Origin of the sequence: Gordonia araii NBRC 100433, assembly GCF_000241265.1 — a bacterium.
GTDB lineage: Bacteria > Actinomycetota > Actinomycetes > Mycobacteriales > Mycobacteriaceae > Gordonia > Gordonia araii.
Genome location: NZ_BAEE01000048.1, coordinates 115,343 through 157,023 on the forward strand (window position 1 = coordinate 115,343; position 41,681 = coordinate 157,023).

Annotated in this window: 38 protein-coding genes and 1 tRNA gene (1 of these 39 cut by a window edge); 15 read left to right on the plus strand and 24 right to left on the minus strand. The window is 67.7% G+C overall.

The window, feature by feature from the left end; translation table 11 throughout:
• Together GOARA_RS08680 and rraA are read right to left on the minus strand one after the other, a co-directional pair.
• A protein-coding gene (locus tag GOARA_RS08680) for a succinic semialdehyde dehydrogenase (RefSeq protein WP_007321972.1) crosses the window boundary here: on the minus strand, positions 1 to 1,254 show its 5' portion. Its footprint begins 300 nt before the window's first position; 1,254 of the gene's 1,554 nt are visible here — the first part of the coding sequence; its start codon is at positions 1,252 to 1,254; its stop codon lies off the left edge, out of view.
• 24 nt (positions 1,255 to 1,278) lie between these two features.
• Positions 1,279 to 1,773 carry a ribonuclease E activity regulator RraA gene (rraA, locus tag GOARA_RS08685; RefSeq protein WP_007321973.1) on the minus strand — a complete coding sequence of 165 codons (495 nt, stop codon included), beginning with the start codon at positions 1,771 to 1,773 and terminating at the stop codon, positions 1,279 to 1,281.
• A 78-nt stretch (positions 1,774 to 1,851) separates the two neighbouring features.
• Here rraA and GOARA_RS08690 point away from each other — a divergent pair, with 78 nt between their 5' ends.
• Complete coding sequence (locus GOARA_RS08690; protein WP_007321974.1) at positions 1,852 to 2,064, plus strand: RNA-binding S4 domain-containing protein; 213 nt, start codon at positions 1,852 to 1,854, stop codon at positions 2,062 to 2,064.
• 17 nt (positions 2,065 to 2,081) lie between these two features.
• On the opposite strand, the gene GOARA_RS08695 is transcribed toward GOARA_RS08690, so the two are convergent.
• The 4 genes from GOARA_RS08695 to gltB form a co-directional block, all read right to left on the minus strand.
• Positions 2,082 to 2,972 (minus strand): cutinase family protein, encoded by an 891-nt coding sequence (locus tag GOARA_RS08695; protein ID WP_007321975.1) that lies wholly within the window; start codon positions 2,970 to 2,972, stop codon positions 2,082 to 2,084.
• Positions 2,973 to 3,080: 108 nt separating this feature from the next.
• Positions 3,081 to 4,361 carry a DUF6777 domain-containing protein gene (locus GOARA_RS18930; protein ID WP_007321976.1) on the minus strand — a complete coding sequence of 427 codons (1,281 nt, stop codon included), beginning with the start codon at positions 4,359 to 4,361 and terminating at the stop codon, positions 3,081 to 3,083.
• Between the two features lie 412 nt (positions 4,362 to 4,773).
• On the minus strand, positions 4,774 to 6,225 hold the full coding sequence (locus tag GOARA_RS08705; protein ID WP_007321977.1) for a glutamate synthase subunit beta: 1,452 nt from the start codon (positions 6,223 to 6,225) through the stop codon (positions 4,774 to 4,776).
• Positions 6,218 to 10,828, minus strand: coding sequence for a glutamate synthase large subunit (gene gltB / locus GOARA_RS08710; protein ID WP_007321978.1), 4,611 nt, complete (start codon positions 10,826 to 10,828; stop codon positions 6,218 to 6,220). Before gltB ends, GOARA_RS08705 begins: the two co-directional genes overlap by 8 nt.
• A 329-nt stretch (positions 10,829 to 11,157) precedes the next feature.
• Between gltB and GOARA_RS08715 the strand changes: the two genes are divergently transcribed.
• The 4 genes from GOARA_RS08715 (at position 11,158) to GOARA_RS08730 (ending at position 15,300) form a co-directional block, all read left to right on the plus strand.
• Entirely contained in the window at positions 11,158 to 12,132 is a 975-nt protein-coding gene (locus GOARA_RS08715) for an alpha/beta hydrolase (protein ID WP_007321979.1), read from the plus strand.
• Positions 12,133 to 12,190: 58 nt separating this feature from the next.
• Positions 12,191 to 12,766, plus strand: a complete 576-nt coding sequence (locus tag GOARA_RS08720; protein WP_007321980.1) for a DUF937 domain-containing protein — start codon at positions 12,191 to 12,193, stop codon at positions 12,764 to 12,766.
• Between the two features lie 77 nt (positions 12,767 to 12,843).
• Positions 12,844 to 14,664, plus strand: a complete 1,821-nt coding sequence (locus tag GOARA_RS08725) for a DUF2207 domain-containing protein (protein ID WP_007321981.1) — start codon at positions 12,844 to 12,846, stop codon at positions 14,662 to 14,664.
• 63 nt (positions 14,665 to 14,727) lie between these two features.
• Positions 14,728 to 15,300: a LemA family protein gene (locus GOARA_RS08730; protein ID WP_007321982.1), complete on the plus strand. Its 573-nt coding sequence runs from the start codon at positions 14,728 to 14,730 to the stop codon at positions 15,298 to 15,300.
• 66 nt (positions 15,301 to 15,366) lie between these two features.
• On the opposite strand, the gene GOARA_RS08735 is transcribed toward GOARA_RS08730, so the two are convergent.
• The 8 genes from GOARA_RS08735 to GOARA_RS08770 all read right to left on the minus strand — a co-directional run bounded on the left by GOARA_RS08735 (position 15,367) and on the right by GOARA_RS08770 (position 23,717).
• Positions 15,367 to 15,606, minus strand: coding sequence for a hypothetical protein (locus GOARA_RS08735; RefSeq protein WP_007321983.1), 240 nt, complete (start codon positions 15,604 to 15,606; stop codon positions 15,367 to 15,369).
• A 227-nt stretch (positions 15,607 to 15,833) separates the two neighbouring features.
• Positions 15,834 to 17,333: an ATP-dependent DNA ligase gene (locus GOARA_RS08740; RefSeq protein WP_040522405.1), complete on the minus strand. Its 1,500-nt coding sequence runs from the start codon at positions 17,331 to 17,333 to the stop codon at positions 15,834 to 15,836.
• A 10-nt stretch (positions 17,334 to 17,343) separates the two neighbouring features.
• Positions 17,344 to 18,633 (minus strand): MFS transporter, encoded by a 1,290-nt coding sequence (locus tag GOARA_RS08745; protein WP_083834833.1) that lies wholly within the window; start codon positions 18,631 to 18,633, stop codon positions 17,344 to 17,346.
• Positions 18,634 to 18,707: 74 nt separating this feature from the next.
• On the minus strand, positions 18,708 to 19,784 hold the full coding sequence (locus GOARA_RS08750) for an N-acetylglucosamine-6-phosphate deacetylase (RefSeq protein WP_007321986.1): 1,077 nt from the start codon (positions 19,782 to 19,784) through the stop codon (positions 18,708 to 18,710).
• Entirely contained in the window at positions 19,781 to 21,196 is a 1,416-nt protein-coding gene (locus tag GOARA_RS08755; RefSeq protein ID WP_280985234.1) for a sugar porter family MFS transporter, read from the minus strand. The genes GOARA_RS08750 and GOARA_RS08755 overlap by 4 nt, the downstream gene beginning before the upstream one ends.
• A gap of 110 nt (positions 21,197 to 21,306) precedes the next feature.
• Positions 21,307 to 21,882, minus strand: a complete 576-nt coding sequence (locus GOARA_RS08760; protein ID WP_083834829.1) for a GDYXXLXY domain-containing protein — start codon at positions 21,880 to 21,882, stop codon at positions 21,307 to 21,309.
• Entirely contained in the window at positions 21,879 to 22,988 is a 1,110-nt protein-coding gene (locus tag GOARA_RS08765; protein WP_007321989.1) for a DUF2157 domain-containing protein, read from the minus strand. Before GOARA_RS08765 ends, GOARA_RS08760 begins: the two co-directional genes overlap by 4 nt.
• A gap of 3 nt (positions 22,989 to 22,991) precedes the next feature.
• On the minus strand, positions 22,992 to 23,717 hold the full coding sequence (locus tag GOARA_RS08770; protein ID WP_007321990.1) for a hypothetical protein: 726 nt from the start codon (positions 23,715 to 23,717) through the stop codon (positions 22,992 to 22,994).
• 66 nt (positions 23,718 to 23,783) lie between these two features.
• Here GOARA_RS08770 and GOARA_RS08775 point away from each other — a divergent pair, with 66 nt between their 5' ends.
• Both GOARA_RS08775 and GOARA_RS08780 read left to right on the plus strand, forming a co-directional pair.
• Positions 23,784 to 24,611, plus strand: coding sequence for an SDR family NAD(P)-dependent oxidoreductase (locus GOARA_RS08775; protein WP_040522324.1), 828 nt, complete (start codon positions 23,784 to 23,786; stop codon positions 24,609 to 24,611).
• A 16-nt stretch (positions 24,612 to 24,627) separates the two neighbouring features.
• The gene (locus GOARA_RS08780; protein WP_007321992.1) at positions 24,628 to 25,032 is read left to right on the plus strand and encodes an MmcQ/YjbR family DNA-binding protein; all 405 of its coding nucleotides are present in this window, start codon (positions 24,628 to 24,630) and stop codon (positions 25,030 to 25,032) included.
• A gap of 4 nt (positions 25,033 to 25,036) precedes the next feature.
• Here GOARA_RS08780 and GOARA_RS08785 read toward each other — a convergent pair whose 3' ends face one another.
• Entirely contained in the window at positions 25,037 to 25,321 is a 285-nt protein-coding gene (locus tag GOARA_RS08785) for a YciI family protein (protein ID WP_007321993.1), read from the minus strand.
• Between the two features lie 122 nt (positions 25,322 to 25,443).
• Between GOARA_RS08785 and GOARA_RS08790 the strand changes: the two genes are divergently transcribed.
• The gene (locus GOARA_RS08790) at positions 25,444 to 26,394 is read left to right on the plus strand and encodes an SMP-30/gluconolactonase/LRE family protein (RefSeq protein ID WP_007321994.1); all 951 of its coding nucleotides are present in this window, start codon (positions 25,444 to 25,446) and stop codon (positions 26,392 to 26,394) included.
• Between the two features lie 36 nt (positions 26,395 to 26,430).
• Here the strand turns inward: GOARA_RS08790 and GOARA_RS08795 are convergent, their stop codons facing one another.
• Genes GOARA_RS08795 through GOARA_RS08815 form a run of 5 tightly spaced genes read right to left on the minus strand, consistent with a single transcriptional unit; the run spans position 26,431 to position 31,557 of the window.
• A complete protein-coding gene (locus tag GOARA_RS08795) occupies positions 26,431 to 27,000 on the minus strand; it encodes a peroxiredoxin-like family protein (RefSeq protein ID WP_007321995.1) in 570 nt (189 codons plus the stop codon).
• Positions 26,997 to 28,124 (minus strand): oxygenase MpaB family protein, encoded by a 1,128-nt coding sequence (locus GOARA_RS08800; RefSeq protein ID WP_007321996.1) that lies wholly within the window; start codon positions 28,122 to 28,124, stop codon positions 26,997 to 26,999. Before GOARA_RS08800 ends, GOARA_RS08795 begins: the two co-directional genes overlap by 4 nt.
• Positions 28,125 to 28,154: 30 nt before the next feature.
• Positions 28,155 to 29,720, minus strand: a complete 1,566-nt coding sequence (locus GOARA_RS08805; protein ID WP_040522421.1) for a flavin-containing monooxygenase — start codon at positions 29,718 to 29,720, stop codon at positions 28,155 to 28,157.
• A 5-nt stretch (positions 29,721 to 29,725) separates the two neighbouring features.
• The gene (locus tag GOARA_RS08810) at positions 29,726 to 30,517 is read right to left on the minus strand and encodes a class I SAM-dependent methyltransferase (RefSeq protein WP_007321998.1); all 792 of its coding nucleotides are present in this window, start codon (positions 30,515 to 30,517) and stop codon (positions 29,726 to 29,728) included.
• Entirely contained in the window at positions 30,514 to 31,557 is a 1,044-nt protein-coding gene (locus tag GOARA_RS08815) for an alpha/beta hydrolase (RefSeq protein WP_040522425.1), read from the minus strand. Before GOARA_RS08815 ends, GOARA_RS08810 begins: the two co-directional genes overlap by 4 nt.
• A gap of 224 nt (positions 31,558 to 31,781) precedes the next feature.
• Between GOARA_RS08815 and GOARA_RS08820 the strand changes: the two genes are divergently transcribed.
• From GOARA_RS08820 to GOARA_RS08835, 4 genes are read left to right on the plus strand one after another with little or no spacing between them, the layout of a single operon-like run.
• The gene (locus tag GOARA_RS08820; RefSeq protein ID WP_007322000.1) at positions 31,782 to 32,633 is read left to right on the plus strand and encodes an SDR family NAD(P)-dependent oxidoreductase; all 852 of its coding nucleotides are present in this window, start codon (positions 31,782 to 31,784) and stop codon (positions 32,631 to 32,633) included.
• Entirely contained in the window at positions 32,630 to 33,508 is an 879-nt protein-coding gene (locus tag GOARA_RS08825) for an SDR family NAD(P)-dependent oxidoreductase (RefSeq protein WP_007322001.1), read from the plus strand. The genes GOARA_RS08820 and GOARA_RS08825 overlap by 4 nt, the downstream gene beginning before the upstream one ends.
• Positions 33,505 to 35,058, plus strand: a complete 1,554-nt coding sequence (locus GOARA_RS08830) for a flavin-containing monooxygenase (RefSeq protein ID WP_007322002.1) — start codon at positions 33,505 to 33,507, stop codon at positions 35,056 to 35,058. The genes GOARA_RS08825 and GOARA_RS08830 overlap by 4 nt, the downstream gene beginning before the upstream one ends.
• Positions 35,059 to 35,110: 52 nt before the next feature.
• On the plus strand, positions 35,111 to 36,499 hold the full coding sequence (locus GOARA_RS08835; protein WP_007322003.1) for an ABC1 kinase family protein: 1,389 nt from the start codon (positions 35,111 to 35,113) through the stop codon (positions 36,497 to 36,499).
• Here GOARA_RS08835 and GOARA_RS08840 read toward each other — a convergent pair.
• Positions 36,496 to 37,137, minus strand: a complete 642-nt coding sequence (locus GOARA_RS08840; protein WP_007322004.1) for a TetR/AcrR family transcriptional regulator — start codon at positions 37,135 to 37,137, stop codon at positions 36,496 to 36,498. The two genes, GOARA_RS08835 and GOARA_RS08840, sit on opposite strands and share 4 nt — an antisense overlap.
• Positions 37,138 to 37,846: 709 nt before the next feature.
• On the opposite strand from GOARA_RS08840, the gene GOARA_RS08845 reads away from it, so the two are divergent.
• Positions 37,847 to 38,245, plus strand: coding sequence for a hypothetical protein (locus GOARA_RS08845; RefSeq protein ID WP_138947610.1), 399 nt, complete (start codon positions 37,847 to 37,849; stop codon positions 38,243 to 38,245).
• Here GOARA_RS08845 and GOARA_RS08850 read toward each other — a convergent pair.
• The 3 genes from GOARA_RS08850 to GOARA_RS08860 all read right to left on the minus strand — a co-directional run bounded on the left by GOARA_RS08850 (position 38,242) and on the right by GOARA_RS08860 (position 39,587).
• On the minus strand, positions 38,242 to 38,526 hold the full coding sequence (locus tag GOARA_RS08850) for a hypothetical protein (RefSeq protein WP_007322006.1): 285 nt from the start codon (positions 38,524 to 38,526) through the stop codon (positions 38,242 to 38,244). The genes GOARA_RS08845 and GOARA_RS08850 overlap by 4 nt on opposite strands.
• A gap of 12 nt (positions 38,527 to 38,538) precedes the next feature.
• A complete protein-coding gene (locus GOARA_RS08855; protein ID WP_007322007.1) occupies positions 38,539 to 39,384 on the minus strand; it encodes a hypothetical protein in 846 nt (281 codons plus the stop codon).
• Positions 39,385 to 39,504: 120 nt separating this feature from the next.
• Positions 39,505 to 39,587, minus strand: a tRNA-Leu gene (locus GOARA_RS08860).
• A gap of 255 nt (positions 39,588 to 39,842) precedes the next feature.
• Between GOARA_RS08860 and GOARA_RS08865 the strand changes: the two genes are divergently transcribed.
• On the plus strand, positions 39,843 to 41,006 hold the full coding sequence (locus GOARA_RS08865) for an FHA domain-containing protein (RefSeq protein ID WP_007322008.1): 1,164 nt from the start codon (positions 39,843 to 39,845) through the stop codon (positions 41,004 to 41,006).
• 204 nt (positions 41,007 to 41,210) lie between these two features.
• Positions 41,211 to 41,669, plus strand: coding sequence for an FHA domain-containing protein FhaB/FipA (locus GOARA_RS08870; protein ID WP_007322009.1), 459 nt, complete (start codon positions 41,211 to 41,213; stop codon positions 41,667 to 41,669).
• The last annotated feature ends 12 nt before the right edge of the window (positions 41,670 to 41,681 follow it).

A 41,681-nucleotide genomic window follows, 5' to 3' on the forward strand; every position in this document is an offset into this window, starting at 1 on the left:
GACGCTGGCGTTGAGGCCGTACTCGGTGTCGTTGGCGAGCTTGACGGCTTCGTCGACGGAGTCGACCGGGTACACGGCGACGAGCGGACCGAAGGTCTCCGCCCGGTAGCAGGTCGCCGCATCGCTCACGCCGGTCAGCACCGTCGGCTCGAAGAAGAACGGGCCGAGGTCTTCGCGGCGCTTGCCACCGGCCAGCACCTTCGCGCCGTTCTTGACCGCGTCGTCGAGGTGCGCCTGCACCGTCTCGACCTGTGCCGCCGACGCCAGCGAGCCCATGTCGACCGAGAAGTCGTAGGCCGCCCCGAGCTTCATGTCGTCGACGTAGGCGGCGAATCGCTTGGTGAACTCGTCGGCGATCGGCTTCTCGACGTAGATGCGCTCGATCGAGATGCACAGCTGACCCGAGTTCGAGTAGCAGGCGCGCGCCGCTCCCGGCACCGCCTGGTCGAGGTCGGCGTTCGCGGTGACGATCAGCGGGTTCTTGCCGCCCAGCTCCGCCGAGAAACCGATCAGGCGCTTGCCCGCCTGCGACGCCAGCGTGGCGCCGGTCGCCGACGACCCGGTGAACATGACGTAGTCGGTCTGCGCGACGATCTCCTGCCCGACGACGCTGCCCGGTCCCGGCACGACGGCGAACAGCTCGCGGGGCAGTCCCGCTTCGTACAGCAGCTCGGCCGCCGAGAGCGCGCAGTACGGCGTCTGGCTGTCGGGCTTGATCACGACGGCATTACCCGCGAGCAGGGCCGCCACCGCGTCCGAGACCGCCAGGGTCAGCGGATAGTTCCACGGCGAGATGACGCCGACGACGCCCTTGGGCTGGTACCGGACGCGCACGCTCGTGGCACCCGGGATCATGCCCTTGACCTTGTGCTCGGCCAGCGCCGCCGGTCCGGTGCCCGCGTAGTGACGCGCGGTGAGCGCGACGTCGAGCACCTCTTCCTGCGCGTACTGGCGGGCCTTGCCGGACTCGGCCTGGACCATGTCCATCAGCGCGTCGGCGTCGCGGTGGACCAGGCGGGCGAACTCGAACAGGACATCCGCGCGCTGCTTCGGTGTGCGCGCCGCCCAGCCCTCCTGCGCCACCCGTGCCGCCGCGACGGCATCCTGCAGGTCCTTCGCCGTGCCGACGGGGATCTTCGCGATCTCCTTGCCGCTGAAGGCTTCCAGGATCGGACGGGTCTTTCGCTTGGCCTTGGGGTCGATCGCGACGAGCTTGTTCAACCGGTCGAAAACGGCGGGCGAGGGTGCAGGCATTGCGTTCTCCTAGCGGGGTTCGGATTAGGCGTCGGGTGCGACGAGAACGATGCCGTCGGCATCGGAGTAGAGGGTGTCGCCCGGGCGGAACGTGACGCCGCCGAACTCGACGGGAACGTCGCGCTCGCCTGCGCCGGACTTGGTGGACTTACGCGGGTTGGTGCCCAGGGCTTTGACACCGATGTCCATGCCGTCGATGGTGGCAGCGTCGCGGATGGCACCGTTGACGACCAATCCCACCCACCCGTGGGTGCGGGCGCGCTCGGCGATGAGGTCGCCGACCAGCGCGGTGTGCACCGACGCGTCGCCGTCGATCACCAGGACGCCGCCCGGATTGTCCTCGCCGAGGACCTCCTTGAGCAGTGCGTTGTCCTGGAAGCAGCGGACGGTCGTCACCTTCCCGACGAAGGTCTCGCGCTGACCGAATCGGCGGAACTGGGTGTCACAGCTGCGGACATCGGATCCGATCTGGTCGACCAGGTCGGCGGTGGGGACGAATTCTGGCCCAGAGTTGGTCATGAGTGAATCCTAACCAAGTCCTACCGGCGCGTAACCCTCCGGCGCTGGGCCGGCGATCGACGGAACTAAACTGGGTACATGGACGAGGTACCCATCGACACCGATTCGATCAAACTCGGACAGTTCTTGAAGCTGGCCAACCTCATCGACTCGGGCTCGGACGCCAAGGCGGTGATCGCCGACGGCCTTGTCCGCGTCAACGGCGACGTCGAGCGTCGCCGTGGCCGTCAACTCGTCGACGGCGACGTGGTGGAGTTCGCGCAGTATTCGGCGAAAGTGGTGGCACCCTAGCGCCGGTGACCGTTGGCTCAGCCGATCCGGTTGAGATGGTTGTGCGCCCACTGCACCGCGGTGACCCCGGGTCGGACCTCGAAGGTTCCGTAGCGGCCGTGCGCACCAGATCGCAAGAAGCTCATGAACGACGTGATCTGCTGGCGCGCTTTGGCATTCGAGAGTTCGGCAACGATCCGTCCCGGACCGCCCAGGGTCAGCATCTCGTTGAAGATCGCCGCCGCCTCGCCTGCGTAGGACAGCATCTGCTGCGGCGTCGGATTGGTGACTTGGGCGAGGAAACCAACGATCCGGGTGATGTAGTACTCGCGCGGCACGTTGCAGTACATGTCCGACGGCTCGCAGATCGTGAACACCTTCCGGTGCAGATGGCCGAATCCGTTGAACCGCGGCCCTCCGCTGCCCTGTCCCGACAGCGGCGGTCCGATAAGTTGATCCGCCCGCGAGCGCCGCGGGTCGGCCAGCAGCACGACACCGGCGATCTGGCCAGGACGCAGCGGGGACAGCCCGGTGCCGACTTCGGAGGCGAGGTCGCCAGCGGCGTCGGCGCCCTGGCTGTAGCCGACCAGCGCCACGCGTGTTCCCGGGCATCTGCGCGTCATCGCCAGCGCCATGCCGCGTGCGTTGTCGACGCCCTGGGCTTTGGACTTGCCGTAGACGCGCCCGCCCTTCTCGAACGGGAACGCGGTCCGGCTGTAGCTCACGTAGTCGACCCTGATGCCCGGGCCGAGCCCGCCGGTGACGCCGCCGAGTACGCCGGGGCCCTGGGCCCACGTTCCGGCCAACCCGAGGACGTAGAGGCGCGGACAGTCACCCGGCTGGGCACTGGCCACGGGCGGCGCCGCCGCGACACCGATCGCCGCCAGCCCCGCGACTGCCAGCGCCGCACGACGAAGAATGGTTCTCATCGCGTCCCCTCCGCACTTGGCCGTATCTCGGACGAACAACGAAATGGTAACGGCAAATGTCGCCGCGTGCCTGCCGAACGGGCTGGTCAGCGACCAGCCGGGCGGCCGTCAGGACCTCTTGGTGAAGCGCAGCGAGGACGTCTTGGAGGTCGGCAGTTCGTAGTCCACCGTGTTGTCGCGGACGGCCAGGACGACTTCCTGGCTCAAGCAACCCTTCCGCGGTGTGACGCTGAGCAGGCGCCCGAACACCTTGCCCGGCTCCCGTCGCTGTTCGGCGAGAGTCATGATGCACGCCTTCACCCTGCTCGAGTAGGGGTTCCCGTAGGTCACCTTCCCGTCGAACTTCAACGAGCTCTCCAACTCCAGCGTCACCGCCTGGTCGGAGTTCCAGCTCGCCGTGGACGTCCAGGTTCCTTTCAGATCCGTGGTGAACAGACCGAGGGGAATCGTGGTGAACGCGCCCTTGTCGACATCCACGGCGTCGAATCCGGACGCGGTGCCGCCCGGCGTGACGGTGACGACCTTCGACGCCGAGTAGCCGGACCACTCCCCCGAGCGCGGAACCTTCGCACCGGATTCCGGTGCACCCAGCGGCACGCCGCCGGAACACCGCACGCGCGGCATCCCGGACGCGTCGACGAGGACGGGGGTGCCCGCCTCCAGTACCGCCTGGTACGCCTCGACCTTGCCGTCGACGTAGGAATGGGCGGCGACTTTGGTGTCGTGCAAGAGCACCAGCGAGGCCATGTTGAGCGTGTCCGCGACGACCTGGGTCGGTGACGATCCCATGACCGAGGCGAAAGCCGATCGCCGGGCGGTATCCGACTCCAAGCCGCTGACGAGGGGTCCGACTTCACAGGTCAGTCTGGTGGTCGCAGCCGCGTACAGGCCTCGGTCGGTGCCGCTGACCGTACCGTTCCGGTCCGGCCTCCCCGACCGCTGCTTGGACCGGTCCAGAACGCTGCCGACGACGACGGCCGGCTTCCCCGAGACGAACTGTCCGGGGGCCATCGCCGTCGATGCGAGCAGACGCGTCCCCGTGCCGAAGAAGCCGAGGTACCAGGCGCCGACCCCGACGACACCGGCCAGCAGCACGACCACCGCCATGACCGAGACGATGATCACGCTCACGCGCCTATCCGGCGACGGTGCGGTACCGGGAGGGCCGGGCACGCCGGGTGGAACACTGCCGGGCGGCAGCTGCCCTTGGGCTCCGACCGGCTGGCCGGGATGCGGTGCCGCGTACCCGTAGCCCGGCTGCGGGGCCGGTGCCTGACCGGGCTGGGCGTAGCCGGGTGCGGGCGCGGGGCGCTGATTCCCCGGCTGCACCGGCCACTGCCCGCCGTCGGGTGCCGGAAACTGCGACCCGCCGTCTGGAAACTGACTCATCCCCCACCCTTCGTCGTCGCACTGCTGCGCCGCAGTGCAGAATATCGAAGCTGCTGCCGACCCGCCGTCTCAGCGTCCTCCAGGTGAATCGGCCGCGAGCGCCGTCCACAATGCCTCGCGGATGACTTCGGCTTCGGGCACCGACGTATGCGGAGTTGCCGACTCCTGCCCTCGGTGGTCGAGTGCCGACGGAGCTTGCGACGTCGGTGTATCCCCTCGGTGGTCGAGTGCCGACGGAGCTTGCGACGTCGGTGTATCGAGACCCCGTGAGGTGTCATGCCAACTCCATTGAGCGCGTTGACATCTCGTCTCACCAGGTCTCGATACACTTCCTCGGCTAGCGCCTCGGAAGCACTCGACCACCGAAGCGGGTTGTTCTCGGCGGATATTCGAGCACTCACCACCCGCGGATCTATCGCTGGGCGACCTGCGTCGGCACGATCGGTGAGGGCAGATCGGTCGACCCCGTGAGGTAGCGGTCGGCCGCGGCCGCGGCGGAGCGGCCTTCGGCAATCGCCCACACGATCAGCGACTGGCCGCGCCCGGCGTCCCCGGCGACGAACACGCCGGGCACCGTCGAGGAGAAGTCGTCGTCGCGCTTGACGTTGCCGCGGCCGTCGTATTCGACGCCGAGCTTGTCGAGCAGGTCGCCGCGCTCGGGGCCGACGAATCCCATCGCGAGCAGCACCAGATCGGCCTCGAGGTCGAAGTCGCTGCCCTCGACCTTCTCGAACCGGCCGTTGACCATCTTCACCTCGTGGGCGCGCAGGCCGGCGACTTTGCCGTCGGAGCCGAGGAATTCCTCGGTGTTCACGCTGAACACGCGCTCGCCGCCCTCCTCGTGCGCCGAGGACACCCGGTACATGAGCGGGTAGGTCGGCCACGGCGTCGACGCGGCGCGCTCGCCCGGCGGTCGCGGCATGATCTCGAACTGGTGGACGATCTCGGCGCCCTGGCGCAACGACGTACCGAGGCAGTCGGCTCCGGTGTCACCGCCGCCGATGATGACGACCTTCTTGCCCTTGGCGGTGATCTGGCCCTCGACCGTCTCGCCGAACTGCACGCGGTTCGCCTGCGGCAGGAACTCCATCGCCTGGTGAATGCCGTCGAGTTCGCGGCCCGGGATCGGCAGGTCGCGCCCGATCGTCGAGCCCACGGCCAGGATCACCGCGTCGAACTCGTCGCGCAGCTGCTCGACCGTCACGTCGACGCCGACGTTGACGCCGGGACGGAACACGGTGCCCTCGGCTTCCATCTGCTTGAGACGGCGGTCGATGTAGTGCTTCTCCATCTTGAACTCGGGGATGCCGTAGCGCAGCAGCCCGCCGATCCGGTCGGCGCGCTCGAACAGCGTCACCGCGTGTCCGGCGCGGGTGAGCTGCTGGGCGGCGGCCAGGCCGGCCGGTCCGGACCCGACGACGGCCACCGACTTGCCGGTCCGTACGGTCGGCGGAACCGGCTCCACCCCGGTGGTCTCGAAGGCGTTCTCGATCAGCTCGACCTCGACCTGCTTGATGGTGACCGCCGGCTGGTTGATGCCGAGCACACACGACGACTCACACGGCGCCGGGCACAGCCGCCCGGTGAACTCCGGGAAGTTGTTGGTCGCGTGCAGCCGCTCGATGCCTTCGTGCCAGCGGTCGCGGTAGACGAGGTCGTTCCACTCCGGAATCAGGTTCCCCAGCGGGCACCCGTTGTGGCAGAACGGCACACCGCAGTCCATGCAGCGGCTCGCCTGCGTGCGCAGGGTGTCTTTGTCGAAGTCGGTGTAGACCTCTTTCCAGTCGAGCAGTCGCAGCTCGACGGGACGTCGCTCCGGGAGCTCACGCTCGGTGTGCTTGAGGAATCCGCGCGTGTCAGCCATTTGCCGCCTCCATGATCGCGTCGTTGACATCGCGGCCGTCGCGCTCGGCGGCCTCGATGGCGAGTAGGACCCGCTTGTAGTCCCGGGGCATCACCTTGCGGAAGTGGACGCGCTGGGCGTCGAAATCCGCGAGGATCGCAGCGGCGACCGGCGAACCGGTCTCGTCGCGGTAGTCCGCGACCGTCGCCGCGAGGAAGGCGACGTCGTCGTCGCCCAACTGCTCGATGTCCACCAGTTCGGGATTGAGGTTCTCGACCAGACGGTTGTCCGGGTCGTAGAAGTAGGCGATACCGCCCGACATGCCGGCAGCAACGTTGCGGCCGGTGGCGCCGAGCACGATCACCCGGCCACCGGTCATGTACTCGCACGCGTGGTCCCCGACGCCCTCGACGACGGCGGTGATGCCGGAGTTGCGGACGCAGAACCGCTCGCCGACGATGCCTCGCAGGTAGACGGTGCCCGAGGTACCGCCGAAGCCGATGACGTTGCCGGCGATGATGTTGTTCTCGGCGACGTAGTCGTCGGGCATCGTTTCGGTGGGGCGCACGACGATGCGCCCGCCCGACAGTCCCTTGCCGACGAAGTCGTTGGCATCGCCCTGCAGCCGCATCGTGATGCCGCTGGGCAGGAAGGCGCCGAAACTGTTGCCCGCCGACCCGGTGAACGCGATCTGAATCGTGTTGTCGGGCAGGCCGTGCGCGCCGTGCGCCTTGGTGACCTCGTGACCGAGCATCGTCCCGACCGTGCGGTTGACGTTGCTGATCCCCATCGAGACCGAGACCGGGGTCGCGGTGTCGATCGCCTCCCGGCACTGGGCGATGAGTTCCTGGTCGAGCGCCTTGTCCAGCGCGTGGTCCTGGCGGCCCGAGCAGTAGCGGTCCTGGTTCATGAACGGCGATTCGGGCTCGGCCAGAATCGGGCTCAGGTCCAGCTTGCCCGCCTTCGAGTTCTGCCAGTGCGCCAGCGCCTTGGAGGTGTCGAGGGCCTCCACCTGCCCGACCGCCTCCTGCAGGGTGCGGAAGCCCAGGCGCGCGAGCAGTTCGCGCACCTCCTCGGCGACGTAGAGCATGAAGTTCTCGACGAACTCCGGCTTACCGGTGAAGCGCTCGCGCAGCAGCGGGTTCTGCGTTGCGACGCCCACCGGGCACGTGTCGAGGTGGCAGACGCGCATCATGATGCAGCCGGAGACGACCAGCGGAGCGGTCGCGAAACCGAATTCCTCGCCGCCGAGCAGCGCGGCGATGACCACGTCGCGCCCGGTCTTGAGCTGACCGTCGACCTGCACGACGATGCGGTCGCGCAATCCGTTGAGGAGCAGCGTCTGCTGGGTTTCGGCCAGCCCGATCTCCCACGGCGCGCCGGCGTGCTTGAGCGACGTCAGCGGGCTCGCCCCGGTGCCGCCGTCGTGACCGGAGATCAGCACGACGTCGGCGTGCGCCTTGGAGACGCCCGCCGCGACCGTGCCGACGCCCAGCTCGGAGACGAGCTTCACGTGGATGCGCGCCTCGGGGTTGGCGTTCTTCAGGTCGTGGATCAGCTGTGCGAGATCCTCGATCGAATAGATGTCGTGGTGCGGCGGCGGCGAGATGAGCCCGACGCCCGGCGTCGAACCGCGCACCTCGGCCACCCACGGGTACACCTTGTGCGGCGGCAGCTGGCCGCCCTCACCCGGCTTGGCGCCCTGGGCCATCTTGATCTGGATATCGGTGCAGTTGCTCAGGTAGTGGCTGGTCACGCCGAAGCGGCCCGACGCCACCTGCTTGATCGCCGACCGGCGCCAGTCGCCGTTCTCGTCGCGGCTGAAGCGCCGCGGATCCTCGCCGCCCTCACCGGAGTTCGAGCGGCCGCCGAGCCGGTTCATCGCGATCGCGAGCGTCTCGTGGGCCTCCGCCGAGATCGAGCCGTAGCTCATCGCGCCGGTGGAGAACCGCTTGACGATCTCGCTCGCCGGCTCGACCTTGTCGATCGGGATCGGGTCGCGGTCGCCGAACTTGAAGTCGAACAGCCCGCGCAGCGTGCCGAGCCGTCGCGACTGGTCGTCGACGAGCGCGGTGTACTCCTTGAAGACGTCGTACTGGCCGGTGCGGGTGGAGTGCTGCAGCTTGAACACCGTTTCCGGGTTGAACAGGTGGTACTCGCCCTCGCGGCGCCACTGGTACTCGCCGCCGACCTCCAGCTCGCGGTGGGCCCACTCCGCCGGCCGGTCGAGGAAGGCCAGGTGGTGACGCGCGGCCACCTCCTCGGCGATCTCGTCAAGCCCGATACCGTCGAGCTGGCTGTTGCACCCGGTGAAGAACTCGTCGCAGGTCTCCTGGCTCAGCCCGATGACCTGGAACAACTGGGCGCCGTTGTACGACGGGACGGTCGAGATGCCCATCTTGCTCATCACCTTGAGCACGCCCTTGCCCGCGGCCTTGATGTAGTTCGCGCGGGCGGTGGCGAAGTCCGACGCGTGATCGCCGGTCGCGCCGTTGATCACGCCGGATTCCAGCATGTCCTCGATCGACTCGAAGGCCATGTACGGGTTGATCGCCGACGCGCCGAAGCCGATCAGCAGCGCCATGTGGTGCACTTCGCGGGCGTCGCCGGATTCGACGACGAGGCTCGCCCGGCTGCGCGTCTTCTCCCGCACCATGTGGTGGTGGACGGCAGACGTCAGCAGCAGCGACGGGATCGGCGCGAGCGTCTCATCCGATTCGCGGTCGGACAGGATGATCAGGCGGGCGCCGTCGGAGATCGCCGCCGACACCTTCGCGCGCACCTCGTCGAGGGCGCGACGCAGTCCGGCGCCGCCCTCGGCGACGGGGTAGAGGCCGTGGATGTGGACCGACGGGAACCCGGTCTTCTCACCGTCGATCGTGATGAGGCGGCGCAGGTCGTCGTTGTCGATGATCGGGCTGGGCAGCACGATCTGCTTCGCCGATTCCGGCGTCGGGTGCAGCAGGTCGCGCTCGCCGCCGATCCGCTGTCCGAGGCTGGTCACGACCTCCTCGCGGATGGCGTCCAGCGGCGGGTTGGTGACCTGGGCGAACAGTTGCTGGAAGTAGTCGAACAGCAGTCGCGAGCGCGCCGAGAGAACCGCCACCGGGGTGTCGGTGCCCATCGACCCGATCGCCTCCGCGCCGGTCGCAGCCATCGGCTTGACGAGGATGTTCAGATCTTCGTTGGTGTAGCCGAACAACTGCTGCCGGTGGGCGACCCGCTTGTGCGACATGTGGATGTGCTCGGGCGCGGGCAGATCGGTGATGTTGATCTGGTTGTCGGCCAGCCACTGCGCGTACGGGTGCTCGGCGGCCAGTTCGTCCTTGATCTCGACGTCGTCGACGATCCGGCCCTGCGCGGTGTCGACGAGGAACATCTTGCCCGGCTGGAGTCGCAGCTTCTGCACGACGTCGGCGTGGTCGATGTCGAGGACGCCGACCTCGGACCCGAGGACGACCAGACCGTCCTTGGTCACCCAGATGCGCGAGGGGCGCAGACCGTTACGGTCGAGCACGGCGCCGATGACGGTGCCGTCGGTGAAGCACACCGAGGCCGGCCCGTCCCAGGCCTCCATGAGCGCCGAGTGGTACTCGTAGAACGCGCGGTGCTCGGGCTTCATCGACTCGTGGCGCTCCCACGCCTCGGGAATCATCATCAAGACCGCGTGCGGGAGGCTGCGGCCGCCCAGGTGCAGCAGCTCGAGCGCCTCGTCGAAGCGCGCGGTGTCCGACGCCCCCGGCGTACAGACGGGGAAGATCCGGTCGGCCACGGTGTCGTCGCCGCTCTCGCCACCGAAGTGCGACATGTCGATGAGCGCCTCGCGTGCGCGCATCCAGTTCTCGTTGCCGTTGACGGTGTTGATCTCACCGTTGTGGGCGACGCGGCGGTACGGGTGGGCCAGCGGCCAGCTCGGGAAGGTGTTGGTGGAGAACCGCGAGTGCACCAGGCCGAGGGCCGAGACGACGCGGTCGTCCTGCAGGTCGAGGTAGAAGCCGCGCAGCTGCGGGGTCGTCAGCATGCCCTTGTAGACGAAAGTGCGCCCCGACAGGCTCGGGAAGTACACGGTGCCCGACGCCTCGGCGCCCTGCCCCGCTCCCTTGTTGCCGAGCTCGTGCTCGACGCGCTTGCGCACGATGTAGGCCTTGCGCTCGAGGTCGTCGCCGCTCGCGCCGGCGATGAACACCTGCCGGAAGGTCGGCATGGCGTCACGAGCCAAGGCGCCGATCGAGGAGTCGTCGATGGGGACGTCGCGCCACCCGAGCACCGTCAAGCCCTCGGACTCGACGATCTTGTCGACGCCTTCGACGGCGTTCTTCGCGTCGCCGCTGCCCTGCGGGAGGAAAGCGAGGCCGGTGGCGTAGGCCCCCTCTTCGGGGAGGTCGAAGTCCACGACGTCGCGGAAGAAGGCGTCGGGGGTCTGGATCAGGATGCCCGCGCCGTCACCGGTGTTCGGCTCGGCGCCGGCCGCGCCTCGGTGTTCGAGGTTGACCAGTGCGGTGATCGCCTTCTCGACGATGTCGCGGCTCTTGCGGCCGTGCATGTCGACGACGAACGCGACGCCGCATGCGTCGTGTTCGTTGGCTGGATCGTAGAGACCGATGGGTCCCGGAGCATGCTGCATGGTCGCCCCTTGCACTCGAACGGTGCGCGACGCTGAGCACCCCAAACAATTGGACTGTGGGTGAGTTCCCGCCGCGGGCTGCGCGGCGGTGGCCAGCGTCGTTGCTGACGATTCAGATGTTCAGCCATTCTCCCACGCGATTGCCCACGACGGGAAATCGGATTCGGCGACGATTAGGTTTCGTATCCATGACCTGCATGTTTCGTCGAAAATTCACAGGTATTTCGCGGTTCCGCCGCCGATCGACACACCGATCGCGCTAGCTGGCGGCTAACACAACCCGCCAAGTTACCCAAGCACTTGCTCGGCAGGCGCTACAGTCAGAATTTGTGAGCGTGAATACTGGCGCCCCGGGCGCCCGCGGTTCGCTTCGGGCCCGCGCCATCAACGGATCGTTGACCCGCGTCGCCAACCCGACGTTCAACATCACCAAACTAGGATCGCCGCAGATGGTCCGGGCGCTGCGCCCGATGGTGAACCAGGCGCTGAACCTGGCGAGCCCGGTCCCGACCGGCACGCTGACCGAAACCGTGCGCAGTCGCGCCGGGGGCGGCGAGGTCCGCGGTGAATGGGTGTGGGGTCCCGGCGTCGGGCAGCGCCGTGTCGCCGACACCGGGGTCATCTACTACCTGCACGGGTCCGGATACGTGATCTGCAGCCCGCGCACCCACCGGGGCCTGGTCTCCCGGCTCTCGCGCCGCACCGATCGCGTCGCCTTCTCCCTGGACTACCGTCTGGCACCCCGACACCAGTTCCCCGCGGCGGGCGACGACACCGTGCGGGGATACGAGTGGCTGCTCGACCAGGGCTACCGCGCGGAGAACATCGTCGTCGCCGGCGACTCGGCTGGCGGTCATCTGGCGATGGACCTGCTGGCGAGCAACCAGGCGGCGTCGCGGCCGCAGCCCCGGGCGATGGTGCTGTTCTCCCCGCTGATGGATCCGACCTTCGGCCTGGCGATGGCGCGCGAAGCGCGCGGACTCAAGGATCCGATCATCACCGCGAGGGCCGGACAGCACTTCTTGAACATGTACACCGGCGGACAACCGGCCGATCATCCGCGGATGACGGTGCGGCTGCGCCCGACCGGTGACCTTCCGCCGACGCTCATCCAGGTCGGGGCGCGCGAGGTGATGGCCGACGACGCCCACTTCCTGCACGCCGCTCTGGTCGCGGCCGGCGCCGACTCTCAACTGCAGGCGTGGCCCGACCAAGGGCACGTTTTCCAGATGTTCCCGATGCTCACCCCCGAATCCCGTCACGCCGTAAGTGAAGCAGCGAGATTCCTTCGTTCGGTAGCATGAACCCACCGGCGACCGCGGACCTCAAACCCTGCCTCGGCGCCACAACAAAGGAGACCCCGTGTCTGAACTTGATGACCTGTTGAAGTCCATTCCGGTCGGCGACATCGCCTCGAAGCTCGGCGTCGACGAGTCGACGGCCGGTGCCGCGGTCGCACAGGCCGTGCCGACCCTGCTGGCCGGACTGCAGGCCCACGCCGAGACCGACGGTCCGGCGCCGGAGGACCTGACCAAGGCGGCCGACGACGGCGACGGCGACGGCGTGGTCAAGGGCCTGTTCGGCGACAAGACCGACGACGTGGCGAAGGCCGCGGCCGGCCAGGCACCGGCCGGTGTCAACTCTGATCTGATCAAGAAGGTCATGCCAATGCTGGCCCCGCTGGTCATCGCCTTCGTAACGCAGAAGCTCATGAGCGGGCAGGGTGGCGGCCAGCAGCAGCAGGCCGGCGGCGCGGGCGGCGCACTGGGCCAGATCCTGGGTGGTGCGCTCGGCGGTGGCGGCGGCGCAGGCGGTGCCGGTGGCCTGGGCAGCATCCTGGGCAGCGTCCTCGGTGGCGGTGGCGGCCAGCAGCAGGCCGGCGGCGCAGGCGGCGCACTCGGCAGCATCCTGGGTGGCATCCTCGGCGGCAAGAAGTAGTCGCCGACCTTCGTTCCGACCAAACGGCCGTCGCGTTCCTGACCGAACGCGGCGGCCGTTGGTATTAGGCTGCGATAGTGCGTCGCGTCTTCCTCTCCTTCCTGGTCGCCCTCCTCACGGCGATCGGGCTGCTGCTCCCCGTGCCACTGGGGCTGACCGGCGACGACGGCAGCGGATCCACCGACCCGGTGCGGATCAGCAACTACGAGGCCGTCTACACCGTCGACGACAAGGGCACCCTGCATGCCGAAGAGAAGCTGACCACCGAGTTCCCCTTCGGGCGCCACGGCATCTTCCGGTACTTCGACGTCGCGGACTCGTCCAACCCGCGCGTGCGCTACATGCCCAAGGACCTCCGGGTGACCATGGACGGTCACCCCGAGCCGTTCACCACTCAGTGGGAGCGCGGCAAACGCTTCCACGTCGCCAAGATCGGGTCGGCCGACCGCTACGTCGACAGCGGCACCCACGTCTACACACTCACCTACACGATCAACGGGGTGCTCGAACCGGCGAACTCCCGGCCCGGCGACGGCGAGGTCACCTCCAGCTGGGGTGATCGCGAGAAGGCACGGTTCCGGTGGCGCGTCGTCTCCGACGGGTGGTCGATGCCGATCGAGGCGTCGAAGGTGACGGTCCGGCTGCCCGCCAAGACGACCAACTACTCGTGCGCCACCAGCAACAACGATCCCTGCACCGACCGCGCGGCCGACCCGCAGACCATCGAGGTGACGACGGGCCGACTCGGCTCGCACAACGGCGTCGCGGTGCTCGCCGACCTGGACATGGCACCGCCGAAGCGCACGACCGTGCCGTGGTCGGTCCGCCTCGACCCCGTGCTCGGGCGATCGTTGCCGCTCGTCATCCTGATCCTGCTGGTGTCGGCGATCGGCTTGGGAATCGGGCTGTTCTGGACGTGGCGCAGTCGCGAGGAGATCCCGCTGCTGCCGGTCATGTTCGAACCGCCGACCGACCCGCGCACCAACACGACGCTCTCCCCGGTGCAGACCTACTACGTCACCAGGGAGACGTCGCCGGTCAAGGGTCTGACCGCCACGCTGCTGTTCCTGGCCGAGCAGAAACTCGTACACATCGTGCGTGAGGACAACGGCGATTTCACCGTCGTCTCCGACGCCGACGCCCAGCGGTGGTCGCAGGCCGATCCCGTCAGTCAGGCCGTCGGCCGCAAACTCGGCATCACCGACACCGGACGGACGTTCAAGGCCGACGGCTCGGTCGACGCGGGCGAGAAACTCCAGGGGGCGCAGTCCTCGGTCACCGAGGCGGTGAAGATCTGGGGTGTGCAGTCCGGCGCCATCACCCGCAGCGCGTTCGAGACGATCGGCCGGACGCTGGTCGGCCTCGGCTTAATCCTCTGCGGCGTCCTCTTCCTGTTCAAGCTGTACCCATTCTCGCTAGTCGTGCTGCCGTTGGCCGCCTTCGTGATCGGCGGGATCGGGCTCATGCTGCCCGGCGTCGGCACCCGCCGCACCCTGCTCGGCCGCGACATCTGGTCGCGCGCGGGCGGTTTCGAGCGGTTGCTGTCGACGCCGTCGAACAAGGAGCGGCTGGACTTCAGCGCGCGCAAGGACCTGTACACGTCGTTCATCCCGTACGCGGTCGCCTTCGGCGCGGCCGCGGCCTGGGCCAACAAGTACCGCATGGCGATGGGCACCGAGCCCCCGACACCTTCATGGATCGTCACCCCCCACGGCGCTCCGGTGTCGGCGATGCTGCTCTCCGGACCCGGCGGGATCGACAGTTTCGAGTCGAGCCTCTCGTCGTCGATCTCGGCGTACACCGCCAGCCAGGCGTCGTCGAGCAGCAGCGGCGGAGGCTTCTCCGGCGGGGGCTTCTCCGGGGGCGGCGGAGGCGGCGGTGGCGGCGGCTCCTGGTAAGCCCGACACCTCGCCTCATCAGGCAGTAATCTCAAACCCGAGACCCGACGAAAGGCAACGGACGTGACTATCGGCGCGATCGTTTTGATCATCCTCGTGGTACTGATCGGCGCACTCGTGCTGTTCGGCATCACCGGCTTCAACAAGCTGCGCAAGGCCGACATCGCCGCCCAGGAGGCGCTCGGCGGCATCGATGTCCAGCTCACCCGACGGGCCGACCTGATCCCGAACCTGGTGAACACCGTGAAGGGCTATGCCGCTCACGAGAGCGGCGTCTTCGAAGAGGTCGCGCGGGCCCGCGGCGCGGTCGCGCAGGCGGCGCAGAACGGCACGGTCGAGCAGAAGGCCGCGGCCGATCAGGGCCTGACCGGTGCGTTGGGCCGACTGTTCGCCGTCGCCGAGAACTACCCCGACCTCAAGGCGTCGACGAACTTCATCCAGCTGCAGAACGAACTCAGCGACACCGAGAACAAGCTGAGCTTCGCCCGGCAGTTCTACAACGACGCGGTGTCCCGCCTCAACCAGCTGGTCCAGACGATTCCGTGGATGTTCTTCGGCGGCATTGCCGGGGTGAAGGCGCGCGACTTCTACCAGGCACCCGAAGGCCAGCAGGCCCCGCCGCAGGTCCAGTTCTAGCCGCCGACTGGGCACCCCACCCACGCCGACTGGGCACCTCACCTGTGCCGAGTGGGCACCTGGGCGCTAAGAATCCGAGCTTGAATAGCGCACGCGCAGCCAGCCGTAGAGCCAGGTGCTCACGAGCAACGCGATGATCGACCCGACCGCCGGCCAGAGCCACACGTTGTTCAACGAGTTGCGAACGGCCATCACCACCCACGCGAGCACGGTCAGCACGGTCGCGATCGTTGCCAACACACGCACGACGAGCACAAGCGTCGCCGCTGCCGACCATGCGGCATCCGCCGCCTTTTCCGGTGTCATAGCCTCACCCTAACCCGCGTTCAGCCAGCGCTCCGGGTCATAGATGCTGGATTCCTGCCGTCCACTCGGCCTAGGCGAGGTGCCCACTCGGCGTGGGTGAGGTGCCCACTCGGCGTGGGTCAGGTGCCCACTCGACGGGGGTGAGGTGCCCACTCGGCAGGGGTGAGGTGCCCACTCGGCAGGGGTGAGGTGCCCACTCGGCGTGGGTCAGGTGCCCACTCGGCGTTTCAGGGGCCGAGTCTGGCGAGGTCGGCGATGGTGTCGGCCTCGGCCGGCGTCTTGTCCGGCCGATAGCGGATCACTCGGGCGAAGCGCAGCGCTAGCCCGCCCGGGTAACGCGAACTGCGCTGGACGCCATCGACCGCGACCTCGACGACGAGCTCGGGGCGCAGGTAGACGGTGTGCTGGTCGCGCTCTACCTCGTGCTTCGGAAACTCTTCGGTCTGCCATTGCAGCAGCTTGTCGGTCATCCCCTTGAAGGTCTTGCCCACCATGATCGGCGGCCCGTCATCGGGATCACGGGCGCCCAGGTGGATGTTCGACAGCCATCCGCGTCGCCGGCCGGACCCCCATTCGGCGGCCAGCACCACCAGATCGAAGGTGTGGACCGGTTTGATCTTCTGCCACGACCTTCCTCGCCGCCCCGCGGCATACAGTCCGTCGGGCGACTTCACCATCACGCCCTCGTGCCCGGCGGCGACCGACGACTCGAAGAAGGTCCGGACCTCCCGAGCATCGTGTACCTCGCGGCTGGGTATCCGCAGACCCGAGGCGACCGACTCGAGCGCGGCGAGGCGCGCGTGCAGCGGTTCGTCGATCAGATCCCGACCGTCGAGGTGCAGACAATCGAAGAAATAGGGCCGGAGCGCGCCGTCAGAACCGAAACCGCTCATCGTCTCCTGGAACGGCCTCGGCTTTCCGTCTTCGGTGATGGCGAGGGTCTCGCCGTCGAGAATGATTGTGCGGCAAGGTAATTTGCCGACGAGCCGTACGACCTCCGGCACGGCGCCGGTGATCTCCCGCAGGGAGCGGGTGAAGACGGCGATCTCGGAGCCGTCGCGGTGGACCTGGATGCGCGCCCCGTCGTACTTGGCGTCGACGACGACCCGCGGGCCCAGTTCCTCCCACGCCGCGTCGACCGACTCGGCGGGTGTCGCCAGCATCGGCGCGACCGGCCGCCCGACGACCATGGTCACTTCGGCCAGCGCTTCGGCACCGCCGACGGCGGCCAGGAGTGCCGTCTGCGGCAGCGACCCGGTCAGCATGACCGCGCGCCGTACCTCGTCCTTGCCGATTCCGGTCGCCACGGCGACCGCGTCGGTGACGACTCCCGCCAGCGCGCCCTGCCTGATCTCGCCCGACAGCAGCCCGCGCAGGAAGCGCTGTTCGGTATCGGTGGCCGCCCCGAACAATCCGACGATGAGGTCGCTGCGGGCGCGCGCCATCCCGGGACCGCGCAGCTCGGAGATACGGGTGAAGGTCTCGTCGACGCCGGCGACGGTGAGGACGGACTCGGCGGACGCCGCCTGATCGCTGAGGTTGCGCAGACTCGCCCAACCGACCCCGATGCGCCCCTGCGGCAACTCCCCCGACAGCCACGACGTCACCGTCGCGATCTCGTCGGCGTCCGCCCGGCGCAGCAACTCGGCGATCGCCGCCGTCTTCTCGGTGCGCGAACGGGTGGCGCCGACGCGCTCGGACGTCGCGACGACTTCGGCCAGCGGCAGCGCACTCATGTCACAACCGGGTCAGCTCCACGTCGCGCGTCTCCGGGGCGAGGATCAGCGCGACGAGCGTGATGGCGCCCGCGATGGCCAGATAGATACCGACCGCCCCGACGCCGTGACTCGCCGCGAGCGCGGTCGCGATGAACGGCGCGACCGCGGCACCGAGGATGGAGGCGACGTTGTACGAGATGCCCGAGCCGGTGTAGCGGACGTTGGTCGGGAAGAGTTCGGGCAGCACGGCGCTCATCGGCCCGAACGTGAGCCCCATCAACGTCATGCCGACGATCAGGAAGCCCAGCATCGTGGCCTCGGAGGCGACGTCGGGGCCGATCACCTGGTTGAAGGTGAAGCCGAAGGCGATGATGCCGATCGTGATGGCGATCAACACCGGCTTGCGGCCCATCCGGTCGGCGAGCCGGCCGGAGACGGGGATGAACGCCGCGAAGAACAGCACCGCGATCAGTTGCAGCTCGATGAATCTGGTCGGCGCGATCGCGAGATTCGTCGTGTGTTCGGCCGTGGACTTCTGGGTCCCGTACGAGCTGGCCCACGCGGTCATCAGGTAGAAGAGCGTGTAGGTGGCCAGCATGATGAAGGTGCCCAGGATCAGCGGCCGCCACGAAGTGCGCAATACCGCGGCCAGCGGAGTGCGGACCTTCTCCCCCGCCTCGACCGCCGCGGTGAAGACGGGCGTCTCGGCGAGCCGGAGGCGCACGTAGAGGCCGACGATGACCATGACCGCGCTCGCCAGGAAGGGCACGCGCCAGCCCCAGACGTAGAACGGGTGGTCGGCCGGCGAGGAGTTCTTGTCGAACCCCATGCCCACCATCATCGCCAGATAGACGCCGTTGGCGAGCAGGAACCCGAGCGGCGCGCCCAACTGGGGCCACATGGCCGCCCAGCCGCGCTTGCCCTCCTCCGCGGTCTCCGTCGCCAGCAGCGCGGCCCCGGACCACTCGCCGCCCAGCCCGACTCCCTGGCAGAAGCGCAGCAATGCCAGCAGGATCGGCGCGACGTAGCCGATGGCCTCGAAGGTCGGGAGCAGACCGATGACGAAGGTCGCGATTCCCATGGTGAGCAGCGAGCCGACCAATGTCGCCTTGCGCCCGATGCGGTCGCCGAAGTGCCCGAACAGGACCGACCCGACGGGCCGCGCGACGAACGCGACGCCGAACACCGCGAAGGAAGCCAGGAGGCTGGCGGTCTGGTTGCCCGACGGGAAGAACAGCTTGGGGAAGACGAAGACCGCGGCCGTCGCGTAGATGTAGAAGTCGAAGAATTCGATGGTGGTGCCGACCATCGACGCGACGACGATCCGTCGACGCGGAACCTGCTGGATCTCAGTCACCGACAGGACAATACCGGCCCGCAATTTCAGACGACGGCGAAGCTGGCGGGTGCGCCGATGCGCAGCACTCCCAGGTCGTCGCGCCCGAGCACTCGCGCCGGAGTCGTCGACGTCACCTCGATCCCGGCGCGCAAAGACGCCGGGTCCGCGACCGTGGGCGGACAGAACCGTTCGAAGAGATCGGCCATCGTCGACGTTCCCCCGGCGATGGTGTCTCCTCCCGACAACCGCGCCACCCCCTCGTGCACCGTCACGTCGAGCGCACCAAGCCGATACGGCCCGTCGGCCATCCCGGCGGCTGCCATCGCGTCGGATACGAGGGCGACGCGGTGCGGACCGATGCGTCGCGCCAGCGAGTCGACGACGCGCTGATCGACGTGGACACCGTCGCCAATGAGTTCGACCGCCACCCGCTCGTCGTCGAGCAGGGCGAGCACCGGCCCGGGGTCCCGGTGCGCGAACGGCCGCATCCCGTTGAACAGATGGGTGCCGACGGTGGCGCCGCGGTCGATCGCCGCCGACGTCTGCTCGTAGGAGGCGTCGGTGTGCCCGATCGCGACGACGACGCCGGCCTCGACGAACCGGTCGATCGCCGGCAGTGCTCCGGGCAGCTCCGGTGCGATGGTCACCATCGCGATGGTGCCGTCGCCGGCGGCGAGGAGTGCCTCGATCTCGACCGGGTCGGGCAATCGCATCGAACGGGGGTCCTGTGCACCACAACGGGATTGAGCCAGCCACGGACCTTCGAGGTGGATACCGAGCGCCTCGGACGACGCCGCCAGCGGTGCCAGCCGACGCACCTGGGCGAGCAGGACGTCGGCCGGTGCGGTGACCAGGCTGAGCATCGTCGCCGCGTTGCCGCCCTCGGCGTGGAAGGCCAGCGCGGCGCGCACTTTCTCCAGATCCGGGTCGGTGAAGTTGTAGCCGCCGCCCCCGTGGCAGTGCAGGTCGACGAAACCCGGCACGATCGTGCCCGCGATGGCCGCCGACGGAGACCCGCCCCCGCCGTCGACGATCGTCCCGTCGACGATTCGCAGCCACCCCGGCTCGAGCACCTCGCCGTCGAAGACGAGGCGCGCGGCGGTGACCACGCGTTCGGTCACGGCCGCGACGCCCGCTCCCGCTCGGCAAGCGCAGCATCTTGGTGCACCGCGGCGTCTTCGCGCCCGGTCCACTTGGCGCCGTCGGCCCAGTAGTGCTGAATGTCCTCCAGGGTGCGGCCCTTGGTCTCGGGCGCCAGTCGGAGGACGAAGAAGAAGGCGAGAACCGCGAAGGCCCCGAAGATCGCGAAGGTGCCCGCACCGCCGATCCGGCTGTTGATCAGCGTCAGGGTGAACTGCGCGACGATCGCGTTGGCGACCAGGTCGGAGGTCAGCATCGCCGACGATCCGTAGGATCGCAGCCGCGCCGGGAAGCTCTCGCCCGCGTACACCCAGACCAGTGCGCCGAACCCGAAGGAGAAGCCCATCGTGAACAGCGCCAGGCCGGTGAATCCCCACAGCAGCTTGGCATCGCCGCCGTCCTCCGCCACATAGACGGCGATCAGGATTCCGGTCGCGACGATCATCGCGAAGATCCCGCCGAGCAGCAGCGGCCGCCGCCCGACGCGGTCGACCCAGCGCAGCGCGAGGATCACGGCGAGGAGCCCGTACACCTGGACGAGCGCGGGCAACAGCAGCTTTCCGAAGTCGTCGGTGTAGCCCATCGACTCGAACAGCCGCGGCCCGTACACCGCGACCGCGTTGATCCCGGTGATCTGAATCAGAAAGCCCAGCCCGAGCACGAAAACCGTTGCCCTCGACCATGGCCTGCGCACCATCTCGGCGAGGCGACCGCCGGACTCCTCCTGCAACGCCGCCTGCATCTCGGCGATCTCCGCCTCGACGTCGGCGTCGGGGTCGATGGCCCGCAGCGCCTCGCGCGCTTGTGCCGGGCGGTTCTGGGCCAGGAGCCATCGGGGAGTGTCCGGCAGACGCACCAGCATGACGATCACCAGGATCGACGGCACGAGGGCCAAACCGAGCATCCACCGCCACGCGGCGTGGCCGGCGAGGAAGTAGCCGATGACGAAGCCGAAGATGATGCCGATGATCGTGGTCATCTGATACGCGACGAGCATCGCGCCGCGGGTGCGCGCCGGGGCCGACTCGGCGACGAACACCGGAACGACGACGAGGGAGATGCCGACGGTGATGCCGAGCAGGAAGCGCACGCCGAGCAGCGACGCGAAGTTGGGTGCGATGCCCGACAACACGGCGAACAGGCCGTAGCCGACGGCCACCGCGATCATCGACTTCTTGCGGCCGATCAGATTGGCCAGCGGGCCCGCGACGAGGGCGCCGATGATCGAGCCGATCACGGCGATCGTGTACAGCCATTGCTTACCGGTGTCGTCGAGGGTGAACTCGGCGCCGACGTACTCCATGGCCGCACCGATGTTGGATTGGTCGTAGCCGTAGACGATGCCCATGCTCGCCGCGGCTACCGCCACCAGCAGACCCAGTCGACTTCTCACGCGCGCCTCCGCAGTTCGTTGCCAATCGCGACAGAATACTTCCCCGCCCGCGAGCCCGTTCCGGGTCTCGGCACAACCCACCGGCGCCCGGTGGTGCGCACCGCGAGCGGCTACCAGTTCAGGTCGTAGCGCTTGCCGTCGACGTCGAGCCCGACGAGCCTGGCCTTGCCGTCACCGCCGACGGAGACGATCGCCGCGGCTTCGCGCCCGTCGGTGAGTGCCTTTTCGATCGCCGTCGCGTCACGCTGGTTGATGTAGAAGCGGTCGATGCCGATGTCGATCCACGCGGTCCGTCCCTGACATCTCATCGTGCCGCGCACCGCGATGTCGCCGAACCGCTGGGCTTCGTCGCGACTGGGGTACTGGCCGACGGCGACGTGTCGGGAACCGCTGCGCCGCAATGCGATCCACTCTCCGTCGGCACTGTCGACGCACACCTGGCCTTCGGGTATGTCGTCGGCCAGACGCAGCGCGACGTAGTGGCCGCGGACGAGATCGCGGGGATCGACGCCCTGCATCGCGAGCGTTACCTGGGTACCGCTCGACCGGGCCATCCCTTCGCGGATCACGATGCCGACGAGCGCCGCCACGCACACCAGGGCCACCGCCACGATGAGGAGAGGCCGGATCATCCTCTCCCGCATCCCGTTCGGTGCGACCCCACCGGCCGTCTCCGTGGAAGTCATTGCGCACCTTCCTCGTTCGCCGTGGAGTCGGAGCGGCCGCGACGAAGCACGAGTCCGACGACCAGCGCGACGAGCGAACAGCCGAGGAACACCAGTGAGATGAGAATGAGGTCGAGGCCGAGATCGTTGAGCAGCCCGCACGCCGCGCCGATCAGGCTGACGACGCCGATACCGGTGAGCACGTCCCGCCGGTCGAAACGGCCGAAGGCGATCAGGCCGGCCGACAGCGCGATCCACACGACCCGATGCACCAGTCCGAGTGCCGCGTTGTCCTCGAAGGCGCCGGTGTACCCGGCGGCGATGAAGAACCCCAGCGCGCCGACGACGAACCACGTGGCCGGGATACGGGACAAGGTCGCGCGGGTCTTATCGTCCGGCCCGCCGAATAGCGGTGCCGCCGTGAACACCGCCGCGGCCAAGGCCGGCACCCCGGCGAACGCCAGCAGCGCCCAGTCCTGAAGCGAATGGTGCGCCGCGATCCACACGAGTGCGACCAGCGTCGCGATCGACGACACGTGCGCCAGCAATGAGGAGCGCCAGCGAAGCGCGATCCACAGCACGGCCGGGGCCACGACGACGGTGATGGGCATGCCGAAACCACCGTCGGCGATGAGGAGGTCGCCGATCATGACGGCGACGACGCCGACGACCAGTGCGCCGCGCGAACGGCCCGCCAGACCGAGCGCCAGGGCGGCGGCGCCCGCGCCGTAGGGAACCGCGGGCGGACTTCCGGTGAGCTCGAAGATCTGCCCGGTCAATCCGATGGCCGAGGCGAAGACCAGGGAGGCGACGGTGAGTGCGATGTCGGCGACGACGGTCCGTTTACGACGCGTGGCTTCGGCTCCGCACGCCGCGGCGGTCAGGAATGCCACGAGCAGCAGGCCGAACCGGACGAGTCTCGGTATCGCCTCCCAATTCGCCCCGATGAACGCGATCACCGCGAGGCCGAGCAGCACCGCGGCGACCCAGATCAGCGCGGTGACCGCGTCGAGCCGGCGCCGAACGGGCAGGGTCGCCAGGATCGCCTCACGCTTGTCGGCCTGCACCAATCCGGCGGTGATCCACCGATCCAGATCGGCGGTGACCTGTTCCCGATAGTCGGCCACGACTCAGCCGACCAGGACCTGGCGGGCATCGGCGCTGAGCAGGCCCGAGACTTTGTTCCAGGGAATCGTCACCGGCACGTAGTCGCCCATCACGTGGGGCACGGACACGTAGACATGCAGGCCCTCGGGCAGCGGGATCCACGACGTGAAGTCCGAAGAGGTGGCGCCGTCGCGCAGCCGGCCGGTCGGGTCGTGGGCGGCCGCCAGCCCGCTGAGTACGCCCCTGGCCCGCTCGGCGTCCTCGAAAGGTTCGTCGATGACCTCGCCGGTGCGTCCGTCGACGACGACCGTCTCGACGTTGACGTTCGGATGCGCGGCGCCCTTCGCGTTGCTCAGCACGATCACCACCCCGGACACGGTGCGTGCACCGACGATCGCCCGGCTGCGTTCGGCCGTGCCGAGGCCGCCGTCGCCGATAGTCAGACCGTTCCCGCTCGGCTGTCCGGTGAGCTTCACCAGGATCGCGTCGAGCTCACCGTTGAACGCCGCCCGGACCTGCGGGTCGCCGCCCTGCACCTGGGGCAGCATGACCGTCCAATTCGTGCCGTCGTCGAGATGACCGGTCCGCCGATCGGTGATGGGGATGAACCCGAGCGGTGTCGGCTCGGCGTCGTCGGCGGTGGTCTCCGTGCGCTGCGTCGGGGCCTCGTCGGCCGCACATCCGGTCAGGCCGAGCGTGGCCACGGCCAGGGCGACGATGCCGGCGTGGATGCGGGGGGCGCGGTGCATTCACCGAGTATGGCAACTCTGCGGCGCCTCGTCGCCCGGTCGGGCCGGTTCTGTCAAGCTGAATCCATGAGAAGACGTTCTGTAGCCGGGTTGGTCGTCGCCGTGACGGGCGGTGCGAATGGGATCGGTGCGGCTATCGCCGCGCGGGCCGCCGCAGAGGGAGCAGTCGTCGGGATCGGCGATCGCGACGCGGCTGCCGCCGAGCAGCGAGCCGTGGCGGTCGGTGCACGCGGCTATGCGCTCGATGTCACCGACGAGGGTTCGTTCACCGCATTCCTCGACGCCGTCCAGGCCGACCTCGGCCCGATCGACGTCCTCGTCAACAATGCCGGCGTCATGTGGGTGGGCCCGTTCGACGAGGAGCCGCCGTCCGCGGCCGAGGCGATGGTCGCGGTCAACCTGCTCGGCGTGATCCGCGGGGTGCGCCTCGCCGCTCCGGCCATGCGCGCTCGCGGCGCCGGGCAGATCGTCACCGTCGCCTCCGCGGCGTCGAAACTGGCGCCGCCCGGCGAATCGACTTACGCCGCAACCAAACACGGCGTCCTCGGCTATCTCACCGGCGTCCGGGAGGAGCTGCGCGGAAGCGGCGTGACGATCTCGGCGATCCTGCCCGGCGTCGTCGACACCGAGCTGGCCGCGGGCACCGCGACCGGTGCCGCGAAGATGTTGTCGCCCGACGATGTCGCCGAGGCGGTCGTCGATGTGATCGCGCGTCCACGGTTCATCGTGACGCTGCCGGGCTACGTCGGCCCGCTGGTCGCCGCAACGGGACTGCTGCCGCAGCGCATCCGCGACGCGGTGCTGCGGCGGACCGTGCCTGATCAGGTGGATGCGGTGGCCAGGTCGTCGGCCCGCGACGGCTACGAGAAGAAGGCATTGCGGCAAGAGCGTTGACGACTACCGTAAAGCCATGCCGACATTCGACGACGTCCGGCGCCTGGCACTCGCGCTGCCGCAGACGAGTGAGAAGACCTCCTGGGGAAACCAGATGTTCTGCGTCGCGAAGAAGGGCTTCGTGTGGGAGCGACCGCTGAACAAGTCCGACGTCAAGGCGCTGACCGAGCTCGGCCGCGAGATCCCGGGCGGCGAGATCATCGGTTTGCGCGTGCCGGACGAGAACGCCAAGCACGAGCTGATCGCCAGTGAGCCGGAGACCTTCTTCACGATCCCCCACTTCGACGGCTATCCGGCCGTGCTCGCCCGTCTCGACGCGATCGACCTCGACGAGCTGCGCGAGATGATCACCGATGCCTGGCTCGACCGGGCCCCGAAACGCCTGGCGAAGGAGTTCCTCGCCGGCGAGGGCGATGGGTGAGCGGCTAGTCGCCGAACGGACCGAAAATGTTGACCCACTCGTGGATTCGCGTCGCGGCGATGGCTCCGACCTTCGCGAACGGATCGCCCGCTAGATAGTTGGCCACGTCGTCGCGGCTCTCGGCAACGATCATCAGCCACGCGCCGCTGCCGTCCGCGAACGGACCAGCCATCCGCACGACGCCGCTATCGTGTCCGTCGCCCAACCACTGCCGGTGGGCGGGACGGTGTTCGTCGCGGAGCGCGGCGCCCGAGGGCGCGTAGGTGTATTCGACGGCGAAGTTCGGCATGACCGCAGCTTAGCCGCCGGCGCCACGCCGCCGGGTACCGGCGAGATCGCCGCAAACCCTTGCGCCCGACGCCGAGTGGCGTAGCGTCGGCTGCGCCGAGACGGAGAAGGAGCGCCACCACGATGCGAAACAGGATTACCCCGTTCGTCGCCGCGACCACCGCCGTCGCCGCTGCCTGGGCCCTCGTCGCGGGTGCCGGTGCGGCGACCGCAGCGCCGCCCTGCCCAGGCGCCCAACCACCGCGGCTCGTCGGCTCGGTTCCGGGTGCCGCACTCGAGGGTCTCACCGTCGACCGGGCCGGCCGGCTGTACGCGTCGGACGCGGCCAGCGGTCGCGTGTTCCGGTTGAGCCGCCCCGGTGCGCCCGCGGTCGCGATCGCACGCGTGCCCGACGGCAGTGCCGGTGGCTTGGCGTGGACGCCGGGCGGGACGCTTCTCGTCGGCTACGGCAACGCCGGGGTGCTGGCCGGCGATGCTCTCCGCCCGGCCGGCATCGCGCGCCTGGACGTGCGCTCCCGGGTGCTGCGCCCGTGGGTCGGCGGACTGTCCGCGGCGAACGGCCTGACGGTCTCGCGCGCGGGGAACGTCTACGCCACCAACGACTTCGGCAATCAGATCGCCAGGATCAGCCCGGCCGGACGCGTGCAACCCGCGTGGGGTTCGCTCCCGAGCGCCAACGGCGCCGTCCTCGGTCGCGGCGACCGCTTCCTCTACCTGGCGCGCACGTTCGTCAACCCCGGCGTCAGCCGAGTCTCCACGTCCAATCCTCGCGTCGTGCAGAATCTGCTGACCGTCGGCTACGGCGACGCGCCGGACGGGCTGACGCTCGATTCGCGCGACCGCCCGATCGTGCCGTTCAACCTGTCCGGGCGCATCGTCCGCGTCACCGCGCCCGGCCGGTACTGCGTTCTCGCGTCGGGCCTGCCCACGTCGAGTGTCGTCACCTACGGGCGCGGCGACCGCGGCTTCTCGGCGGGCCGGTTGTACCGGGCCGGCTTCGACGGACGGATCTACGAGATCCCGGCCGGTTTCGACCGCGCCGCGCGCACCCACACCGCCGAAGGTCAGCGGTAGCGAGCGGTTGCGGCTCTACGGCTATGAGCGGCTCGACTATCGCGCGGACAGCCGGTCCGGTTCGTGGGCCGCCGCCACCGCGCGCAGCGCGTCGACCACTCGGTCGCCCGGAATCACGTCGGCGACGTGCTTCTGCCGGTACTCCCAAGTGACCGCACGCCCGCCGCGGTCGACGACGAAGATGCCGCCGAGCCGGGCCGGATCGCCGGTTCGCTGGTATGGGTAGACGCCTTTGCCCAGCACTCGGACGATGCCGCGGCCGAGCCGGTAGGGGTCGAGCAGGCGACGCCGTGTCGCCAGGCCCATCGTCCGATAGAGCGTGTGGTCCTCGGTGACCATCACCGGAGTGCGGGACGCCGCTCGCTGCCGGAAGGTGAACCCCTGGATGGAGGTGCCGATACCGATCAGCACGACGTCGGCGCCCAGCGCCGCGATCTCGTCGTGCCGCGCCGTCAACTCCTTCGCCTGCTCGAGCGCGAATGCACTGCCGAACTGCGGGAGGAAGACGAGCGCGACCGGACGCTCCCGCCAGAAGTCCTGAAACTCGTGCAAATGGTGGCGATCGTCGAGAACGCGCTCGTTGCTGATCACATCGACCCGGGTCATGCGTCGACCTGCGCTATGTGCTTCTCGTCGACCTCGCGCTCGTCGGCGGACTCCCCGCCGGCGAGGTTGGCCATCGGGCATCGCGACGGCCCCCGCTTGCCCAGTTGCAGCGCGAGTCCGGGGTCGTGGGTCATCGGCTCATGTCCCGTGCGGTCGGCATGCCGGATCGCGTTGTGCATGTACCCCCAGGTTTCGGGACCGAAGTAGGGAACGAAGACCCGTTCGAAGACCGGGTTGCGCAAGGCCCGCGCCACCGTCTTGACGAGGGTGTGTCCGACGCGCGCTCGCACGCGGTAGTGGCTGAGGCCGGTGATCTCCCGGACGTACGGGGTGAGCAGCGGGATGGCGCCCCAGATCGCCACCCGCATGAGCGGCCCGATGACGGCGTTGGGATACAGCGGCGTCAGGGGCGGATGCGTCATGAAATCCGTCAGCTCCTGGGCCGGGCGCGTGAACGCCATGAGTTCGCGCTCGGCTCGACGCACCCATTCCTCGACGGCTTCCGGGGTGTCGGGCAGTTCGTCGGCGGGCATACCCATCAGCTGGCAGACCTTGACCTGCTCGCGGTAGAACTGGCGCTCGTCCTCGTCGGTCGCGTTCGGGTCGCCGAACGCCTTGTAGGCGCGCCACAGATGCGGCCAGCCGACCACGTAGGTGAACTTGAGGGTCTCGACGTGATTGGCCTCGAATAGCTCACCCGTCGCCGGGATCTCGCCGGTGACGTGCGAATGCTTCCGGAACAGGTCGACGCCGACCTTCTCCGCGCCGGCCGTGTCACCGCCTACGGCCCCGGCGAAGAAGTGCAGACTCCGGCGGATCCGCCCGATCGTGTCGTAGTAGTAGGTCGTGTGGTGGCCGACACCGTAGGCGCCGTCGGGATCGAGGACCGAGATGAACAACCCCGAGAGCGCTCCCATGCCGGCGACCATCACGTTCTGATAGACCTTCCAGCTGATGGACTCGGGCCCGAAGTACCCGTTGTCCACCCGCGGCGTCTCGGCGATGGCCAGCGCCCGCCTGCCGTTCTTCCCGTGCAGCTTCAGCAGGAAGTCGTACCTGCGGTCCACCTTCTGGCGGTCTTCCTTCGACATCGTGGCGATGTCGCCGATCTGGATTGCTCCCATGGTCCTCACCTTTCGATCCTTCGCGGCGTGCTAGACAGCGGTCTCGGCCCGCACCGGCCGTTCGAGGGCGTCGGCGGTTTCATAGCGGTAGTCGTCGAGCGGGAACTCGCGGGTCTGCTTGCGCGCCGCGAAGAAGCCCTCCGGCCGGATGTAGGTGCTGTCCCGCTGCGAATTGCGGTAGTACGTCGGCACGTCTCCGTTGAGTTCGCACAGGTAGTAGCGGACGCCTTCGGCGCTGGCGTGAACGGCGCGGTGGTAAGCGTCAGCGACCTCTCGCCGCACTTCGCAGACGACCGCGCGACGCCGCTTCGTCTCGCCGATGGCCCGCACCGCGTGATCGGCGGTGACCTCGACGAAGGCGTGCCAGCCGGTGCCGCTCCACGAATAGGGGCCGACGAGCGTCCATCGGTTCGGCAGGCCGGGCACGGACACGCTCTGATAGGCCCGCAGTCCTTCGTCGTTGTAGAACTTCGCAAGGTCGAAGCCGTCGCGACCGACGACGGTGCCGGGCACGTAGGTCTCTGGATCCGAGAAGACTTCGTACCCGGTGGCCAGCACGAGCACGTCCGCCTTGTGCAGCACGCTGTCGCGCGTCTTCACCCCGGTCGGCGTGATCTTCTCGATCGGCTCGGTGACCAGGTGCACGTTGGGGCGGTTGTACGCGGAGAGATAGTGGCTCGACATGGTCGGGCGCTTCGCGAGCAGTCCGAAGTCCGGGGTCAGCTTCGCCGCGGTTTCCGCGTCCTTCACGACCCAGCGGACGTAGCGCCGATACCCAGCGATAGACCACTTGTCGAACCGGTCGGCGAGCGGTTTGAAGACCGGCATCGGCGTCTTGCTCACGAACCGGAGAAGCACGTCGACGAGGACGAAGGCCACACCGTTGAGCGCCGCCGACGTGCCCGGCACGGCGAGGAATTTCTTCATCGCCTCGGGGACGGCGAAATCCGGCTTCGGGACGGACCAGACCGGTGTGCGCTGGAAGACGGTCAGCTCGCCGACGTCCGGCGCGATGGCCGGGATGATCTGGACGGCGCTGGCGCCGGTGCCGATGATGGCGACGCTCTTGCCGGCCATGTCGTAGTCGTGATCCCAATCGGTCGGCCGCTGGACCTTGCCCCGGAACGCGTCGGCGCCGGGGATTCCGACGTCCCCCTTGGGCCGCACGAACGCACCAACGGCACTGATGACGAAGCGGGCGGTGACGGTGTCGCCGCTGCTGAGATTCAGCTCCCAGCAGTGGAGGTCGGGGTTCCAGACCTCGCTATCGACGTTCGCGTTGAACCGCACGCGCTCGTAGACGCCGTAGCGACGCGCGACCTCGGCGTGATACTCCTTCACCTCCGGCCCGTAGGCGAAGAAGCGCGACCAGTTCGGGTTCCGGGCGAAGGAGTACTGGTAGGTCGTCGACGGGATGTCGACGGCGATTCCGGGGTAGTCGTTCTCGTGCCAGCTGCCGCCGACGTCGTCGGCTCGCTCCAGTACGACGAAGTCGTCGATCCCGGCCGCGCGCAGCTTGACGCCCGCCGCGATGCCGCCGGGCCCTGCCCCGATCACAGCCACCTCGTACCGCGGCTTATCCGATTGCGCAGTCATGCTGTTCACCCGGACTTCCCTCGTCGGTCCGGGGCGGTCAGATCGCGCGGTTTCGTCGCGGCGATGGTCTGGGCCAGTCCCTCGACGGTCTGCTCGACGTCGACGAGACCGAGGTCGTCGAGCCATCCGGTGATCTCGTCCTTCCCGAAGACGGTGACGCCACCGAACCGCGCGATCGCCGCACCGACTCCCGGTATCGACGGAGAGACGCTCGTCAGGATGACCAACCGCCCGCCGGGCTTGAGCACACGAACGAATTCCTCGACGGCGGTCCGCGGATCGTTGATCAGGTAGAGCGCGGCGAGGCAGCAGACGGCGTCGGCGGTCGCGCTGCGAAATGGCAGCGCACACGCATCCCCACGCACGTAGACGACGCTCTCTCCGCTGTTGTCGGCGACGGCTCGGAGCAGCATCGGTTCGGAAGCATCGACGCCGATCGCCAAACCGTCGGCACCGAGGTACCGCCCGAACCAACCGGTGAAGTTGCCCGGCCCGCAACCGATATCGAGGACGGTCATCCCGGGGCGCAGCTTCAACAGCGATGCGATCAACCGGCGATCGGCGTCTCGCCCCAGGCGCGGGCTGCCCGCCAGCCGCCGGCCGATCGGCCGGCCGGCCTGATAGATCCAGGCGTATCCGCGGGTACGCATCAAGCGCTGGGCAACGGTGTCGACACGGGGCGCCTCGCGGTCCAACACGTCGATGTACCCGTTGGTGCTGATCGCGTCGGTCGCGGCTGCCGCGTCGAGGAGTTCGAACGCCCGCTCGGCCGCGCCGTGCGCCACGACGGGCTTCATGCGCTCGCCCGCTTCAGACGCGTGACTTTGCGATCGTCCGAGTCGGCAGGCCGCAGGGCTGCGCGGACGAATCGGCCGATCTCGGCGAAGGCCTCCCGAGCGTCGGGAAGGATGTCAGCGCCGGCGTGGAACACGTGTGGCGCGCGATCCCACTCCTGGAGGCGGAAGTCGACATCGGCTTCGCGGCAACGCGCGGCCAGCAGGTGCGCGTCGTCGGCGAGCACTTCGCGGGAGCCGACCTGGATGAGGGTCGGCGGAAACCCGTCGAAACGGTGGTTCACCGGAGACCAGGCGGGGTCGACGGTTCCGTTGACCGCGACCCCCCACCGGATCGGCAGATCCAGGATTCGAGCCGAAAGCACGGAGTCCGTTCGATTGTTGAAGTGGCTGAACCGCCGGCGGCTGTCGTAGTTCGCGAACGGCGCGATCGCGACGAGCGCACCGGGCGTCGGCAGCCCTTCGTCGCGAGCGGCGAGCAGCAAGCCGAACGCCAGCCCTCCGCCAGCCGAGTCGCCGGCGACGACGATTCGATCCGGTTCGATCCCGGAGTCCAGGAGACCTCGGTAGGCGGCCAGGCAGTCCCCGACCGACGTGACGACGTGGGCCCGCGGGATCTGGCGGTACTCGACGTTGAGCACGGGCAGCCCGACCGCAGCCGACAGTCGTGCGACGATTCGCCGGTGGCTGTTCAGGCCGCAGGTGACCAGGCCACCGCCATGCATGTAAAGGACCGCACCGGCGGCCGTAGCGGGTGCCGGCGCCGTCTTCGGATCCCAGACCCATTCGGCCCGGAACTCCGGAAAGTCCGCGCGCATGGTGCGTGTGCCGCGCGGCGGGAGGAGTACGAACAGCATCGCATCGAAGTGCTCAAGAACCCAGAGCGCGACCCGCCGGGGAATGATGTGGTGATCGCACAGCCACACCAGGGAATCCAACGCCCGGCGTACGGTGTTGCGGAGCAGCACGTCCGCGACGACGAGTCGCCATGAGGCGCGCCTCGGCAGCTCGACCGTGACCGACCGGTTTGACTCGGTGTCCATCTCATACCTCCCGGCGGGCTTGGCCGCCATCCAAGATCGTCGCTATTTCAATAGCGTCACTATCTCAGTGGTAGCACGGGCCGTCGTCCATCGGCAAGCGTTTCGGCGCTCGGACATTGACACGCTATTTGAATAGTGTCACTATTCGAATAGCTGGCGCTGCGCGGGCGCAGCGGCTCGATCCGCCATCGCAGACAGCTACAACACGAGGAAAAGAGGGGTTCGTGCAGACAATTGTCATCACCGGAGCGGGAAGCGGTATCGGGCGCGCGAGCGCCGAGCGCTTCGGGCGCCAAGGCCACCGCGTCGTGGTCACTGACATCAACGAGACAACGGGAATCGAGACGGCCGATCGCATCGTCGCCGACGGCGGAACCGCCGTGTTCCGCCGACTCGACGTGACCGATCCCGGCCAATGGGAAGTACTCGCGGACTGGGTCTGCGACGAGTGGGGTACCCCCGACGTCGTGGTCAACAACGCCGGAATCCTCATCGGCGGCGGCTTCCTTGAGCAGACCGGCGACGACTGGCGCCGGATGATCGATATCAACCTAATGGGGATGATCTTCGGATCCCGCACATTCGTCGAGCGGATGACCGCCACGGGCAAACGCGGCCACATCGTCAACATCGCGTCCTGCGGCTCGTTCCTGCCCAACTCGATCGCACCGTCCTATGTGACGGCGAAGGCCGGTATCTGGCTCGGCACACAGTCCCTCCGCGCCGAATTCGGCAAGCGCGGTATCGGCGTCAGCGCGATCTGTCCCGGGCTGATCCGGACAGACCTCGCGGCCAACGGGCACCGGGCAGGCGACGGCGAGGACGAGCCGTGGGCGGCCAAGCTCGCGTCCGGTCACAAGTACTTCGGGCGCTCGCCGAAACGGGTGGCCGCAGCGATCGACCGAGCGATCCGCTGGAACCTGGCCACTGTTCCGGTCGGTGCCGAAGCCTGGCTGGTGTGGTTCCTCTATCGCCTGTCGCCGGGCACCGTGCGCACCGTGAGCACCGCTGTCCGCATGTCCTGGATCGATCCGGCCGTGAACCTGACCGGGAAAGTGTTTGGAGGAAACAAGTGAAGACCGTGATCGTCACAGGTGGTGCGGCCGGCATCGGCAAGGAGACCGCCGCCGCGTTCGCCCGCAGAGGAGACCGTGTCATCGTCGCCGACATCGACGAGCCGGCCGCTGAAGCCGCCGCGGCTGATATCAAGACTGTGGGCGGCGAGGCCGTGCCCTATCGTCTCGACGTCCGCGTCGAAGCTGAGTGGCATGACTTCGCCAATTGGGTAGCGGCCGAGTTCGGCCACGCGGACATCCTGATCAACAATGCCGGGGTGATGGACCTCGGCGGGTTCGTGGAGACCGACGCCGCCGGCTGGCAGCGAATGGTAGACATCTGTCTGATGAGCGTCGTGTACGGCTCGAAGGTCTTCGGCCGGCAGATGATCGACCGCGACGTCGACGGGCACATCGTCAACGTGTCGTCGGCCGCGGCGTTCCTGCCGTCGGAACTCGACTCCGCCTACGGTGTGGCCAAAGCCGCCGTGCTGATGGCGAGCCAGTCGCTGCGCGTCGAACTCGCCCCGCACGGCATCGGCGTGTCGACGATCTGCCCGGGCGCGGTCCGCACCGACCTGATCCGCAACGGCCGCCGCAATGGTCTCACCGACGAACAGCTGGCCGCGTGGAACGAGAACGCGGGAGAGGCGCAGACCAATCTGGGCACCAGCGGCCCGGACAAGGTCGCCCGGCGCATCGTGAAGGCGGTTGACAAGAATTGGGCCGTTCTCCCGGTGAATCCGGAAGCATGGTTCATCTACTACGCTCTGCGGCTCTCCCCCGGCGCGGTGCGCGCCGCGACCTCGCGGGGCGGCTTCGAGCTCATGGAACGGTTGCTCGACAAGGGCGCGCCCATCATCACCCGTATCGCCCAGCGCAAGGAGAAGAAATGATCACCCCGGACCACGAAGTCCTCATCATCGGCGCGGGATTCGGCGGCATCGGCGCCGGCGTCGAACTCGACCGTGCCGGAATCTCCGACTTTCTCATCATCGACAAGAACGACGGCATCGGTGGCACGTGGTGGGCCAACACCTATCCCGGCGTCGCCGTCGACATCCCGTCGATCTACTACAGCTTCTCCTACGCCCCGCCCACGAAGTGGAGCCGCGTATTCGCACCGGGCGCCGAGGTTCAGGAGTACGCCGAGCAGGTCGTCGACGAGTTCGGCCTGCGCGACCGCATTCGTCTGGGCGTCACGGTGGCCGGCGGCGCGTGGGACGAGGACAGTCACCTGTGGCGGGTCAGCCTCGCCGACGGGAGCGAACTGACCGCGCGCCACGTGATCGGTGCCGTCGGGGCGCTGGAACAGCCGCAGATGCCCGAGATCGACGGCATCGAGAAGTACGCGGGCAAAGTCGTGCACACCTCTCGTTGGGACCATGACTTCGACTACGCGGACAAGCGGATCGCGGTCATCGGCACCGGAGCCACCGCGCTGCAGCTCATTCCCGAGATGGCCGACGTCGCGTCGCACCTGTCGGTCTTCCAGCGCACGCCCATCTGGGTCGCTCCCAAGCCGGACGTAGCGATTCCCGACGCGGTGGCCAAGACCCTGCTGCGGGTACCGGCGTTGCGCCGGACGATCCGGGCCGCCGTCACCGTCGGCATCGACTTCGGCATCACCGGGATCGGCGTCTTCCACAGCCGGGTGCCGTTCCTCGCGACCGGACTCGCCAAGGGCGGCGCTCTCGGCTACCGCGCCTGGTTGCGCGGCGACCGCGAACTCGCCGACCGGCTGACACCGCAGTACGCGCCGGGCTGCAAGCGTCCGTCGGTGTCCAACCGCTATCTCAAGACTTTCACGCAGCCTCACGTCGACCTGGTCACCTCCCCGATCACCGAGATCACCGAAACGTCGGTGCGCACCGCCGATGGGGTCGAGCACGAAATCGACGTCCTGGTCTGCGCCACCGGCTTCAAGGTGATGGCCAAGGGCGCCACCCCGCCGTTCCCCCTGCGGGGCGTGGGCGGGCTGGACCTCAACTCGTTCTGGGACACCAACCGGTTCCAGGCCTACCAGGGCGTCTCGGTGCCCAAGTTCCCCAATTCCTTCCTCATCACCGGGCCGTACGGTTTCGCGGCCGGCTCCTACATCGCGATGATCGAATGCACGAGCCGCCACGCGGCTCGCGCCATCGCGGCCGCGCGCGACCGCGGCGCCACCCGCGTCGAGATCCGCCAGGAGGCGCACGACGCCTACTACCGCAAGTACCTGGCGCGAGCCGAGAAGACGATGTGGCTGTCGGAAGCGTGCGAGGGCTCCAACACCTACTACGTGAACTACCAGGGCGATGCTGCAACCATTCGTCCGAGCACCCACATCGAAATGTGGTGGGGCAACAAGCATTTCCCGCTCGATGATTACCGCTACGCGGCGCTGGTCGACGTCGATACGGAACCCTCGGTCGATGTGCCCGACCGGGAGCTGGCGGTGCCCTAGTCTCACCGGGAGTACGCGGCGACAGGCTACTTGCCGTAGTGGAGGAGGTGCGATGACCAACGTCCGGCAGGGCCGAGTCCGTCGCGGTGCGACGCTGGGCCGCCTCGCCGCACGTGAGGCGGCTCGGCAAGCCCGGGTGCGGATGGCGATGTTGGGGCGCTCCGACCGCGCGCGGGACGTCCTCGCCGAGCGATCAACGCTTGCGGCCGCGGAACAGATCGTCGACGTTCTGGGCCATCTCAAAGGCGGAGCGATGAAGCTCGGTCAGATGCTGTCGGTCTTGGACCTCGACATGATCCCCGAATCCCATCGCGACGTGTTCCGCCAGCGTCTCGCCTCGCTGAGGGATCAGGCGCCGAAGGTCCCCTTCCCCGCGATGCGCGGCCTGATCGAGGACGAGCTCGGTCCGCTCGATACGGTTTTCGCCTCCTTCGAGCCGACACCCATCGCGGCGGCGTCGATCGGCCAGGTCTACCGCGGAACACTTCACGACGGACGGGTGGTCGCGGTGAAGGTCCAGTACCCGGGAATCGAGACGGCTATTCGCTCCGACATCCGCAACCTCGCGCTGTTCGCCAAGATGTGGAAGTCGTTGTGGCCGGGAATCGACTCGTCCGGGATCGTCTCAGAACTCGCGACAACACTTGAGAACGAACTCGACTATCGGCTCGAGGCACGCAATCAACACCACCTGGCGGGGGCCTATCGAGGCCATCCGTTCATCGTGATTCCCGATGTCATCCCGGAGCATTCGACTCATCGTGTGTTGACGACCGAGTATTTCGACGGCGTCGGCTTCGACGAGATCCGTCAGCGCTCCGCCGCCGAGCGCGATCATGTCGGCGAGCTGGTTTTCCGCTTCTACGTCGGCTCGATTTTCGATCGCGCGGAGTTCTGCGGCGACCCGCATCCCGGCAACATCCTCTTGGGTGCCGACGGCCGGCTCTGCATCGTCGATTTCGGTCTGTACATCCACATGGATCCGGCTCGCGTCGAGCTCGAGAAGCAGACACTGCGATTCGCGCAGGCCGGCGCGGGCGACGACCTGCTGGATCTGCTCGCCGAGAACGGTATTCTGACCGACCCGTCGAGTGTCAGCGGCGAACAGTTCGTCGACTACATCGCCAGTGCGGCCGGCTGGCACCTCATCGACGACGAATTGACGATCACGCCGGAGGTCGCCACCTCGGCGGTCGTCAACGCCATCGATATCAGGGAGCCTCAGTTCCGCTCGATCCGCAAGCAGAACCTGCCGCCGGAGCATGTCATGTCCCGGCGGACGGAGTTCTTCACCTTCGGATTGCTCGGTCAGCTTGCCGCGACCAACAACTGGCACCGCATCTCCGAGGAGTGGGTCGACGGCGCGACACCCGCGACGGAGATCGGCCGGAGGATCGCCGAATGGGAGAACGCCCGAGACGGGCGGTCCGGTAGGGACTAGCCGGTCTTACCGAGTTCGTCGACCGCGTCGCCCAGTCGCTGAAACCACATCCGCGCCTCACCGGTAAGCAGCGCGACGGAACGATCCAGGTCGATGATTCCGCCGACCCGCAAGGCAGACAGTCCGATTCCGGTCGCCAATAGCGTGTTGAGCGCGTCGTCGGCGAGATCGTTGACCAGCGACGTGTCGATTGGAAGGAAGTCCTCCAGCAATACCCGCGCCGACTCGATGATCCGCTCCGTGGCGCTGATCAGCGCTTCGCGCTGGTCGGAGTGGAACACGCTGATCGCATACTCGGCAGCGAGGATGGTGAGCGCGGTGTCGTCGGTGAGACGCGCCCACCACGACGCGAGGACGGCCAGTCGGGACTCGATGTCCTCGTCCGAGGCCATCAAACCGCTCATGAGCGCTGCCAACTCGCCGGAGGAACGTCGCTTGAGCACCTCGACGCACAGGTCCTCTTTGCTCTCATAGTTGCTGTAGACAGCGCCTATGGTCCGCCCCGTCTCCGCGGCAATGGTCGCGAGCGAGGTTCCGTGATAGCCGTTCGCGATGAACAGCTTCTCCGCGGCCTCGAGGATCTCCTCACGCGTCTGTGCTCGGCTTTCAGCGCGAGTAAGGACCTTCTTGGCGGCCACGTGGCGGCTCCTCCTTCGGGGTGGTTTGCTGGCGATCGAATGCGACGACGTCGCATAACGATGCTATCGCAAGGCGCTGCGGTCTGCGCGGTCGCTGGGCCGTGGTGGCTGCTCGGGTAATCGATTCGCGGACCACCTATTCGTTCGCCTCGCGACATTGCCGGTACAGGCGCTCGGCCCCCGACCCTTCGAGTAGCTCCGGTTCGATCGGACGTCCCGATACCGCCAGGAGCAGATCTATCGCCGCGCCGCTTCCGGCCCGTCACATGCTGGAGGTGCGCCGCGCGATTGGTCCCGACGAGCTCATGCACGAAGTCGCTCCGGGACTCCCGAACTGAGTTGTAGGTGTCGATCTGCGACCGGTCTGCCGCACCGGACTCGGCGAGTGCCTGAGTGCAGCGTTGAGGTGTACGGTCGACCATTCTCGATACGGGCTGTCTGCGTCGGGCGGATCGACGCAAGGATGTCACGGAGCGCTGCGAGGATGGTTGCAGCTTCGGTGCTCTGCACCGAAGCTAGCCGACTTTCGCGGCCTAGTAGGAACCGACTTTCGCCCCAGTCTCGAAGCTTTGTCCCTACCTGCAGTCCGGCGCTAGGTCAGGGGTGTCGGGGACGTTCCCTACGCTAATGGGTAGCCATTGCCGACCAGACAAGAGGAACGCGGACGATGAACTCATGCAGCCCGACCTGGGTGCCACCTCTGGTTGCAGTGATCAGTATCTTCGCGGCCTACTGGACAGCGGAGTTGGTAGGTCGGCGAAATCGCGGCGCCGACGCCCGAAAGCGCAGAGTGGACAGGGTTGTCGAAGCGACGGTTCGCCTGGAAAAGGCGTACACCAGCTACCGCATGGACGGTGACACCAAAGAGACAACTCACGAACTCAACGCTGCGATTCGCCTCCTAGATCAGAGCGTCGCCGTCTGCGGAGACCGCTGGGTCGCGGACCGTGCTAAGTCCCTCAAGGACGGGCTGCGGCTCTACTACCTGATGTTCGGACAGCCGTACGACCCGCTCAACGACGAAGGAATGCAGCCTCCCGGCCTTGGGGAATTGCGGCAGCGTAACGAGGCGCTGGGTAAAGCTCTGCGAACCTACGAGGACGGCTAGGAAGAAACCGTGAGGCGATCGGACACCCCGTGGACATCAGCGCGCCGCACCAAATAGTCCGCGAACTCCTGATCAGTCACGCGCACAGCATGCAGAGCCTGCGCCTTACGACGGACCAGAACCTCCTGGACCAGTTCGTCCGCGAATGAGACGGTGGCAGCGAGCAGGCCATGGCAATCGAGGATGACCTCCGAGTTGCTCAGGTCCGAGGGGAGTTCAGCAAGCAGTTCCTGCGCACGGTCCCTCGAACCAGCTAGCGAAGGGGCTTCGAGTGTTGCCATATCGAACCCTCCTTATTTCCGTCGGGCGGTGGCCGATGGTGTCCACCTAGCGTAGATCATTGTTCCTGTGTACGGAGTGGTCAGCTGGTCATAGCGCCACTCGTTGCTATCAGCGTAAATCCGCCCTCTGACATCCCCTGACCAGACATGCACCTGACCGCCGCGACGATGGACACGGGTGAGTAGGTCAAACAGGCCCTCCCCTCGCCTCTCCCCGGTGCCTGAGACACCCTGGGTGAACGCAAGGCGGATCGCGTCCATGTCATCATCAACGGAGTGCCATGGCTCTAGTGATCCCCGCAGACCGATCCCAGTGTCGGCGATCGCGAAGGTGATCTCCCGGTTCGTCGGTGTCGGCAGGACCTGCATAGCAGCGAATCCGCCTTCCGTCGCGCTGTGTTCGATGTTGACCATGACCTCCGCGATCGCCCGAAAAAAGTCGTTGGCGTCCTCGCTCGATCCACCCTCAGAGGTGATTGCGGCGTGAATCGTGGCACAAATGCTGTCTACATCCGGCGGCGTGAAGTGCTGAAGCTCCAGCAAACTCGGGCCAACGTAGTGCTCGTTCACCGGAGGCAGTGCATGGTCAATACCCAACTGTTCAAGCAACGTGCCTAGACGCATCCGCGATAGGTAGCTCGCTATCTCCCATTTGGAGGGGGCCACGAAGCGCACCGCTCGCCAGGCCTTACAGGCTCGTTCGGCCTCCGCCGCTACAAGCGCCAGCCCGCAGGAGTCGATGAACTGTGCACTACTCAAGTCGATAACTACAGTGCTGTCGTCGTCTCGACGGAACCATCGGGTGGCCGAGTTGTAGACGAGCTTTGGTCGGAGGTCAGGTGGCGGCTGGATTCCCACCCGGACATCTTCACACGCGCATACTTGCGGGTAATTGCACGATCATGACAGAGACCTCAGTTCAGAAGCCGAATGCGTCGGTTCGAACCTGGGATTCTCGTAGCGGTAGACCGCTGATTGTGGGCGAAGGGGGACTTGAACCCCCACGTCCCGAAGGACACTGGCACCTGAAGCCAGCGCGTCTGCCATTCCGCCACTCGCCCGTGGCACTGGAAACAGTGCGTCCGCTTGGACCCGAGAACGATAGCACGGTCGCCGTTGACGGCGAAAATTCATAGGTCCACCTGCGGCTACACCCTTTGCCAGCATGAAACCACTGTTGCTGTCGTTGCCAATGTGACTATCTTGTGTCCCAACCACGTCCCGTGGCCGCTATCATGAAACGATCTGTTCCGCACGCGCGACACGCCAGTGAAGAATGAGCGTGAAGTACCACTGAAGAAGGGAGGGGTCCGACGTTGGGCATTTTGCAGCGCATCGAGCGCAAGCTCGAAGGTGCCGTCGACGACGGCTTCGCCCGGGTCTTCGGTGGTCAGATCGCCCCTCAGGAGATCGAGCACGCGCTCGCGCGCGAGGCCGAGGACTCGCTGAAGGCCCTCGAGGTCGGCGCCTACCTGGCCGCGAACAGCTACACCCTGCAGGTGTCGGAGAGCGATTTCGCCGCGCTAGACGCCGAGTACGAATTGAACCGGAAGACCTTCTCCCGCCACCTGGACGACTTCATCCGTGACAGCGGGTGGCAAACTTACGGGTCAGTCGTCGTAGAGTTCGACCCGTCACCAGAACTTCACACCGGACAGATGCGCGTCACCGCCGTCGTTGACCCCGACGTGCGACCCCGGCCCCACTCGAGCCGGGGCCACCCCGGCGATGCATCCACCGACCACCCAAACCAACGAGACAATGCACAGCTAGGAGCCCCGCAAATGACTCAGAACACCGGAAACGACCAGGCTGGATACCAGCAGGGCGGTGGCTACCAGCAAGGCGGCTACGACCAGGGCTACCAACAGGGCGGCTACCAGCAGGCCTATGACCAGGGCCAGGGCGGCGGCTACGGCCAGCAGCCCTCGTACGACCAGCAGGGTTATGACCAGCAGGGCTATGACCAGGGCGGCTACCAGCAGGGTTACGACCAGGGCGGTTACGGCGGCCAGCAGCAGCCCGGCTACGACCAGGGGTACCAGCAGGGCGGCTACGACCAGCAGCCCTCCTACGACCAGGGCTACCAGCAGGGCGGATACGGCCAGCAGCCGTCGTACGAGCAGGGCGGATACGGTCAGGGTGGCTACGGCCAGCAGCCGGCATACGGCCAGCCCGCGCAGAGCTTCGCCCCCACGGCCATCACCCTGCTCCTCGAGGACGGCAGCAACCGCACCTTCTCGTTGCGCGAAGGCTCCAACGTCATCGGCCGCGGACAGGACGCCCAGTTCCGCCTGCCCGACACCGGCGTCTCGCGCCGCCACGTCGAGATCCGCTGGGACGGCAACACGGCCATGCTGACCGACCTGAACTCGACCAACGGCACGACCGTCAACGACGTGCAGGTTTCCAACTGGGAACTCGCCGACGGCGATCGGATCCGCATCGGGCACTCCGACATCACCGTCCGCTTCCAGTAGCCGCGCTCGCCCGTCGGCGGCCAGCACGCCGCGGGAAAGCGAGGTCGCAGAACGGTCTCAGTCGATACCGAACTGTCACCTTTCACGCGCTGTCGGCACGGATTCGGCCCATAAGATCGAAACGGTTGACTCACGAGGTCGGCCGCAGCAGCGTGGCTGCGGTGCCGGCCCTCGACGGCATGTCATGACGGAAGGTGGTGCGACGTGCAAGGTTTGATCCTGCAGCTGTCCCGCATCGGCTTCCTCATCTTGCTGTGGCTCTTTATCTACGCCACCATCCGCGCCCTGCGCAACGATCTGGCCGTCGCCGCCGGCAGCCCCCTGGCGAGCCGCATCCGGTCCAGCCGGCCCCGCGTGAGGTCGTCGCGGGGATCGGCGCGCTACCTCGTCGTCACCGCGGGCGCACTCGCCAACACCCGGATCACCCTCGGCGACCAGCCGCTGCTCCTGGGCCGTGCCGACGATTCGACTCTCGTCCTCACCGACGACTACGCCTCCGAACGCCATGCCCGCTTATCGAGACGCGGCGACGACTGGTACCTGGAAGACCTCGGATCGACCAACGGCACCTATCTGGACCGGGCCAAAGTGACGACGGCGGTCCGTGTTCCCACCAGCACGCCGATCCGCATTGGCAAGACCGTGATCGAGCTGCGCCCGTGACCCTTGTGCTGG

Excerpts from the sequence above, each read along its gene's own strand:
- GOARA_RS08810 (WP_007321998.1), bottom strand. The coding sequence starts at position 30,517 with ATGAAGCCCGTCGTGGCGCACGGCGCGGCCGAGCGGGCGTTCGAACTC.
- rraA (WP_007321973.1), bottom strand. The coding sequence starts at position 1,773 with ATGACCAACTCTGGGCCAGAATTCGTCCCCACCGCCGACCTGGTCGAC.
- GOARA_RS08705 (WP_007321977.1), bottom strand. The coding sequence starts at position 6,225 with ATGGCTGACACGCGCGGATTCCTCAAGCACACCGAGCGTGAGCTCCCG.
- GOARA_RS08760 (WP_083834829.1), bottom strand. The coding sequence starts at position 21,882 with ATGACTTCCACGGAGACGGCCGGTGGGGTCGCACCGAACGGGATGCGG.
- GOARA_RS08770 (WP_007321990.1), bottom strand. The coding sequence starts at position 23,717 with ATGCACCGCGCCCCCCGCATCCACGCCGGCATCGTCGCCCTGGCCGTG.
- GOARA_RS08745 (WP_083834833.1), bottom strand. The coding sequence starts at position 18,633 with ATGGTCGGCACCACCATCGAATTCTTCGACTTCTACATCTACGCGACG.
- GOARA_RS08690 (WP_007321974.1), top strand. The coding sequence starts at position 1,852 with ATGGACGAGGTACCCATCGACACCGATTCGATCAAACTCGGACAGTTC.
- GOARA_RS08695 (WP_007321975.1), bottom strand. The coding sequence starts at position 2,972 with ATGAGAACCATTCTTCGTCGTGCGGCGCTGGCAGTCGCGGGGCTGGCG.
- GOARA_RS18930 (WP_007321976.1), bottom strand. The coding sequence starts at position 4,361 with ATGAGTCAGTTTCCAGACGGCGGGTCGCAGTTTCCGGCACCCGACGGC.
- GOARA_RS08835 (WP_007322003.1), top strand. The coding sequence starts at position 35,111 with ATGACCAACGTCCGGCAGGGCCGAGTCCGTCGCGGTGCGACGCTGGGC.
- GOARA_RS08800 (WP_007321996.1), bottom strand. The coding sequence starts at position 28,124 with ATGGGAGCAATCCAGATCGGCGACATCGCCACGATGTCGAAGGAAGAC.
- GOARA_RS08785 (WP_007321993.1), bottom strand. The coding sequence starts at position 25,321 with ATGCCGAACTTCGCCGTCGAATACACCTACGCGCCCTCGGGCGCCGCG.
- GOARA_RS08790 (WP_007321994.1), top strand. The coding sequence starts at position 25,444 with ATGCGAAACAGGATTACCCCGTTCGTCGCCGCGACCACCGCCGTCGCC.
- GOARA_RS08735 (WP_007321983.1), bottom strand. The coding sequence starts at position 15,606 with ATGACACCGGAAAAGGCGGCGGATGCCGCATGGTCGGCAGCGGCGACG.
- GOARA_RS08775 (WP_040522324.1), top strand. The coding sequence starts at position 23,784 with ATGAGAAGACGTTCTGTAGCCGGGTTGGTCGTCGCCGTGACGGGCGGT.
- GOARA_RS08805 (WP_040522421.1), bottom strand. The coding sequence starts at position 29,720 with ATGACTGCGCAATCGGATAAGCCGCGGTACGAGGTGGCTGTGATCGGG.
- gltB (WP_007321978.1), bottom strand. The coding sequence starts at position 10,828 with ATGCAGCATGCTCCGGGACCCATCGGTCTCTACGATCCAGCCAACGAA.
- GOARA_RS08815 (WP_040522425.1), bottom strand. The coding sequence starts at position 31,557 with ATGGACACCGAGTCAAACCGGTCGGTCACGGTCGAGCTGCCGAGGCGC.
- GOARA_RS08830 (WP_007322002.1), top strand. The coding sequence starts at position 33,505 with ATGATCACCCCGGACCACGAAGTCCTCATCATCGGCGCGGGATTCGGC.
- GOARA_RS08850 (WP_007322006.1), bottom strand. The coding sequence starts at position 38,526 with ATGGCAACACTCGAAGCCCCTTCGCTAGCTGGTTCGAGGGACCGTGCG.
- GOARA_RS08780 (WP_007321992.1), top strand. The coding sequence starts at position 24,628 with ATGCCGACATTCGACGACGTCCGGCGCCTGGCACTCGCGCTGCCGCAG.
- GOARA_RS08795 (WP_007321995.1), bottom strand. The coding sequence starts at position 27,000 with ATGACCCGGGTCGATGTGATCAGCAACGAGCGCGTTCTCGACGATCGC.